Origin of the sequence: Acinetobacter sp. YH12137, assembly GCF_013418535.1 — a bacterium.
Classification (GTDB): domain Bacteria; phylum Pseudomonadota; class Gammaproteobacteria; order Pseudomonadales; family Moraxellaceae; genus Acinetobacter.
Map to the genome: position 1 here is coordinate 1 of NZ_VPBW01000016.1, position 56,611 is coordinate 56,611.

57 protein-coding genes and 8 tRNA genes (1 of these 65 cut by a window edge) are annotated in these 56,611 nt (G+C 44.1%); 46 read left to right on the forward strand and 19 right to left on the reverse strand.

The genetic code is table 11. The features are described 5' to 3' along the window. Positions 1–103 precede the first annotated feature (103 nt). The 3 genes from FTU72_RS09465 to FTU72_RS09475 form a co-directional block, all read right to left on the reverse strand. On the reverse strand, positions 104–349 hold the full coding sequence (locus tag FTU72_RS09465; RefSeq protein ID WP_180052760.1) for a hypothetical protein: 246 nt from the start codon (positions 347–349) through the stop codon (positions 104–106). Between the two features lie 438 nt (positions 350–787). Further along, entirely contained in the window at positions 788–988 is a 201-nt protein-coding gene (locus tag FTU72_RS09470) for a hypothetical protein (RefSeq protein ID WP_004781578.1), read from the reverse strand. Positions 989–1,193: 205 nt separating this feature from the next. Further along, positions 1,194–1,284 (reverse strand) — tRNA-Ser (locus FTU72_RS09475). 121 nt (positions 1,285–1,405) lie between these two features. Between FTU72_RS09475 and FTU72_RS09480 the strand changes: the two genes are divergently transcribed. Next, positions 1,406–3,286: a potassium transporter Kup gene (locus tag FTU72_RS09480; RefSeq protein WP_104426719.1), complete on the forward strand. Its 1,881-nt coding sequence runs from the start codon at positions 1,406–1,408 to the stop codon at positions 3,284–3,286. A 67-nt stretch (positions 3,287–3,353) separates the two neighbouring features. On the opposite strand, the gene FTU72_RS09485 is transcribed toward FTU72_RS09480, so the two are convergent. After that, the gene (locus FTU72_RS09485; RefSeq protein ID WP_180052761.1) at positions 3,354–3,911 is read right to left on the reverse strand and encodes a hypothetical protein; all 558 of its coding nucleotides are present in this window, start codon (positions 3,909–3,911) and stop codon (positions 3,354–3,356) included. Positions 3,912–4,177: 266 nt separating this feature from the next. On the opposite strand from FTU72_RS09485, the gene FTU72_RS09490 reads away from it, so the two are divergent. Beyond that, positions 4,178–5,275: a DNA/RNA non-specific endonuclease gene (locus FTU72_RS09490; protein ID WP_159123712.1), complete on the forward strand. Its 1,098-nt coding sequence runs from the start codon at positions 4,178–4,180 to the stop codon at positions 5,273–5,275. Positions 5,276–5,360: 85 nt separating this feature from the next. Next, positions 5,361–5,606, forward strand: coding sequence for a hypothetical protein (locus FTU72_RS09495; RefSeq protein WP_004781584.1), 246 nt, complete (start codon positions 5,361–5,363; stop codon positions 5,604–5,606). 73 nt (positions 5,607–5,679) lie between these two features. Here the strand turns inward: FTU72_RS09495 and FTU72_RS09500 are convergent, their stop codons facing one another. After that, positions 5,680–6,750 (reverse strand): AraC family transcriptional regulator, encoded by a 1,071-nt coding sequence (locus FTU72_RS09500; RefSeq protein ID WP_179991944.1) that lies wholly within the window; start codon positions 6,748–6,750, stop codon positions 5,680–5,682. Between the two features lie 108 nt (positions 6,751–6,858). On the opposite strand from FTU72_RS09500, the gene FTU72_RS09505 reads away from it, so the two are divergent. Beyond that, on the forward strand, positions 6,859–7,443 hold the full coding sequence (locus FTU72_RS09505) for a hypothetical protein (protein WP_180052762.1): 585 nt from the start codon (positions 6,859–6,861) through the stop codon (positions 7,441–7,443). 338 nt (positions 7,444–7,781) lie between these two features. Here FTU72_RS09505 and hisF read toward each other — a convergent pair whose 3' ends face one another. Further along, a complete protein-coding gene (gene hisF, locus FTU72_RS09510) occupies positions 7,782–8,540 on the reverse strand; it encodes an imidazole glycerol phosphate synthase subunit HisF (protein ID WP_004781588.1) in 759 nt (252 codons plus the stop codon). Positions 8,541–8,653: 113 nt separating this feature from the next. On the opposite strand from hisF, the gene FTU72_RS09515 reads away from it, so the two are divergent. From FTU72_RS09515 to FTU72_RS09525, 3 genes are read left to right on the forward strand one after another with little or no spacing between them, the layout of a single operon-like run. Beyond that, positions 8,654–9,601 (forward strand): homoserine kinase, encoded by a 948-nt coding sequence (locus tag FTU72_RS09515; protein ID WP_034170208.1) that lies wholly within the window; start codon positions 8,654–8,656, stop codon positions 9,599–9,601. 26 nt (positions 9,602–9,627) lie between these two features. After that, a complete protein-coding gene (locus FTU72_RS09520; RefSeq protein ID WP_034170207.1) occupies positions 9,628–10,254 on the forward strand; it encodes a DUF1294 domain-containing protein in 627 nt (208 codons plus the stop codon). Between the two features lie 20 nt (positions 10,255–10,274). After that, complete coding sequence (locus tag FTU72_RS09525; RefSeq protein ID WP_034702680.1) at positions 10,275–10,670, forward strand: membrane protein; 396 nt, start codon at positions 10,275–10,277, stop codon at positions 10,668–10,670. 65 nt (positions 10,671–10,735) lie between these two features. On the opposite strand, the gene FTU72_RS09530 is transcribed toward FTU72_RS09525, so the two are convergent. From FTU72_RS09530 to hisB, 5 genes are all read right to left on the reverse strand, one after another. Then, the gene (locus FTU72_RS09530; RefSeq protein WP_180052763.1) at positions 10,736–11,665 is read right to left on the reverse strand and encodes a DMT family transporter; all 930 of its coding nucleotides are present in this window, start codon (positions 11,663–11,665) and stop codon (positions 10,736–10,738) included. 69 nt (positions 11,666–11,734) lie between these two features. Continuing rightward, a complete protein-coding gene (gene hisA, locus FTU72_RS09535) occupies positions 11,735–12,469 on the reverse strand; it encodes a 1-(5-phosphoribosyl)-5-[(5-phosphoribosylamino)methylideneamino]imidazole-4-carboxamide isomerase (RefSeq protein WP_005232592.1) in 735 nt (244 codons plus the stop codon). Positions 12,470–12,691: 222 nt separating this feature from the next. Next, a complete protein-coding gene (locus tag FTU72_RS09540) occupies positions 12,692–13,372 on the reverse strand; it encodes a 3'-5' exonuclease (RefSeq protein WP_373684974.1) in 681 nt (226 codons plus the stop codon). Between the two features lie 133 nt (positions 13,373–13,505). Further along, the gene (gene hisH / locus FTU72_RS09545) at positions 13,506–14,123 is read right to left on the reverse strand and encodes an imidazole glycerol phosphate synthase subunit HisH (protein WP_004781601.1); all 618 of its coding nucleotides are present in this window, start codon (positions 14,121–14,123) and stop codon (positions 13,506–13,508) included. Next, positions 14,123–14,716, reverse strand: a complete 594-nt coding sequence (hisB, locus tag FTU72_RS09550; RefSeq protein ID WP_005232589.1) for an imidazoleglycerol-phosphate dehydratase HisB — start codon at positions 14,714–14,716, stop codon at positions 14,123–14,125. The genes hisH and hisB overlap by 1 nt, the downstream gene beginning before the upstream one ends. Before the next feature lie 96 nt (positions 14,717–14,812). On the opposite strand from hisB, the gene FTU72_RS09555 reads away from it, so the two are divergent. The 7 genes from FTU72_RS09555 to tehB all read left to right on the forward strand — a co-directional run bounded on the left by FTU72_RS09555 (position 14,813) and on the right by tehB (position 19,179). Then, on the forward strand, positions 14,813–15,190 hold the full coding sequence (locus FTU72_RS09555; RefSeq protein ID WP_004781604.1) for a GNAT family N-acetyltransferase: 378 nt from the start codon (positions 14,813–14,815) through the stop codon (positions 15,188–15,190). 201 nt (positions 15,191–15,391) lie between these two features. Beyond that, positions 15,392–15,467 (forward strand) — tRNA-Phe (locus tag FTU72_RS09560). 136 nt (positions 15,468–15,603) lie between these two features. Further along, a tRNA-Phe gene (locus FTU72_RS09565) sits at positions 15,604–15,679 on the forward strand. Positions 15,680–15,883: 204 nt separating this feature from the next. Continuing rightward, positions 15,884–16,405, forward strand: coding sequence for a hypothetical protein (locus FTU72_RS09570; RefSeq protein ID WP_180052764.1), 522 nt, complete (start codon positions 15,884–15,886; stop codon positions 16,403–16,405). A 228-nt stretch (positions 16,406–16,633) separates the two neighbouring features. Continuing rightward, positions 16,634–17,134: a hypothetical protein gene (locus tag FTU72_RS09575; protein WP_180052765.1), complete on the forward strand. Its 501-nt coding sequence runs from the start codon at positions 16,634–16,636 to the stop codon at positions 17,132–17,134. Positions 17,135–17,376: 242 nt separating this feature from the next. Continuing rightward, positions 17,377–18,126 (forward strand): hypothetical protein, encoded by a 750-nt coding sequence (locus FTU72_RS09580; RefSeq protein WP_159123719.1) that lies wholly within the window; start codon positions 17,377–17,379, stop codon positions 18,124–18,126. A 189-nt stretch (positions 18,127–18,315) separates the two neighbouring features. After that, positions 18,316–19,179 (forward strand): SAM-dependent methyltransferase TehB, encoded by an 864-nt coding sequence (gene tehB, locus FTU72_RS09585; protein ID WP_180012027.1) that lies wholly within the window; start codon positions 18,316–18,318, stop codon positions 19,177–19,179. A 104-nt stretch (positions 19,180–19,283) separates the two neighbouring features. Here tehB and FTU72_RS09590 read toward each other — a convergent pair whose 3' ends face one another. The 4 genes from FTU72_RS09590 to fadB all read right to left on the reverse strand — a co-directional run bounded on the left by FTU72_RS09590 (position 19,284) and on the right by fadB (position 24,262). Then, complete coding sequence (locus FTU72_RS09590; protein WP_159123721.1) at positions 19,284–19,790, reverse strand: hypothetical protein; 507 nt, start codon at positions 19,788–19,790, stop codon at positions 19,284–19,286. A 173-nt stretch (positions 19,791–19,963) separates the two neighbouring features. After that, positions 19,964–20,788, reverse strand: a complete 825-nt coding sequence (locus tag FTU72_RS09595) for a hypothetical protein (RefSeq protein WP_166136827.1) — start codon at positions 20,786–20,788, stop codon at positions 19,964–19,966. Positions 20,789–20,926: 138 nt separating this feature from the next. After that, positions 20,927–22,099, reverse strand: coding sequence for an acetyl-CoA C-acyltransferase FadA (gene fadA / locus FTU72_RS09600; RefSeq protein WP_180031038.1), 1,173 nt, complete (start codon positions 22,097–22,099; stop codon positions 20,927–20,929). A gap of 12 nt (positions 22,100–22,111) precedes the next feature. After that, on the reverse strand, positions 22,112–24,262 hold the full coding sequence (gene fadB / locus FTU72_RS09605; RefSeq protein WP_159123725.1) for a fatty acid oxidation complex subunit alpha FadB: 2,151 nt from the start codon (positions 24,260–24,262) through the stop codon (positions 22,112–22,114). A gap of 489 nt (positions 24,263–24,751) precedes the next feature. On the opposite strand from fadB, the gene lpxO reads away from it, so the two are divergent. Further along, positions 24,752–25,669, forward strand: a complete 918-nt coding sequence (gene lpxO / locus FTU72_RS09610) for a lipid A hydroxylase LpxO (protein ID WP_180052766.1) — start codon at positions 24,752–24,754, stop codon at positions 25,667–25,669. A gap of 108 nt (positions 25,670–25,777) precedes the next feature. Next, a complete protein-coding gene (locus tag FTU72_RS09615) occupies positions 25,778–26,194 on the forward strand; it encodes a PH domain-containing protein (protein ID WP_159123727.1) in 417 nt (138 codons plus the stop codon). On the opposite strand, the gene FTU72_RS09620 is transcribed toward FTU72_RS09615, so the two are convergent. Continuing rightward, positions 26,191–27,255 carry an AAA family ATPase gene (locus tag FTU72_RS09620; RefSeq protein ID WP_180052767.1) on the reverse strand — a complete coding sequence of 355 codons (1,065 nt, stop codon included), beginning with the start codon at positions 27,253–27,255 and terminating at the stop codon, positions 26,191–26,193. The two genes, FTU72_RS09615 and FTU72_RS09620, sit on opposite strands and share 4 nt — an antisense overlap. 224 nt (positions 27,256–27,479) lie before the next feature. Between FTU72_RS09620 and uvrC the strand changes: the two genes are divergently transcribed. The 3 genes from uvrC to pgsA all read left to right on the forward strand — a co-directional run bounded on the left by uvrC (position 27,480) and on the right by pgsA (position 30,887). Continuing rightward, entirely contained in the window at positions 27,480–29,279 is a 1,800-nt protein-coding gene (uvrC, locus tag FTU72_RS09625; protein WP_180025219.1) for an excinuclease ABC subunit UvrC, read from the forward strand. Between the two features lie 118 nt (positions 29,280–29,397). Then, positions 29,398–30,192: a thioesterase family protein gene (locus tag FTU72_RS09630; protein WP_180052768.1), complete on the forward strand. Its 795-nt coding sequence runs from the start codon at positions 29,398–29,400 to the stop codon at positions 30,190–30,192. A gap of 107 nt (positions 30,193–30,299) precedes the next feature. After that, on the forward strand, positions 30,300–30,887 hold the full coding sequence (gene pgsA, locus FTU72_RS09635; RefSeq protein WP_004781631.1) for a CDP-diacylglycerol--glycerol-3-phosphate 3-phosphatidyltransferase: 588 nt from the start codon (positions 30,300–30,302) through the stop codon (positions 30,885–30,887). Between the two features lie 1,040 nt (positions 30,888–31,927). Here the strand turns inward: pgsA and FTU72_RS09640 are convergent. Continuing rightward, the gene (locus FTU72_RS09640) at positions 31,928–32,203 is read right to left on the reverse strand and encodes an oxidative damage protection protein (protein WP_004781637.1); all 276 of its coding nucleotides are present in this window, start codon (positions 32,201–32,203) and stop codon (positions 31,928–31,930) included. Between the two features lie 29 nt (positions 32,204–32,232). Beyond that, positions 32,233–33,663 (reverse strand): argininosuccinate lyase, encoded by a 1,431-nt coding sequence (argH, locus tag FTU72_RS09645; protein ID WP_051065353.1) that lies wholly within the window; start codon positions 33,661–33,663, stop codon positions 32,233–32,235. On the opposite strand from argH, the gene FTU72_RS09650 reads away from it, so the two are divergent. The 26 genes from FTU72_RS09650 (at position 33,654) to rplL (ending at position 53,052) form a co-directional block, all read left to right on the forward strand. Continuing rightward, on the forward strand, positions 33,654–34,808 hold the full coding sequence (locus FTU72_RS09650; RefSeq protein WP_159123731.1) for a sensor histidine kinase: 1,155 nt from the start codon (positions 33,654–33,656) through the stop codon (positions 34,806–34,808). The two genes, argH and FTU72_RS09650, sit on opposite strands and share 10 nt — an antisense overlap. Before the next feature lie 69 nt (positions 34,809–34,877). Then, on the forward strand, positions 34,878–35,618 hold the full coding sequence (locus FTU72_RS09655) for a LytTR family DNA-binding domain-containing protein (protein WP_005232557.1): 741 nt from the start codon (positions 34,878–34,880) through the stop codon (positions 35,616–35,618). 114 nt (positions 35,619–35,732) lie between these two features. Then, complete coding sequence (gene hemC / locus FTU72_RS09660; RefSeq protein ID WP_180052769.1) at positions 35,733–36,656, forward strand: hydroxymethylbilane synthase; 924 nt, start codon at positions 35,733–35,735, stop codon at positions 36,654–36,656. After that, positions 36,656–37,423, forward strand: coding sequence for a uroporphyrinogen-III synthase (locus FTU72_RS09665; protein ID WP_166136799.1), 768 nt, complete (start codon positions 36,656–36,658; stop codon positions 37,421–37,423). Before hemC ends, FTU72_RS09665 begins: the two co-directional genes overlap by 1 nt. A 7-nt stretch (positions 37,424–37,430) precedes the next feature. Continuing rightward, positions 37,431–38,270, forward strand: coding sequence for a hypothetical protein (locus tag FTU72_RS09670; protein ID WP_180012040.1), 840 nt, complete (start codon positions 37,431–37,433; stop codon positions 38,268–38,270). Between the two features lie 6 nt (positions 38,271–38,276). Next, the gene (locus FTU72_RS09675) at positions 38,277–39,470 is read left to right on the forward strand and encodes a heme biosynthesis protein HemY (RefSeq protein WP_180052770.1); all 1,194 of its coding nucleotides are present in this window, start codon (positions 38,277–38,279) and stop codon (positions 39,468–39,470) included. Positions 39,471–39,477: 7 nt separating this feature from the next. Next, entirely contained in the window at positions 39,478–39,903 is a 426-nt protein-coding gene (locus FTU72_RS09680; protein ID WP_004781650.1) for a thioesterase family protein, read from the forward strand. A 154-nt stretch (positions 39,904–40,057) separates the two neighbouring features. After that, positions 40,058–40,384 (forward strand): H-NS family nucleoid-associated regulatory protein, encoded by a 327-nt coding sequence (locus FTU72_RS09685; protein WP_079281036.1) that lies wholly within the window; start codon positions 40,058–40,060, stop codon positions 40,382–40,384. A gap of 187 nt (positions 40,385–40,571) precedes the next feature. Further along, positions 40,572–41,315, forward strand: coding sequence for a type II secretion system protein N (gspN, locus tag FTU72_RS09690; protein WP_004781653.1), 744 nt, complete (start codon positions 40,572–40,574; stop codon positions 41,313–41,315). Further along, positions 41,315–42,169, forward strand: a complete 855-nt coding sequence (locus FTU72_RS09695; protein WP_180052771.1) for a type II secretion system protein N — start codon at positions 41,315–41,317, stop codon at positions 42,167–42,169. The genes gspN and FTU72_RS09695 overlap by 1 nt, the downstream gene beginning before the upstream one ends. Before the next feature lie 38 nt (positions 42,170–42,207). Next, on the forward strand, positions 42,208–44,463 hold the full coding sequence (gspD, locus tag FTU72_RS09700) for a type II secretion system secretin GspD (RefSeq protein WP_180012046.1): 2,256 nt from the start codon (positions 42,208–42,210) through the stop codon (positions 44,461–44,463). A 62-nt stretch (positions 44,464–44,525) separates the two neighbouring features. Further along, positions 44,526–45,185 carry an FHA domain-containing protein gene (locus tag FTU72_RS09705; RefSeq protein ID WP_179991964.1) on the forward strand — a complete coding sequence of 220 codons (660 nt, stop codon included), beginning with the start codon at positions 44,526–44,528 and terminating at the stop codon, positions 45,183–45,185. 78 nt (positions 45,186–45,263) lie between these two features. Then, on the forward strand, positions 45,264–45,932 hold the full coding sequence (gene gph, locus FTU72_RS09710; protein ID WP_180012048.1) for a phosphoglycolate phosphatase: 669 nt from the start codon (positions 45,264–45,266) through the stop codon (positions 45,930–45,932). 108 nt (positions 45,933–46,040) lie between these two features. Continuing rightward, a complete protein-coding gene (gene trpE / locus FTU72_RS09715) occupies positions 46,041–47,534 on the forward strand; it encodes an anthranilate synthase component I (protein ID WP_180052772.1) in 1,494 nt (497 codons plus the stop codon). Positions 47,535–47,632: 98 nt separating this feature from the next. Next, positions 47,633–47,708: transfer RNA gene (locus tag FTU72_RS09720), tRNA-Thr, on the forward strand. A gap of 55 nt (positions 47,709–47,763) precedes the next feature. After that, positions 47,764–47,847 (forward strand) — tRNA-Tyr (locus tag FTU72_RS09725). A 36-nt stretch (positions 47,848–47,883) separates the two neighbouring features. Further along, positions 47,884–47,959 (forward strand) — tRNA-Gly (locus tag FTU72_RS09730). A 21-nt stretch (positions 47,960–47,980) separates the two neighbouring features. Beyond that, positions 47,981–48,055 (forward strand) — tRNA-Thr (locus FTU72_RS09735). 151 nt (positions 48,056–48,206) lie between these two features. Beyond that, positions 48,207–49,397: an elongation factor Tu gene (tuf, locus tag FTU72_RS09740; RefSeq protein ID WP_179991967.1), complete on the forward strand. Its 1,191-nt coding sequence runs from the start codon at positions 48,207–48,209 to the stop codon at positions 49,395–49,397. A gap of 46 nt (positions 49,398–49,443) precedes the next feature. Then, positions 49,444–49,519, forward strand: a tRNA-Trp gene (locus tag FTU72_RS09745). 76 nt (positions 49,520–49,595) lie between these two features. After that, complete coding sequence (secE, locus tag FTU72_RS09750) at positions 49,596–50,036, forward strand: preprotein translocase subunit SecE (protein WP_180052773.1); 441 nt, start codon at positions 49,596–49,598, stop codon at positions 50,034–50,036. Between the two features lie 7 nt (positions 50,037–50,043). Next, positions 50,044–50,577, forward strand: a complete 534-nt coding sequence (gene nusG, locus FTU72_RS09755; protein WP_005232530.1) for a transcription termination/antitermination protein NusG — start codon at positions 50,044–50,046, stop codon at positions 50,575–50,577. A 117-nt stretch (positions 50,578–50,694) separates the two neighbouring features. Further along, entirely contained in the window at positions 50,695–51,123 is a 429-nt protein-coding gene (gene rplK / locus FTU72_RS09760) for a 50S ribosomal protein L11 (protein ID WP_004781668.1), read from the forward strand. A gap of 3 nt (positions 51,124–51,126) precedes the next feature. Next, a complete protein-coding gene (rplA, locus tag FTU72_RS09765; RefSeq protein ID WP_004781669.1) occupies positions 51,127–51,822 on the forward strand; it encodes a 50S ribosomal protein L1 in 696 nt (231 codons plus the stop codon). Between the two features lie 306 nt (positions 51,823–52,128). Further along, entirely contained in the window at positions 52,129–52,635 is a 507-nt protein-coding gene (gene rplJ / locus FTU72_RS09770; protein ID WP_004781671.1) for a 50S ribosomal protein L10, read from the forward strand. A gap of 48 nt (positions 52,636–52,683) precedes the next feature. After that, complete coding sequence (rplL, locus tag FTU72_RS09775) at positions 52,684–53,052, forward strand: 50S ribosomal protein L7/L12 (protein ID WP_159123444.1); 369 nt, start codon at positions 52,684–52,686, stop codon at positions 53,050–53,052. A gap of 63 nt (positions 53,053–53,115) precedes the next feature. Here the strand turns inward: rplL and FTU72_RS09780 are convergent, their stop codons facing one another. After that, a complete protein-coding gene (locus FTU72_RS09780) occupies positions 53,116–53,367 on the reverse strand; it encodes a hypothetical protein (protein ID WP_034170979.1) in 252 nt (83 codons plus the stop codon). On the opposite strand from FTU72_RS09780, the gene rpoB reads away from it, so the two are divergent. Then, positions 53,361–56,611: the 5' portion of a DNA-directed RNA polymerase subunit beta gene (rpoB, locus tag FTU72_RS09785; protein ID WP_004781674.1), read on the forward strand. 838 nt of this gene lie beyond the right edge of the window; only the first 3,251 of its 4,089 coding nucleotides appear in the window; it begins with the start codon at positions 53,361–53,363; the stop codon falls past the right edge of the window. The genes FTU72_RS09780 and rpoB overlap by 7 nt on opposite strands.

Consider the following 56,611-nt stretch of genomic DNA (forward strand, 5'->3'; position numbering starts at 1 on the left):
AAAGTGGAATATGCCTATTCGCGACTGGCGTTTAGCCATGAGCCGCTTTATTATTGAATTCGGTGACCGCTTAAGCAATCACCTTTAAATTGATGAAAAGCAATTACACAAAATTATTTACAGGCTCGCTTTTGAGTATCCGATCCAGGTCTTGTGCGCATTCCTCTAAAGTAAAGGCCATATCAAACTGCATTTGAGGTTTGAGTTCTTGAGCAAGACTTCTCCACTGTTCAATTAATTTTAGGGCTTTTTGAATCTTATGTTTGTTGACGTCTTTGGCAATGGTCGGGGTATAACCACCGCGTTTGGCATTTTTTATCTGTTTCATGTAGTTTGCGCTGTTATTCATGTCCACTCTCCGAATAGCAGTGTTTCCACTTTTTTCTAACCCAAATAAGGAAGACTCAAGCAATAACGTTTTCTATCTTTAGGTTTTTATTCTCCTTTTATCCTGTTTTGATTCCACCATAACATAGCGATGATGACAATTAAATTAAGCTATTTTTATGCCAGTTTTTGTCTCCATCATATAAATAAACTAAAAGAAGAACATAAAGTTAAGAAATTAATAAAAATGGATATATCATGGTTTTATCCAGAGAATTTATTTCAATATATCTCAACCTATATCCTTACATCTTTAAATCTATCAAAAGAAAAGGCAAGCAATACTCATCTCAAAAATAACCAGTAAAATGAATTATCCTTTTTCAATTCATCTGTCCAAGATGCTCACTTTTAAGGTTTTAGACTATAAAAAAAGCCCAATATAAAATTGGGCTAGGGCTTAAGGCTCGACTTCTAGCGGATCACCATCTTCAGGACGAAGATGACGTGTGCCATCATCCGCAGGATCTACACTTGATCCATCTTTGGTGATCGGATTGTACATTTCATCCTCTTTTTTATCGTCAGTGAACTCCTCATCTTCGAAATCCAGAGGCTCATTATCATCATCAAAATTTAGGGGTTTTTCATCATCTTTCATAGCGATCCATCATTTTTTACCAAGATAGGATCATGCTCGAATATTCCTCAGTGTCATTCAACAGCCATCCGGCATCATTTATGTAACTTGTATAGTTATTCTTTTATTTTTAATCCATTCCCTAATAATTTCGGCAACAAAAAAGGCTTAAACCCTTTAGATTTAAACCTTTTGAGACATCATGTGGCGACATGATAATGATATTTGGCGGTGAGAGAGGGATTCGAACCCTCGATACGCTATAAACGTATACACACTTTCCAGGCGTGCTCCTTCAGCCACTCGGACACCTCACCATGGCCGTGGATGATATAGAAAAAAAGCCAGTCTGCCAAGCTTGAAACAATTGATTTGCGGAAAAACTTTGAGCGCAATGCTATGATTCGCAAAAATGCTTGTTAAAAACGAAGACGATATATGCAAAGCACTGCACAGAAAGCAGCTCTCCCGGTAATTACGCTGGCTGCGCTTGGGGTTGTTTTTGGAGATATTGGAACCAGTCCATTGTATGCACTACGCCAATGTTTCCTGACGTCGCACCTTGCCATTAGTGAAGCTTCGGTGTTGGGCATTTTGTCCTTGATCTTCTGGTGCATCATGCTGACGGTGAGCTTCAAATACGTCACTATTATCATGCGTGCCGATAACAACGGTGAGGGCGGAATCATGTCCTTACTAGCTCTCAATTTGCGAACCACACGCATTTCTGATGACAAGAAAATTTACCTGATTGCGCTCGGCTTTATTGGGGCATCGCTGTTTTTTGGTGACGGGATCATTACCCCGGCAATTTCTGTGTTATCTGCGGTTGAAGGGCTGAGTATAGCCACACCTGTGTTTAATCAATGGTTAGAACCTCTATCGATCGGGATTATTGCGGGACTCTTTCTGGTACAACGTCATGGTACTGGAACCATGGGCAAATTTTTTGGTCCGTTGACCTTACTCTGGTTCCTGTCAATTGGTGGTTTCGGTTTGTGGAGTATTATTCAGACCCCGACAGTACTGGCTATGGTGAATCCATACTGGGCCTATCATTTTGTGGTCGATCAGCCTTTTGTAGCCTTCTTGACCATGGGCGCCGTGATTCTGACCATGACTGGTGGTGAAGCCATTTATGCCGATATGGGGCATTTTGGTCGTCTGCCGATTCGTCTGGCTTGGTTCATTATCGTATTGCCATGTTTGTTACTGAATTATGCTGGACAAGGGGCATTATTGCTGCGCCGTCCTGAAGCACTGGAAAATCCTTTTTATATGCTGCTTCCGGAATGGGGCTTATATCCAATGATTGGTTTGGCCACAGCAGCTGCTGTGATCGCCTCACAGGCCGTCATTACCGGGGTATTCTCCATGGTGAATCAGGCCATTCAACTGCGTTATTTGCCACGCCTGAGTGTAAAACATACCTCAGCCGAAGAGCGTGGCCAGATTTATCTGCCCTTCATTAACTGGATGCTGTTTATTTCTGTAGTGATTCTGATTTTACTCTTTGAAAATAGCGCCCGCTTAGCGAGTGCTTATGGGGTCGCAGTCACCATGACTATGCTGTGTGGTACCATTTTAATCAGCATTCTGGCTTATGGTTTCTGGCGCTGGCCAATCTGGAAAGTAGTGTTATTTGCCACACCATTCCTGATGCTGGATCTAGTTTTTGTAGCCTCAACTTCTTTAAAAATTGCATCAGGTGGCTGGGTGCCGATCCTGCTCGGGGCGGCATTATTTACGATTCTGATGACCTGGAAAGATGGTCGTGCACTGGTCTTGAACCGTCTGGAAAAAGATGCGCTACCAATTGACCTGTTTATTAAGAGTATCTCAATTGGGGGAGGCACCAAGTTTGTGCCGGGTGAAGCGATTTTCCTGACCGGAACTCCGACCATTGTGCCGCATGCGATGTTGCACAATATCAAGCACAACAAGGTGCTACATGAGCGCAATATTCTAGTGACGGTTATTACCCGAGATATTCCTTTTGTAGGCGATGAAGAACGGATTAAACTGGAAAAACTCAGTGAGCATTTTTATCGAGTGACAATGTATTACGGGTTTAAGGATCAGCCCAATATTCCGGAAGCATTGCAGCATGCGTATGCAGAATGGGGCTTTGAATATGACCTGATGCAGATCAGTTTCTTTATCTCCCGGGAACGGATTATGCATACGGTGGGAGAGGGAATGGCACCTTGGCGGGAAAAACTGTTTGTTTCCATGCAGCGTAATACCAGTCCGGTCAGCGACTTCTACCAGATTCCGACCAACCGGGTGGTTGAACTGGGTAGCCAGATCGAGATGTAAAAATAAAAAAACCAGAGCTAGGCTCTGGTTTTTTTAGGGGAGAGAATTTAGAAAGCTTTATAACAAATTATTGTTCTGTTGCTTCTGTCTCAACCGGCATTTCAGGGGCTGCGTTTAAAGGTGCATCTACCGCAGGATCAGCTTCAGCTTCTACTGCAATTTCAGTTTGCTCAGTCATCGCAGCCGCTTCAGGTGCAGCAGCTTGCTGTTCTTCAAGAGCTGGTTGCTCTACAGCCTCACCCATAGTCATTTCCTGTTCTGTAGCAGGGGCTGCTGGTTCAGACTCAAGATTGGCTGGAGCTGGATTGGTATCCGGCATTTCTGGTTGTGCAACAGGTGCATCAGGCATGCCTGGTGTTGGCATTGGCTGATTTGGCATTGATTGTTGTGGCTGCTGGCCTGGCTGAGCAGGTGCAGACATTGGCTGGTTTACCAGACGGATCTGTCCAGAGTTCACCAGGCTTTCCAGTGAGGCTTGCTGACCATTTACAGTGGTACTAATTTTAGCTTTAGATAAGCTTTCAAGTGTTTCACCCGCTTGTACAGGAGGCTCAGCGAATGCGCCGGCACTGATCACACTTGTAAATATTCCGAGACCTAATAACTTAGATAGTTTGGAATTCATAAATTAACTCCATTGCTAATAATTGTACGTAATTTGAGTAGTCAAATAGCTTTGCACACTCAAGACGAGGTCACAATCAAAGCTACTTAAAGGTTAAAAAACCGCGCTGAAAGCTCACTAAAAAAACGACACTTTGTTACAAGATTTAAGAATATAGGGGTAGATTGTGTAATTATTAGGCAAATAAAGAGGGTAAGATATACTTCATATACATGGCTTGTTAAGCTCGCAAAACCCCCGATTTTGATCTTAAAAGCACGTGTAGCATGGCAAAGAAGCAGCGTAAGTCGAAGAATTCAGTTTTTCAGTTTTTTAATGAAAATAGCGTGAAAGTGATCTTGGCAATGGTCGCTTCCGGGAGTTTCGCGATTGCGTTTGGCCAGGAAAAAATCAGTCAGTGGATTTCTCTGCCGTCTACATCGAATTCGAGCTGTCTGGAACAGTTTTACCGGGATATTCCGCCTTACCTGATGAAAGACAGCCTGAAAAAAGACAGTTATTCACTGTGTTTTAATGGCTTTAATGTGGGTTATTCTGGGGTATCCAAAACGCCACTTTGGGTGGCGGAGGCCTTAACACCGAAGCGTCTGAGCCAGAAAATTCCACGTGAAGACAACTTCCATGAAGAAACACGACTAAATGCTGCTCATCGTGCGACTTTGGCTGACTACCGGGGTTCAGGCTATGACCGAGGCCATATGGCGCCAAATGCGGATATGCCAAATAAAGCTGCACAGTCTGACAGTTTCTCGCTGGCCAATATGGTCCCGCAGGCACCAAAGAACAATCAGCAGGTCTGGCGCGAGCTGGAAGAAGCGACCCGAGCAATTGTGACCAAGCAGAAGCAGGACGTGTATGTAGTGACCGGGCCAGTCTTTGCTGCCAAAAAGCTGAAAACTATTGGCAAGGGTGTAATTGTACCAACTGCCGTGTATAAAGCGATCTACATGCCGAAAACTGGTGCCATTGGTGCCTACTATGCACCTAATGATAATTCGCTCAAGGTTCGCATTGTCAGTGTCTGCTATCTGGAAGAGCAGCTCGGCATTAACCTGTTTCCTCAGTTAACTGAAGAACAGAAACGCAATACCTATCATCTGCCGTTGACTGCAAATGCTGTGAAGGCCAACCAGAAAATTGCCTATTCGAATTGGGATGCAGAAAGCCAGTGTGCTGAAGATGTGCCGAAAGAAGATCTAGAAAAACTGCAGCGTGAGTTCAAACCGTTAGCCTCAAGTTCAGCCAGTACAAGCAATACCAGCTCATCAGTTAATAAGAACGGGATCGATCATGATACCCAGGACACGATTGTTAAACAGCTGATTGAGGCCTTACTGCAATACATCCTACAGCTGCTGAAATAGTGAAAAGGAGCTTGCTGTAAAAAGCAGGCTTCAGGTAGCATGCTGAAGACAGGTGAGTAAAAATAATAAAACAGAGTAGAAATTAATGTTTAAAGCATTTGAAAATGGAACCGAATCGCATGCGATTCATGATCTGACAGTTGAGAATGATCTGGACTGTGTCAGTCTGTATGGCAATCTGCAAATTACTAAAGACCAGGCTGGTCTCAAGGCGGCCAAAGTTTTGCAGGCACTGTTAAATGATATTGTGCAGCAACTCGAAGAAACACCGGATCTGCCAGAAAAAATTGAACGCAATGATGCAGATGAAATTGAAAATCCATTTTTATAGAAATTTCTTAAATCACTATTCCGGCTAGAAAAAAGCTTCTTTAATGAGGAGCTTTTTTATTTTATTCAAATTTTTAAATCTGATATGGGACATTAATCTCTGCAGTAGCAGGATAGTCCAGAAATTTTTCCTGCACCTGGGTTTCCAGGTATTCTGAGCGCCATTGTTGTGGGGTCTGAGCCGTCCACTGCTTGAAGGCACGCTGAAATGCGCTCTGCTCAGAATAGCCAAGCAGCATGCTGATTTCCTGCAGACTCAGATGAGGATCTTTCAGATATTGCATGGCCATCATGCAGCGGATTTCCTGCATACGCTGCTGATAGGTCTGGCCCTGTTTTTGCAGGTAACGTTGTAGCTGACGTACAGAAAAATTCATCTGTTTGGCGATATGTTCAATCTGGAACATATTTTTCTGCAGACCCACCAGAATCGCCTGTTGCAAGCGTTGATCAATCTGGGTGGAGTTCGGGAGTTTTTCCAGCACCGCTTCTGCCTGTTGCATCAGTAATTTCTGTAAGGTCTGATCGCCTTTCTTTAAAGGCGTAGACATTTCACTCACAGGAATCAATACCTGGTTTCTGGCCTGTCCAAAACGGACCTTGCAGCGGAAATACTGTTCATAGACCGCAATATTTTTATTGACCGGATGCTGAAAATGGACTTCATGCAGATGCAGTTGATGCTGCTCCAGAATGCTTGAGCGAATAAATTCAGTCATGAGCGCGATAGCAATCTCGTCTGTGAGTTGCGTACTCACTTTAAACGGAATCTCGCTCCAGGAAATGGACAGGTAATCTCGATCCAGACTGACCTGTAAAGGACTGCCATCATAGATCAGGCGATGATAGTCATGATAACGCATAAAGGCTTCGCCCAGCGTTTCACTGGATAATGCCAGATAGCCAATAATACCCAGATGTTTGGCCTGCACCAGTTGCGCGATTTCCAGGCCGAGTGCCGGCCGCTGCAACTCCTGGTCCAGCTGGCTGAGCAGATCGCGCCAGAGAATATAATCAAAACGCTCCAGGTTCTGGATCGCAAATAATTTCTTGGGGATGTCCAGTTGTTTGAGCTGGTAATAGTCCAAAAGTAAATGTCCTAAACCACCATATACCGAACCGACATAATCTTGGGGAACGTGCATTTTTTAATTCTTTTGTTCTGTCGTTTTTTGTCAATGATATTGAAATTATCGGTCAATATCTAGCCCTTTGTTTGACCTATAGTGTAAACAAACAGGGAGGAAAAGATCATGTGGAAAGGCTTTCTAGCAGGACTGGTCGTAGCCAATGGCTTTGAATGGTTTGCGCATAAATATGTGCTGCATGGTACGCATCGGGCAGGGCAGACGCGTTATAGCCCAGTGCCGGACAGCATGCGTTCACATTGGGAACATCATCGTGAAGTTCGCAAGACCAGATTTTCTGATTATGCCTATGTGGAAGGTTTGAAAAACTGGCGAATCCGCAATGAAATCGGTTCACTGGCCGTTGCAGCAAGCGTATTCGGGCTGGCTTTTTATCCCTTGTCCAAAGGTATGTTTTTGGCCACGCTGTATAGTGCAGGCAATTATTTCTATATGCATCGGCGAGCACATCTGGAGCCAGAATGGGCCAGAAAAAAAATTCCCTGGCATTATGATCACCATATGAATAGTAACCAAGACGCCAACTGGTGTGTAACCAAGCCCTGGTTTGATTATTTGATGGGAACCCGGGTGATTTCCTCAGCAGATTTACAGGAAAAAAATCCCCTTGGTATTGTCTTGCCGGAACAGATCTCTATGCGCTTAACCCAGCGTTATTTCCCGGCTAAATGGGCTAAAGATCGTGATTAAATAACTTAAATTTCGAGTAATCTGCCACATAAAATGTTAACCATTTCTCACTTTGGTTAACCCTGTCGTGATTTGTCAATAAATTCTGCATATATTGTCAATATTGCGCTCAGGATTTCACCTATATTTGCGTCTGTTGATGATTGAAAGTCTTATCAACCTGCATACAGATTGAGTTATATTGTAAATGTCAAAGATACCAAGTGCTGTAGTTCTTCTTGGTTTTTATAGGGAGTCGCAAGACTCCTTTTTTTTGTCCAGAATTTAAATGATTTCTAAGAATAATGCATAAAAAAAGAGCGTGATATTCACGCTCTTTTTCATTTGAAGGCTGTCGTTTAAAGACGCATTTCAATACCTTGAGCAGCTAGATAAGCCTTGGCCTCAGGAATGGTATGCTGGCCAAAGTGGAAAATAGAGGCGGCAAGTACTGCATCGGCACCACCATGGATAATCCCGTCAGCCAGATGCTGCAAGTTGCCTACGCCACCAGAGGCAATCGTTGGTACAGTGACGCGGTCATTGATAGCACGCATGAGTGGAATGTCATAACCTGCTTTGGTGCCATCGGCATCCATAGAGGTAATTAACAGTTCGCCTGCGCCGTAGCTGGCCATTTTTTCTGCCCATTCCAGGGCATCAATGCCGGTCGGTTTGCGTCCGCCGTGGGTAAAGATTTCCCATTTATTCTCGCCAGTTTTTTTGGCATCAATCGCTACCACGATACATTGCGCGCCAAAACGCTGTGAGGCTTCCTGTACAAACTCAGGGTTGAAGACGGCTGCCGAGTTGATGCTGACTTTGTCTGCACCTGCATTTAATAGTAGACGAATATCTTCGACTTTACGCACGCCACCGCCTACGGTAAGCGGTACGAATACAGATTCAGCCATACGCTCAACGGTACGGTAAGTGGTGTCGCGTCCATGATGTGTAGCGGTAATATCAAGGAAAGTAATTTCATCGGCACCTTGTTCATTATAACGGCGTGCCACTTCTACCGGGTCACCCGCATCACGAATATCAAGGAACTGAACACCCTTGACTACGCGACCGTTGTCGACGTCCAGACAAGGAATAATACGTTTAGCTAGCATAAATTTTTCCAATTATTACAGCCGATTATGAAACTCACCCACGCAAGCGCTACACCTTGGTAGATGGAAACGGTATTCTAGCAAAAATATGTAAGTTTTTTCGCAGGTTTTCTATGTCGGTTTATACCACTTTGACTTTAAAGGAAGTTCAGGATTTCGCAGCACCTTATGGACTTGAGGTGATTGATCTGATTCCCATTCAAGGAGGTATCCAGAATACGAACTATTTTCTGGTCTGCGAAAACCAGCAATATGTGCTGACCGTTTTTGAAGATATGGATGAACAGGCCGCTGGAGAACTGGTGCCGGTCTTGCAGCATCTGGGTCAGGCAGGTCTGGCCGTACCGGTGCCTTTATCCCATTCAGGCAAAGCCATTCATACGCTAAAAAATAAGCCGGCACAAATTGCACCACGCATGATGGGCGAGCATCCGATGCCATCTACCGTTGCGCAGGCGGAAGCGATTGCCATTGCTCAGGCCAAAATGCATGTCGCACTGAAAGATTTTAAACTTGAGCGCGCCTTTGTCCGTGACCATGCCTACTGGTATAACGTAGCACAGGAAATTAAACCGAGTCTGAACGCAGCAGATAAAGTCTTACTGGGTAAACTTCTGGGCCTGTATGAAGCTTTAACCGCAGTATATCCGGATCGTCCACGTGGCTTTATCCATTCGGATCTGTTCCGTGACAATACCCTGTTTGAGGGTGACCAACTGAAAGGTATTCTGGACTTTTACGAGCTGAATAAAGATGAATTCCTGTTTGATATTGCAATTACTTTAAATGACTTCTGTACCAATTATCCGGAAGTTACTTTAAATGAAGAAAAGGCCAATGCCTTTTTAAAAGCCTATGAAACTGTGCGTCCATTGACTGAGGATGAAAAATCATGTCTGGAGCTTTACCTGGCAATGGCTGCGGGCCGTTTCTGGATGATGCGTTTACAGGTGGCACAGAAAAATGCTGCTGAAGGCCGCACCGGTGAAGATATTCTGCAAAAAAATCCGGAAGAGATGCGTAACATGCTGATTGAACGTTTAAAATTTGTGACAGCTTAAATTAAAAATAAACAGGAACAGGCAAAATGCGCGATCAGGGACGTTTGGTAGAATGGTTTGATGACAAAGGCTATGGCTTTATTCAGCCCAATGATCCGGCCAAAGATCGCGTGTTTTTGCATATCAAAGATTTTGCCCGTCCCGGTCCACGGCCAATTGTTGGTTGTGCGCTAGATTATCTGGTGATTCTAGATGAGCAGGGACGTTATCGTGCCCAGCAGGTTATGTACCTGAAAGCATCACAAACCAAAACGGCAAAAACAAAAACTAAAACATCAGGCCGAAGCCAGCCAGAAAAACTACAGCCGATGCAGGTTGCTTCTGTGGCCTATATTTTGGTACTGGCGGGACTCAGTTTGGCCGGATTGTTGAGTGGAATGATCCTGTTACTGGTGAGCCTGATGAATGTCCTCAGTTACTGGCTGTATGCCCAGGATAAGGAAGCGGCACAATTGGGCAATCGCCGTATTCCAGAAAATACCCTGCATCTGGTGGCATTTCTAGGAGGGTGGCCGGCAGCCTGGCTGGCACAGCAAAAATTACGTCATAAAACACAAAAACAACCCTTCCGGCAAATTTATTTTTGTACTATAGCTTTTAACATCATTTTGATTATATGGCTGATTTCTCCCTTTAACAGCCTGAATATCTAGAAACAACCACAGGAGCGTAGATGAACTATTCAATTGATAAAGACTCAAATCGCACGCTAACCCTGATTCTTTATATCTTATATATCGTGGCCATTTTTAGTGGTGGCTTGCTGGCAGTGATTGCACTGATTATTAACTATATGAAGCGCTCGGATGTACGAGGCTCGATTTTTGAAAGCCACTTTACCTGGCAAATCCGCAGTTTCTGGTGGTATCTATTCTGGAATATTGTAGCCTTTGTGCCGTTCCTATTCCTGTTCTTTACCCATGAAGATCCGGACCTGTTTGCAGGCGTCGCTTTTGGTGCATCTACTTTCTGTCTGGTTGTGGTCTTTGTTTCCTGGATCTGGATTGTCTATCGCGCGATTCGCGGCATTATGCGTCTGAATGACAATCGACCGATGTATACCAAATAAGATTAGCTATATTTATTTCTCTAGATAAAAAACTCCCCCTTTTCTAAGAGGGGGAGTTCATAAGCTTAGGAAAGATCTTCCTTCAACTCTTCTATTTTTTCTTTTCTAAAAAACTTTGGCTTCCATTCGCTGGCAATCACCCCAAGTACCACCATCAATCCGCCTAGAAGTGCCAGCGCAGGCAAATGTTCTCCCGCCATACGTCCAAATAAACTTGCCCAGATCGGTTCACCGGCATAAATAATTGCAGCTTGGGAAGGATCTACCATTTCCTGTGCCCAGTTCATCACCAGCTGAATACAGGCACTGGCAATACCGAGACCGACCAAAATACCTGCCAGATGCCAGTGAAAGTCAGGTAACTGAGATTCACCCAGTATCGGTGCCATCAGAAAACAAAATAGCGAGGCAAAAATGAGTTGTAGCACGGTGACACGCCGGGTATTCACCTTCGGAGCAAAATGACTGATAAAAATAATCTCAAGCGCAATGGCAATCGAGCCGAGCAAAGTCAGCGCCTGACCAAAATTCAGCTGGATGGCACCAAAGCCATTACCGGTTAAAAACACCAGACCGAGAAAGGCAAACAGGGCACCGACCCAGGTCATGAAATATGGTTTTTTACGGAACAGTAGCCACAGCAGTAGAGGCACTAAGGGAACATACAGCGCAGTCAGAAAGGCCGATTCACTGCTACTAATCGTTTGCAAGCCCACCGTTTGGGTTCCATAACCGATTGCAATTACAGCCCCGATGATGGCACCCGCTGCCACTTCTTTAAGTGTCATGCCTTTCAAGTGCTTCAGGGACAGCATAGTTACGGCAATTGCCGCCGCTGCAAAGCGTAATCCGACAAAGATCACCGGACTACTGAAATTCAGGCCATATTGTACAGTGATAAAGCTGCCACCCCAGATGATGGTAATCAGGATCAGAGCAAGTTGAGGAACTTTAGTTCTCCAGATAGAGGGAGTTTGGGAAACGGATGTTGACATGGGAGAGAGGATCAAAAAAATTGAACAATAAAAAAAGAGGTCCACAGACCTCTTTTTCAGCAGACGCTATTATAGCGCTTCTTGTTCATCCAGCAATAATTGTGCTTCACGCAGATTTAAAGTGCCTTCATAGATCGCACGACCGGTAATCGCACCTAAAATGCCAGGCTGATCTTTCAGGTTACGCACGTCATCCATATTGGTTACACCACCTGAAGCAATTACAGGCAGACCTGAATATTGTGCCAGATGTACAGTTTGCTCAATGTTGACACCCTGCATCATGCCATCACGGGCAATATCGGTATAAACAATACTAGACACGCCTGCATCCGCAAAACGTTTTGCCAGATCAGTCGCTTTTACATCAGTCACATTCGCCCAGCCATCAGTTGCTACCATGCCGTTCATGGCATCGATACCCACAATAATATGGCCTGCAAATTTTTTGCATGCTTCTTCCACAAATTCAGGATTTTGCACTGCTTTTGTACCAATAATCACAAAAGATACACCTGCTTCCAGATAATGCTCGATAGTTTCCAGTGAGCGGATTCCGCCACCAATCTGGATAGGCAATTCTGGCTGTGATTTGGCAATGGCTTCTACCACTGGCTTATGAATCGGTGTACCTGCGAAAGCACCATTTAAATCTACTAAATGCAAGCGGCGAGCGCCTTCATTTACCCAATGCTGTGCTGTTGCCACCGGATCGTCAGAAAATACGGTATCGTCTTCCATACGACCTTGTTTTAAACGGACACATTTGCCATCTTTCAGGTCAATTGCAGGGATGATCAGCATGCTTTCGCTCCTTGCTTAATCTTTAGAATGAATTTCAGTGAGCTCATCTTAGCAAATAAAGTCGAAATTTCTAACTCTTAAACGGTATGAAAAAAGAAAACCTGTCTGAAGATATGCTGGAGTGACAGGATTTTATTCTTCAATTTTTTTATTCTTTGCAATACTCCTGATGGAGTCTGATATCAAAATGATATTTCGCTAGAAAACTGATCTTCTGTTTGTTCAAATTTTTGAATGCGGGCGAATTTTCAATTTTAGTGAAGTATTGGGAACTTCCTTGGGTCCCAAGCCACGGTGCAGCAATTCTTCAAAGACCAGTAAAGGTGCATAGGCATCTGCAGCCGCATATTCAATCTGTGCCTGACTGAGATGTTTTTTCGCCCAGTTCGATGTCGTAACCCGTTTCGATTTAGGAAAATTCACCTGAAATAGCAAAGCCATCGCATTTTTTAATCCAAGAGGATTTTTAATGCCGAACGCACCAAAGCACTTTGACAGTTCAATCACACTGTTCAGCTCAATGCCTCTTTTACGGAAAAGATGCGCATCATTTTTCAGGCCAAAACCAACTTTAATCTGGTCTCGATTGGCAAAAATCGGTTTCAGAAAATCCCAAATGGCAGCATTCATCTGAAACAGGTAGGCCTTTTCCAGAGTGGCCAGCTGAATCAGATGCGGACCAGTAGAAACTTCACCGACCTTGAATGTGGGTTTAGATTCAGTGTCCAGACCAAAGACCGCGATCTGCTCAAGTTCTTCGCGTAGAGCTTCACATTGCTGAATGCTGTTAATCACCACAATATTTTCAGGCGCGATATTTTGAAAAGGTGGAAAATTTGCTATTGCCTCTTTACTCGGCAGAATATCGTTAAGCTGGGTATCCATGATTAAAGCATCTTCCATTGATGAATATTCGGGTTGAATAGAGCATACCTTAGAGAAGGAAGCTTGGATGTGAATTATTTTTCAAAAATAAAATTTTAAGCTGTAGCCCATAAAAAAGCCCGCATGATGCGAGCTTTTTGAATGTATTGGATTAGATATTCCAATCCACAAAGTTTTTTAGCAATTGAAGGCCTGCAGTATGGCTCTTTTCAGGATGGAACTGAGTCGCAAACAGGTTGTCTTTATGCAGAGCAGTACAGAAATCAATACCATAGTTACAGGTCGCTGCCACGATACTTGGATCTTGTGGTTCCACATAGTAACTGTGCACGAAATAGAAACGTGCATCCTGAGCAATGTCTTTCCACATTGGATGGCTTGGATCGGCCTGATGTACTTGGTTCCAGCCCATATGCGGCACTTTTAAACCTGCCATTTCCGGGAAGTGTTTCACTTCACCTGCAAAAATGCCCAGTGCATCCGCACCGCCATTTTCTTCAGAGCGTTGCATCAGGGCCTGCATACCGACACAGATGGCCAATACCGGTTTGTTAAACACGGCATTACGTACCACTTCATCAATTCCGGCTTCATGCATGCCTTGCATGCAGTCACGCATTGCACCCACACCCGGAAAAACGATTTTGTCGGCTTGGGCAATCAGTTTTGGATCATTAGTCACATCTACCGTTGCACCGACGTGTTCAAGTGCTTTGGCTGCTGAGTGTAGGTTTCCCATGCCATAGTCAAGAAGGGCAATACGGGTCATTACAAGGTACCTTTGGTTGAAGCAACAGTATTCGCAGCACGTGGATCAACTTCACATGCCATACGCAGTGCACGGGCAAATGCCTTAAATACACTTTCGATCTGGTGGTGACTGTTTTTACCTTTCAGGTTGTCAATGTGTACAGTCATCAGCGAGTGGTTGACAAAGCCCTGGAAAAACTCAGAAAACAGGTCTACATCAAAACGGCCAATCATGGCACGGGTAAATGGAATGTCCATAAACAGACCCGGACGGCCAGACAGATCCACCACGACACGGCTTAAAGATTCATCAAGCGGCGCATAGAAGTGTCCATAACGACGTAGGCCCTTTTTATCACCCAAAGCCTGAGCGAAGGCTTGACCTAAGGTAATACCACAGTCTTCTACGGTATGATGGTCATCAATTTCCAGATCTCCATCACAATGAATATCAATATCAAACAGACCATGTCGCTTGATTTGATCAATCATATGATCTAAAAATGGAATACCAGTGTTTAAAGTGCCTTGACCAGTACCATCGAGGTTCAAACGAACTCGAATTTTGGTTTCGTTGGTATTTCTTACCACTTCACTGATACGATCTGTCATAGACACGTTCCTCAAATACGTCAAAATGATTGATGTAGAAAATATTTTCGCCGTGACGACGTCACCGCATATTAGATTGCTCAGGAGGGTTTATCAATGCCTATTACCGTACATGCTTATACTTCTCTAGAAAACGACGAAGTGCGCAGCCAGCTTGAGCGACTGTATGACACTAGCCCTGAATTTAGTGATGGGGCAGATGCCATTGAACATCTAGAGCAAAACCTTGCACAGTATACCTTACTTTATACCGCAGAATTTAACACCAAAATCATCGGTGCCATCTGGTGCACAGGACAAGGCGAAAGCCGGACCCTGGAAAATATTGTGGTGCATCCGGCCAACCGTGGACGCGGGGTTGCAGAAAGGCTGGTGAGTGAGGCATGCCGCATGGAAGAGGAAAAAGGAGTAAAAGCATTCGTACCGGGATGCGGGGCCATTCACCGATGTCTGGCAAATCTTGAAAAAATTTAAATATAGATAAATTTCAAGCAGCCTTCGGGCTGCTTTTTTTGTAAATACCGGATTCAATTTATTTTATTAGTCAGGTATTTGCTGAAAATATGAAAATATTGCTGTATAAACATGCAAATCGATGGAAAAGTAAACATTTGATGATTTTTATACGTTATGTACTTGACGATTAAGAGCTGAAACTGTTTAATACGCGACATCGGCGTGATAGCTCAGTTGGTAGAGCAACGGATTGAAAATCCGTGTGTCCCCAGTTCGATCCTGGGTCTCGCCACCATATTCAAAACGATTTTAAAGTTTTCAATCCCTGATCCCATCAGGGATTTTTTTTAGGCCAAAATTCAGACACTCAATCTTTTTTTTCATAATTTCGATTGACTAATGTGTCTAGATACGGCTTAATACACCGCATCGGCGTGATAGCTCAGTTGGTAGAGCAACGGATTGAAAATCCGTGTGTCCCCAGTTCGATCCTGGGTCTCGCCACCATATTCGAAAAAACCTCAAACAATGTTTGAGGTTTTTTTTCGCCTGTGATTTTTGATTCAGCCTAAGAATTAACTTGTTTTGCCATTCATCTGAGCAAGAATGAGTTCTCTAAATAATCAAGGTAATCTAATAGATAATTAAATACAGACTTTAGCAACCGATAAAGGCACTCAGGTTGTGAAATTTGAAGTAGGGGGAAAGCCCATGAATAGTCTAAAAACATCTTTATTTGGGATTCTGTTAGGTACATTGAGCATAGCAGTACATGCAGAAGAACAGAAACCGGTACTTACCTTACCGACGATGACCATTATGGCTGAACCTGAAATGAGTAATGAGACTGGCTATGTCCCGTTTATTGAGAATGAAGCCAATCGTCTTGCCTTGCAGCATCAGGTAATCCGGGGAACTAAGGATGCAGAAAATTTTATGGTCAATCCAAATGTGCTGGCAAACCTCGATATTAAGCCGACCCAAGCTCCAGATTTGAGTTTACTGTCACCTGCACTGCAACAGTATGTGATGACCATTGCCCAGGGCTTACAATCTGGTGATCCAACCCAGGGGATATATACACTGCTGGAGAATGTCGGGATCGATCGTAGCAGCAGCTTGCAACCAGGACGCGGTCTTCAACTACAGATTAATCTGGACAAGGTGAATCTGGGCTTATTAGAAAACTACAACAATCCATCTCCTGTAGCGCAATTTCCAAGATCTCCTTAAAGGATGAGCCAGTAATGCAAATCAATCCCCATATTGGGGATTTTTGCTTTTTTAAATCTAACTTCTGAATAATTCATATTTTTTAGGAGCTTTGCTCCTGATTTGCTGGTTGGCTTTATGAGGGTGTAATGGATTCGATTGACCGTTTATCAAACTTAACAATAAGAAGCTGTATTACTTGTAAGATTTAATCTGACGCTTTCCCTTTTCCAACCGAGGGGTAATAAGATGAATCTCCTAAAATCCATTCAAAGCTTGGGCCTGATGCTGACCTGTACTGCTTTTACTCTCCCTGTACTGAGTCATGCAGCTCCTGCTCATTCTGAAGCAACCATACTTCCCACCTTAACTGTCATGGCAGAGCCTGAAATGCGGGCTGTAACTGAAATCACGCCTTATCAGGAAGGTGCCAGCCAGCGTAAGGCTTTGCAGATGCGCCTGATGAAAATTGAACGCGATATCCAGGCTTATAGTGTCGATGGTGATGTCGTTGCAAATATTGACATGGGGGCAGCAGCGCCTAATCCAGATCTGGACAGTCTGCCTACTGTGTTCCGGGAATATGTACTGGCAGTAGCGCAAGGCTTGCAGTCCTCAGATCCAAGAAACGGAATCTATGTGATTTTGCAACCTTTCGGTATTGACCGGAATGCAACCAATGTCCAGATCGTCCGGGAACAGTTTGATCCGAATCGGCTTGAGCTCAGTCTGCCTTTTGGTTCACGCTAGCACACAATCCGATGGGCCAGGCTGATCAGGTCAGTCAGTTTCGGTATAGCCAGATCACGTCATGAAGAAAGGGTGGGTTAAAAACTTATTTCCTTTCTTCAGGCTTTTTACTGGATTCATTTTTTCAGTATTGAGGAAGCACGTTCACAAATGTGAAAAGCTCTATGTCTTGAATTATGCTGGAAAAATAAGCATAGTGTAAAAAATCAACAAGATCTGGATGACAGACCTGGAGCGTGTAGATGCCCCGTGTTTTTATGATTATCGCTGGAGTGGTACTGGCAATTTTGATCTGGTTATTTTATCAAAATTCTGTAGAGCAGAAACAGCAGGCCGATTTGCAAGAATATGAAACGGTACTGGAAGAAAAAACTGGATCTATTTTGCAACAGGCACAGGATTGGTCTAAACCGATTCAGATTGATCTGGAAGATGATCGTCTGGATGGGGATTATGCCGTGATGGCCCAATTTATTCTGGGTCAGATGCGTGATCGTGCCGAGGCTCGCAATCAGTATTTACGTGACCTCAAAGCAGCGGACTGGGATCGTTTTCTGGACATTGACCGTTTAGCCAAAGATCAAGCCCAAGACTATAAAGAAACCGAAGCCATGCTGAAGCGTGTGCATGAAATTGTCGATGGTTATGAACAGACAATTCAACAGCGGGCAACCCAGCAGTTAGAGCAGGTGAAACAGCTGGACATTAAAAACCGCTATCGTCAGCAGCTGGCAGATAATCTGAAAGCCAATCAGCAGCAGGATAATGCCCATGCAATTTTTGAAATTGAAAAACAGAGTCTGGCCAAAGCAGACCAGCTATTTCTGGTGCTGAAAAACAATAAATGGGAAAAGAAAAACCAGACCTTTATGTTCTATGAAGATGCACCCTTAAAGCAATTCAATAAGCTGTATCAGGAAATAGTGCAGCTCAATCAGCAAATGACTCAAGTGGATCAGCAGGCACTTAAAGAGGCAGAGAACAAACTCTAAGTATAAGGATCTTATGATTTCTTATCTCTAAATGACATGATGTTTTTCTGTCAGAATTAGTCTTGTTGCATTGCTTACATCAAAGATGTGCCAGTTCTCATTGGTAAGAGAACCAGCTATGCTTAAGAAAAATGAATATCCAGAAGCATGTTTGCAGACGGAAAGCGAGAAGAGGGAGCACAATCTTTTATGCAACAATTGAAATGTTATAAAGAATTTCCGGTCTGGATGCAGCAAGCTATCCCACAAGGGTTCAAGCAGCCACACAATACCAAAGCGGGCACTTGGGCAAAGCTGACTGTGCTCAAAGGTGAGCTGCATTTTGCCATGCTGGATCCGTCAGGTCATATACAGTCTCAACATGTATTTACGCCAGAGCAGCAACCACCGTTCATTGAGCCACAGGCATGGCATAAGATTATTTCTGCCAGTGAAGATGCAGAATGTCAGCTGCGTTTTTACTGCAAACCTGAGGATTACTTTAACAAGAAATATCAGCTAAGCCCGACCCATTCGGAAATTCTGGCAGCTATGCCGTATTTAAAGGGTGGTCGTGTGCTGGATGTCGGTTGTGGTTCAGGCCGCAATTCGTTGTATTTGAGTCAGAACAGTTTTGAAGTCGACGCCTGGGATGTGAATGAAAATAGTCTACAGACCTTAAGACAGATCATTCAGAATGAAGAAATCGGGAATATTCAGGTTCAGCAACGGGATTTAAATCTTGACCCCAGTATTCAGGGTCAATATGACTTCATTTGCTGTACAGTGGTGATGATGTTCCTGCAGGCCGATACCATTCCACCACTTATTGCACAGATGCAGCAGGCGACAGTGCCGGGCGGTTATAACCTGATTGTCTGTGCGATGGATACCGATGATATTCCGGTACAGCCAGACTTTCCGTTTAGTTTTAAGCCGGGACAGCTTAGTGCCTATTATGAAGGCTGGAATCTGGTGAAATATAATGAAAATGTCGGTGAATTACACCGAGTAGATGAGCAGGGCAACCGGATCAAGCAGCATTTTGCGACTATGCTAGCCCGAAAGGTCTAATAAGAGATTTATAGGTCTTTATATTTTTGACTTTAAATCTGAAAGAGCCAAAAAACAAAAAAAAGATGTCACTCGGACATCTTTTTTTATGGATTTAAAATATCTTAAGCAGATTTTTTAAACCAAGAGAACCACCCTTTTTTCTCGGCTTTTACAGCTGCTTCGGCAGGTGCTGCTTTTACTTCTTCAGCTTTTGCTACAGTTGCTTCTTTTACTTCAGCAGTTTTTACAGCTGCATCAGTTTTCACGGCTTCTACTTTAGAATCCGCTACTTTTTTCATATCTGCAGGTGCAGCTTTTGCAGCTTCTACTTTTTGAGCCGCTTCAGTTTTTGCTGCTTCTTTAGTTTGAGCAGCTTGTTGTTGAGTTGCTTCTACTTTAGCGACAGCCGCTTGTTTCTCAGCAGTAGCTTTGGCAGCAGAGTCTTGTGCTTTAACAGTCGCAGTCGCTACTTTTGCTTGTGCAGGCGCAGTTGCTTGTTGAGCAGTTTGAGCGGCAACAGTTTTTGCTTGTTCTTTCATTGCAGCAACAGGAGAAACTGTTGCAGAAGCCATAGCAGAAGCTGAAGTTGCAACGATTGCAGTTGCTAGAAGTGTTTTAAGCATTTTCATGCATAACCCCATAAATAAAGGAGAGAAATGTGGGGTTATGATACGCCTGTCAAATATAAGTGGCTGATGGATAAGTTTTTATTGGTTGAATATTCAACTAAATTTACAAAGGGATAACATTCTTTTAAATAAAAAACCCTGTTATTAAACAGGGTTTTTTATTTATTTCTATTTTAAAGACCCAAAGGTTTTAGCATATTTGGTGTCGTTACGCTAACTGGGCCGGTCTGATAAAGTTTTCCATCGAATTTTTGATGCTTAGACCATAAAATTTGTTTCTTATCCAAATCAACATAAGAAAGTACATAGTATTGGCCTTCTGTAGGTACTGGATCATCTGCTACAACTACACCCATTGTTAAAACTGCGAAAGCAGCTGTGCCGGCAATATTACCAATCCGTTTTCCTAAAGAAGGCTGTTGTCCTAAGACCTGGATGACCAGAACCTTAGATGTGCCTAACACAGGCTTGAGATGGTCAGTTAGGCGATCTGTAATATCAATATCTACAGGTTGATAGTTATTGCTTAACGCATAACGCCCATGGCTGGCTTTAAAACTCTTTTGAAGCAGCAGTTGGATACTTGCACCATCCAGATCAGTAATTGCAGGTTGGTTGGCTGCCAAAACAGGATAAGTGCCTAAATATTCAGGTTGCGACTCTAAAGTATTACGTTTTTTATAAGTCTGAATGGTACGCTTTTCAAAGAAACCGCAATGTGTTGGCTGGAAGGTTTTGGTCACTTGAACCGCATTCTGGTTTAACTGTTTTACCAATGATTGAGATATTGCTTCGGCAGTACGATTAGATTGATCCAGTAAAATATGACTGTCACCAAGTTCTTTACGTAGTAGGCAGGCATCTGTCAAGATAGCCACAGGTTGGGTTTTAAATTCTTTTTGAATTCTTGCAAAGTAATCAGATTGTGGTGCTTTTGGTGTGCTGGCACATCCTACCAAGCTTAGACTCAGAACTGTAAATGCTAAATATTTTTTCATAATTATTTTAAATTTATATTTAATATTCAACTTTATCATAAATAAGGCTATGTGTATTTTACAAAACTTTGAATGAATAGTTCGCAATAAAGAAACCCCGCACTAAGCGGGGGGTCTTATAATCTCGTTGTTTAAGAATTAAACACGTTCGATAATCGTTGCAATACCTTGCCCCAAACCAATACACATCGTCGCCAGACCGATTTGAGTATCTTGCTGTTCCATGATGTTTAGGAGAGAAGTGGTAATACGCGCGCCAGAACAGCCCAACGGGTGACCTAATGCAATCGCACCACCATTCAGGTTTACGATATTCTGTTTCTCGTACAGCCCTAAGCCTTTAAGAACAGACAGACCTTGCGCAGCAAAGGCTTCGTTTAACTCAACAGTTTGAATATCTTCAATCGTCAGACCAGCACGCTTCAATGCTTTTTGTGTTGCCGGAACAGGGCCATAACCCATGATCGCAGCGTCACAACCTGCAACCGCCATAGAGCGAATCACAGCACGTGGTTTCAAACCAAGCGCTTGAGCACGTTCAGCAGACATTAACAGCATTGCAGATGCACCGTCAGACAATGCTGAAGATGTTGCAGCAGTCACTGTCCCGCCTTTAGGGTCAAATACTGGACGTAAAGCACGGAAAGTTTCGATGTTGGCATCCGGACGGATCACTTCATCGATATCGCACAGAACTTTATAACCGTCAGCATTATGACCTTCAATACCTACGATCTCGTTCTGGAACAGACCATTTTCAGTTGCAGCCCAGGCACGACGGTGAGATTCCACACCAAACGCATCCTGTTCTTCACGAGTAATGCTGTTCATGCGACCTAGCATTTCAGCAGTCAGGCCCATCATATTTGATGCTTTTGCGTAGTGCTTAGATGCAGCAGGGTTCAGGTCGATGCCGTGCATCATACCTACGTGGCCCATATGCTCTACACCACCGATGATGAAGATATCACCCTGGTTAGTCGCAATCTGTGCAGCCGCAGTGTGGATTGCCTGCATAGAAGAACCACACAGACGGTTAACCGTTTGACCTGCAACAGTCTTAGGCAGGTCAGCTAACAATGCGATGTTACGCGCAATGTTCATACCTTGTTCCAGAGTCTGGTTCACACAGCCCCAGATCACATCTTCGACTTCATTCGGGTCGAATTCGTTACGAATCATCAACGCACGGATAAGTTCAGCTGACATGCTGTCGGCACGTACATTGCGGAACATACCGTTTTTCGATTTGCCCATGGCAGTACGTACGCCATCAACAATCACAACGTCACGTGGATTTAAAGTAGCCATTCACGTCACTCCTTAACCGTAGAATTTTTTGTTGTTAGCAGCCATGTCGCGCAATGATTGCGGCGCTTCATAAGCCTTACCTAAGTGCGCGTATTTGTCGCAAAGTGCAACATACTCAGCTACACCAGTTTGGTCGATATAACGGCATGGACCACCACGGAATGGAGGGAAGCCTACACCCATGATCATCGCCATATCTGCTTCAGCCGGAGTTGCAACAATGTTGTCTTCCAGGCAACGAACAGTTTCGTTACAGAAAGCCAGCATCATACGGTCAATGATCTCTTGAGGATCAAATTCACGTTTTTCAGCAGTTGCAACAGATGCCACAAGTTCGTATGCGGTTGGATCAACCACTTTGGCTTTTTTGCCTTTACGGTCAAGTTCGTATTTGTAGAAACCAACGTCATTCTTTTGACCCAGACGGTTGTTTTCGTACATCACCTGGATCGAACCTTTGAAATCAGGTTTCATACGATCCGGGAAGCCTTCAGCCATCACTTCTGCACCGTGAACGCCAGTATCGATACCAACCACGTCCATCAGGTAAGCAGGACCCATAGGCCAGCCGAATTTTTCCATCACTTTATCGATTTGCTGGAAGTCAGCACCATCTTTCAGTAACAGGTCAAATGCACCGAAGTAAGGGAACAGTACGCGGTTTACCAGGAAGCCCGGGCAGTCATTCACTACGATTGGTGTTTTACCCATTTTCTGAGCAAGAACAACAGTCGTTGCAATCGCTTCAGCAGAAGTCTTCTCACCACGAATCACTTCTACCAGTGGCATCATGTGTACCGGGTTAAAGAAGTGCATACCGACGAAGTTTTCAGGACGTTCCAGATTTTCAGCCAGACGCGTGATTGAAATCGTAGACGTGTTCGACGCAATAATCGTGTTTTCACGTACTTTAGATTCAGTTTCTTTCAGTACGATGCCTTTCACTTTCGGGTTTTCAGTTACTGCTTCGATCACGATGTCGACTTCTTTAAACTCGTCATAGCTTAAAGTAGGACGGATGCGAGCAAGGGTTTCACCCATTTGCGCCGGCTTCATCTTCTTGCGTTCAACCTGCTTGGTCAGCAGTTTGTTTGCTTCAGACATACCCAGTGCAAGTTGCTGGTTACCGATGTCTTTCATGATGATTGGAGTGCCTTTGCTTGCCGCCTGGTAAGCAATACCACCACCCATGATCCCTGCGCCTAGAACGGCAGCCTGGTTCACTGGATGTGCACCTTGTTCATATTTCTTAGAAGTTTTCTTCACAACCTGGTCGTTCAGGAACAGACCGATTAACGCACCTGCTTGTGGAGTTACCGCAGCTTTCGCAAAGCCTTGAGCTTCAACTTTTAACGCTTCATCGCGGTGTAAGCTTGCACCTGCCTGAAGAGAATCAAGCAATAGTTTTGGCGCTGGGTATTGAGCAGGGTTTGCTTTTGCAAGAACCGCACCTTTCGCCGTATTGAACGCCATCATTTGCTCAAGCATGTTCAGCTTGATTGGATCCAGTTTTTCCTGGCGTTTTGTTTGCCAGTCTAAACGACCGTGAATTGCCTGTTTCAACAGGTCAATCGCAGCATCTTTCAGTTTGTCTGCAGCCACAACCGCATCAACAGCACCATCTTTCAGTGCAGCAGCCGGTTTTTTCGGAGTAGCCATGGCCATCCATTCAACTGCATTGTCGATACCGATCAGACGGCTTAAACGAACCGTACCACCGAAACCAGGGAAGATACCAAGTTTGATTTCAGGCAGGCCGACTTGCGCCTGTTCTGACATCACACGGTAGTCACAGACTAAGCACATCTCGAAACCGCCACCTAGTGCCATACCGTTAATCGCGGCAACTTTAGGAATGTCCAGGTCTTCGAAGCTGTTAAAAATTTCATGAACTGGTAGTGCCCAGTCAACAATTGCCTGTTCGCCTTGAGCAAAGTTATCGCCGAATTCAGTAATGTCAGCACCTACAATAAATGTAGACTTGCCTGAAGTCACGATTAAACCCTGAATGTCAGCAGCGGAAACTGCGTCGATCGCAGCCTTGAAATCTTCAATCGTTGCACGGTTGAATTTGTTAACCGACTCACCTTGTAAGTCAAAGCGGAATTCTGCAATTCCGTCCTCAAGCATTTGGACGGTAATGGCATTGCCAGCGTGGATCATGCCCTGATCTCCTTTATTTTGGAGGACTTCTAAGTTGATGTTGTGAAGCAAGCGCGCATTTCCCGCGCACTTTTTTACTTCGCTAATCTTACGATAACTATATCCAAAAAGAACAACACAAGTTGTATCAAGCCGTGACGCAAGGGTCATCAATTTTCATCGCTCAATCAAGGCGTTGTCATGTCCGGAATACAGTGAACCGTTATCGCAGTGTAATGAAGTTATTGTTTCAATTTCACTTTTTTATTGCTGTCGCGCTGTTTTTATAACGTAAATTGACCAGATAGGGAATGTTTGCTGTGTGGTGTTTTGGTCAAAATAGTCAATTGAGATTCAAATTATTCGATACGGATGTAAGAAAATGTATGCAACGCTGTGTTCTACAAGCGGGTAGGGAGAGCAAAAGCAGCTTTGTTATAATGCGGCCCAGATGTGACTTTTTTATTTTTCCCCGTTCTTTTTTAGGGCTAGGATTTTTTGGGTATTGATATGCTTAAGTGGATTATTTTGGCCATCTTTGTCATCTCAGCGTTATATATTCAGCGACGTGGCACAGTTCGGCATTCTTTTTATCGCCAGTTTTTTGACCATTCGACCCTGTTTGCACCGATCAATTTTCTGATGTACGCCTTTTCAAGCGTACCGAATCAGCCTTATATCGATACGCAGCATTTTAAAGACCTAAAAGTGCTGGATGAAAACTGGGAAATGATTCGTGACGAAGCACAGGCACTCTATCAAAAAGGCGGGATCAAGGCTTCGAGCAAATATGATGACCTGGGGTTTAACTCATTTTTTAAGACTGGCTGGAAACGCTTCTATTTAAAATGGTATGACTCGGCGCATCCCTCTGCAGCAGAACTCTGCCCAAAAACTACCGCCTTGCTCAAAACTTTGCCTACCATTAAAGCGGCCATGTTTACCGAGCTGGCACCCGATAGCCGTTTGGTCCGTCATCGTGACCCTTATGCCGGTTCATTGCGTTATCACTTGGGCTTAATGACCCCGAATGATGACCGCTGCTTTATCGATGTCGATGGTCAGCGTTATTCCTGGCGCGACGGCGAGAGCGTGGTATTTGATGAAACCTATATTCATTATGCCGAAAACAAGACTGACCAGAACCGGATCATTTTCTTTGCTGATGTCGAGCGACCTTTAAAAACCCGCTGGATGGAACGCTTCAATCACTGGTTTGGTAAAAAAGTGATGACAGCAGCCAGTTCACCGAATGAGGTTAGGGATCAGACTGGTGGCTTAAACAAAGTCTTTGGTTATGTCTATCAACTCCGGGTAAAAGCCAAAGCTTTAAAAGCACAGAACCGCCAGCTGTACTATTTCCTGAAATGGTTCCTGATGCTGGGTATTTTCTTCCTGATCTTTATTCGTCCTTATCTGTTTGCCTAAGCTGCAACATAAAAAATAAAGCGCCCACATGGGCGTTTTTTATTACTTGCAGAGATTCACCACATCATTCTGATTTTGTGTAAGATAAAACAAAATAGGGGGAAGATGATGCGTGTATTTCGTTCCAAAAAAGACTGGTGGCTGCTGGCATTTTTGATCTGTATGAGCGGTTTGTTATTGCAATTATTACTGACCATGCAGGCCAAAGGGACGATGGCTCAATATCCGGTGCATACCGCAGTCTATATACTTACAATCCTCTTGGTCTGGTGGCCGGTTTGGAGTACCCGTTATATCGTGCAGGATGGGCAGTTGATTATCAAAAGCTTGTGGCTGACCTGGCAAATTCCGCTTGGTTCGATTCAGAATATCCAGCCTACAGATCACTCAGAAATTGCACCTGCTTTGTCTTTCAAGCGTTTAAAAGTTAGCTATATGCTGGCAGATCAACAAAAGTATGTCCTGATTTCACCTAAAGACCCGGATGCATTGATTCAGGCGATTCAAGCACATCAAACAGTTTAATTGGAATCGGAGGCTTGAGGCTGAACTAGCAATTGACCATTAATGCAGTCCAGATGGAGTTGTAGCTGTTCTGGATGGTTTAAAAAATAAATCGCTAAGACTGGTTCCAGTTCAGTCCGTATTTTCCGGCCCAGATGACGGGCGCCATAACGGATGTCATGACCCTGATAAAAATGGGCCTTGGCTGCATCAGTGAGGTGAATCTGTCGTTTCTGATGTTGCAGACGTTGATTTAATTTATCCAGCTCAATCTCAACCAGTCGTGGCAGGGCATCATTTTGGACAGCCTGATAGTGCAAGGTACGGTCAATCCGGTTTAAAAATTCAGGATCGAACTTGCGCTGCATGACTTTTTCAATAATCTGCTGGGTCGGTACTTTTTTCAGACATAGTTGCTGCATTTTTTGCGGCAGATAGCTGAGCTTTTCCAGATATTGTTGCGCGGCTTGTGCACCGACATTACTGGTCATAAAAATCATGCAATTACGAAAATCGATGGTTTTGGTACCAGCAGTCAACGTCAGTCGACCGGTATCCAGGACATTCATCAGGCCACGAATGACTTCAGTACTGGCTTTTTCCAGTTCATCGAACAGCATGATGCCGGGACGGGTATGGCTTCCGGCAATAGCGGTTTCATCAAACAGGCTATGGCCTTCTTTAGAGCCCACATAACCCGGAGGCGCGCCAGTCAGGGCAGCTGCATAATGTTCCTGCGCCAAAGTATTCATATCAATCCGGCAGAAAGCATCAGGACGGCCATAAATTGCTTCGGCAATCAGACGCACGGTCTCGGTTTTGCCGACACCGGTCGGGCCAAGCATTAAGGTAACCGAAAGCGGACGTTCAGGACTGGAAAAGTCAGCCTTGACCACATGCAGCATTTTTTCAATTTCATTTAAGGCCGCATCCTGACCGATGATCCGTTCCCGTAGCAACTGCATCACAGCCTGAGGTTCAAAATGAAAACGCGGTTTCCCAATTAAACGGTCACGCTCAGACTGGCTATGGCTAGAGGTGGCAGGTTGCACAACATGAATACCGGATTGGGAACTTGTCATCTTGGATCATCTCGAGATTGAACCTGTCGAGCATAGCAAAGTTAGTTCAGGCGACTTATAGCTTTTAGCAATCAGACCATATTGGGTTGCTTATAAATACGGCGGTCTGGGCATAACCTGTTTCACTTTCGATGACAGTTCGGGTGAATTTTGTGTCATCGCTTGAAAATGACACATTAAACATCACATATATCTGCATATTGCAGGTAAAAAATAGGTTTTAGGTGAACGAGAACGCACGCCCTCATATTGAAAAAATCTTGGCCAATATGACCACCTTACCCGGGGTCTACCGGATGTATGGCAAAGATGGCGAACTCTTATATGTGGGAAAAGCCAAAAATCTGAAAAATCGGGTGTCCAGTTATTTTGTCAAAACCCTTGATCATCCCAAGACTCAAGCTTTGGTGGCACGGATTTACGACATTCAAACCTTGGTGGTGCGTTCAGAAACTGAAGCTTTATTGCTAGAGCAAAACCTGATCAAGCTGCATCGTCCACCGTATAACATCATGCTGCGTGATGACAAATCCTATGTCTATATTTTTGTCTCTGCAGACAAGCCCTATCCGCGGATTGCCAGCGGTCGTGGCAAGGGCAAACATCAGGTCGGCAAGTTCTTTGGACCTTATCCGAGTGCTTACAATGCCCGCGATACTTTGGTTATTCTGCAAAAATTATTCAATGTACGTTCTTGTGAGAATGGTTTCTTTGCCAATCGTACTCGACCTTGTTTGCAATATCAGATCAAGCGCTGTTCCGGCCCTTGTGTGGGTCTGATTTCACCTGAGGATTATCAGGAAGATGTCAATAATTCGATTCGCTTCCTGCAAGGCGATACCAAAGAGTTGAATCAGGAACTGATTGCCAAGATGGAAGCAGCCGCAGAAAATCTGGAATTTGAAAAGGCGGTATTTTATCGTGACCGGATGGCATTACTGCGTGATGTACAGGCCCAGCAGGCGATTTATAAAGTCAAAGGTGAGGCAGATATTCTGGCGATTGCCTACCAGGCAGGCGTAACTTGTGTGCAGATCATGCATGTGCGTAATGGCAAGATGCTCGGCGGTAAAGGCTATTTTCCGGATATGCTGAGTGACGATCTGGGACAAATGCTCTCGGATTTTATTGCCAACTTCTACTTCCAGGTTGCCGATGAAATTCCTTCTGAACTGATCGTAAATATTGAAATGCCAGATCGGAAGGAGCTGGAAGCCGCACTTTCTCAACATTTTGACAAGAAAATTCAGATCAAATCCAAAGTTCGGGAAACCCGTGCCGAATGGCTGGAACTTGCACAGATGAATGTACAGCATGCCATTCAGGGCAAGCTGGCCAATCACTTTGAACTGAATGAACGTTTCCATCAGTTAGAAGAAGTTGTGGGACGACCGGTAGATCGGATTGAGTGTTTCGATATCTCACATACCATGGGTGAAGATACGGTTGCTTCTTGCGTAGTCTTTGATAGTGGAGGTGCGCGCAAACGTGATTATCGCCAGTTTTCTATCAATGATATTCAGGCGGGTGATGACTATGCCGCGATGCGTCAGGCCTTAACCCGTCGTTATAAAAAAGCCATGCTGCCAGATCTGCTGCTGATTGACGGTGGTAAAGGGCAATTGCATATGGCGATGGAAGTCATGCAGGAACTTGGACTGGATGCCTTTATGGTCGGTGTGTCTAAAGGCGAAGGACGTAAGCCGGGTCTGGAAACCCTGCATTTTACCGATGGCGGTAAGATCCAGCTTCCAGAAGATCATAAGGCCCTGCATCTGATCCAGCAGGTACGTGACGAAGCCCACCGTTTTGCCATTACCCGACATCGGGCCAAACGCGATAAAAAACGGGGTTCATCGGTACTGGAGGTAATTCCGGGACTGGGGCCGAAGCGCCGTCGTGATTTATTAACCCATTTTGGCGGGATTCAGGGTGTGCTTAAAGCTTCAGAAAAAGACCTGCAACTGGTACCAGGTCTGGGTTCCGTGATGGCCCGGATGATTTATAAAGTTCTGCATGAGTAATTGTTTTACATCAATTACAAGTGCAAAAATGCACATTGACCTTCGAGTCAAAGGTCATTTCTATTCATAGATTTTTCCAGCAATATATCGGTTCATCAGACAAAGTTGAAGGATCGATATGTCTTTGCAAACACTGTACGCACAAATTGCGCAGCAAGAATGGATTGAAATGCCGCCAGGCTGGGGACAAGGAAGAACCATCTACGGTGGACTTGCAGCTGCAGTCATGATGCAAAAAGCCGTGGTAATAATCAATGATCCTACTAAACGTCTGCTGAGTACCAGTGTGACTTTTGTTGGCCCGGTACAGGAAGGCAAAGCACGCCTAACTGCGGAAATTCTGCGTGAAGGCAAATCGGTCACTACCATCGAAGTGCGTCTATGGCAGGATGAGGCTGTTCAGAGCATTCTGATTGCCAGTTTCGGCGTAGCGCGCGATTCTAGCATTCAGGTACATCAGGAAATCCAGGCTCCGGATTATGCTCCTCCTGAAACCCTGTTCCAGATTCCTGCACAGTTCAAGCTTCCAAAGTGTTTTGATCATTTTGAACTCAGATGGGCGGATTTGAATCTGCCGTGCAGTTCAAGTGTACGTCCTGATTTTGAAGGCTGGTGCCGCTTCCATCCAGATCAACATTCTGACCGTGAATTTCAGTTAGCTGACCTGATGGCCATTTTTGACATCTGGCCACCTGGGGTGTTACCGATGTTTCAAACACTGGCCCCAGCGAGCAGCCTGACCTGGACTGTAACCTATGTGCATCCAGTGCAGCATCAGCTACATGATTGGTTTAAATATAAAGTGATTACCGACCATGCGGCTGACGGTTATTCAACAGAACATGCCTATCTGTGGGATGCAGAAAATCGGCTGATTGCGATGGCCAGACAGACAGTGACGGTGTTTGCCTAGTGACACTTCAAGTCAATTCGTATAAAGTGAAGCGTATTAATGATGGATTAAACCTCGAAAAAAGTGTGCATTTTCATCGTACATGAGGGGAACAATTGGCGGTGTCTATGACTACAGGTCGTATCCTGAATATTCCAAATATCTTGACCTTGGCTCGTATTATCCTGATTCCGGTTTTTTTATTGGTCGCATATTGGCCACCGGCAATGGGATTCAATGAAACCAGTCCTGATGTGACGCGGCATATTATCTTAACGACAATTTTTGTAGTGGCTGCAGTCACTGACTGGTTTGATGGTTATCTGGCGCGTACTCTGAATCAGACGTCTGCTTTTGGTCGTTTTTTGGATCCAGTTGCAGACAAGTTGATGGTCGCTGCTGCGCTTATTGTCTTAGTGCAATGGCAACCTTCGATCTCGATGGCTTTTGCAGCGATTGTGATTATTTCGCGGGAAATTACAGTTTCAGCTTTACGTGAATGGATGGCTGAACTCGGTGCGCGTACCAGTGTAGCAGTGTCTACAGTGGGTAAATACAAAACTGCGTTTCAGATGATCGCAATTACGGTTTTCTTGCTGAACTGGCCACCGCTAGAAATGCTGGCTTATGCTTTGCTATATACAGCCGTGGTGCTGACCTTATGGTCAATGTTTATTTACCTAAAAGCAGCCTGGCCATATCTGAAACAGCCTTAATCAATAAAAGCTCCTTGAAGGAGCTTTTTTTTATAGCTGAAATATAGAATATAAAAATAGCAGGCAAAAAAATACCCAGCCTTTGGGGGAAGAACTGGGATGAAATCGGGGGTATTTCTCAGTTATTATTATAGTTATTCAAAGATATCTCATCTTCTTGCTGGTCATTATAGGGAGCACCTTCCACAAAATCATGTGGTTTCTTGTAGCTGAATGTTGTGTTTTGTGAGAGCAATGTATACAGAATTTACAATTGATTATTTTGATACAAATCTGATTGCTTTTCAGTAAGATAATGGCTGCTTAAATTTAAAAAACACGGTAGGAAAATGACAGGTTTTGAGCCTGTTTTTAGCTCAATAATTTTCGATTTCATGAAAGTTAAAATAGTTTTTAGAGTGCTTTTAAGAGAAATAGAGTATCTATAGAAAAAGAATATCCGAGGAGTCTCTTGTCAGGTATTTAACTCATGATCTGATGAAGAAGTAATTTTCAAATTAAAAAGGGAATTCTTTTTATAGGTTACTTTTTTATAGCATTCGAAGTGATACCTTTCGCTTAATTTACGTAAGAGAAAAGCTTGAGCTTAGATAAAAAAATTTCCATGTAAGGAGTTTTTTTATTCTATGAACTTATAGCTGCTTGTCTTGTGTAAAAAACAAAAAGAGTAGGGCTTTAAACTAAAAGGGGAATCTTTCATAGATTTCCTTTTTGACAAGTAAAATTATGCGCTTGTCTTGCTTAGTTAAAACGCAGTTTAGCTCTTGCAGTATTCATAAAAAAAAGAGCCTTGTCAGGCTCTTTTTTGACATTTGAAACTACGCGCTTCGCTTGTCTTGAGTAATTTTTAGAGCAGTACATAAAAAAAGAATCTCCCATAACGGAGATTCTTTTTAAAGCCTACGCGCAGCATAGCTGCTTGTCTTGCGGCGTGGCGGAGCAGTGCTTTTGATATAAGAAAAGCCCCGTTTATGGAGCTTTTCAAATGTTGACCTACGCGCACCTTCGGTGCTTGTCTTGAAGAAAAATAAGGCAGCGCCTTATTTTTCTTCAGGCTTTAGACCTTCAGCTTTTTCCAATGATTCATCATTGTTAAAGAACTTCTCGCGTTGCTCTTCAAGGAACTTTTTCGCATCCGGTTCAAACACGTTTAAACGCTTTTCATTGATCAGCGTGGTCTGGTGTTTCAGCCATTCTTGCCAAGCCTGTTTAGATATCGTATCAAACAGTTCCTGACCCTTTGCACCCGGGAATGGTGCAAAGTCTAAACCTTCCATTTCTTGTTGATACTTACGGCAAAAAACTTGTCGAGACATATCAATACTCCAATTTAAAGCGAAAGCAATTAAGCGTAAAGTTTCTCTAGGCGAGCATGCGCACGTTCGATCGCAGCTTCAACCTGTGCAGGTGCAGTGCCACCGATGTGATTACGTGCATTCACAGATGCTTCTAAAGTCAGAGCTTTTTCAAATACATCTGCTTGAATCAGATCAGAGAACTGTTGCAGTTGCTCAAGTGTCAGTTCAGACAGGTCTTTACCTTCCTGCACGCCTAGAGCTACCGCTTTACCCACAATTTCATGAGCATCACGGAAAGCCACGCCATTTTTTACCAGATAATCTGCCAGGTCAGTAGCCGTTGAGAAGCCACGAAGCGCTGCTTCACGCATGATTTCAATATTTGGTACAAGCGCAGGAATCATGTCAGCAAATGCCATTAATGAACCACGAACCGTATCGATCGCATCAAATAATGGTTCTTTGTCTTCCTGGTTATCTTTGTTGTAAGCAAGCGGTTGACCTTTCATTAGGGTCAACAAGCTCATCAGATCACCATATACACGGCCGGTTTTACCACGGATCAGTTCAGGTACATCTGGGTTTTTCTTCTGTGGCATGATCGAAGAACCAGTACAGAAACGGTCTGGAATATTTACGAACTTGAACTGAGCCGATGTCCATAGGATCATTTCTTCAGACATACGTGACAGGTGCATCATAATTAAAGATGCCGCAGCATTGAATTCAATACCGAAATCACGGTCAGAAACAGCATCAAGTGAGTTTTCAGCAACAGCTTCAAAACCTAGAAGCTCAGCGGTATAAGCACGGTCAATCGGGTAAGTCGTACCTGCCAGAGCAGCAGAACCGAGTGGCATACGGTTAACACGTTTACGGCAATCAATCAGACGCTCAGAGTCACGTACCAGCATTTCAAACCAAGCCATTAAGTGATGACCAAAAGTCACTGGCTGTGCAGTTTGCAGATGGGTAAAACCTGGCATGATGGTATTGGTGTTTTTAGCTGCCAGACCCAGGATGCCTTTTTGCAATTTTTTCAGTAATTCCAGGATGGCATCAATTTCATCACGGACATACAGACGGATATCGGTTGCCACCTGGTCATTACGGCTACGGCCCGTATGCAATTTTTTACCGGTGATGCCGATACGCTGAGTCAGGCGCGACTCAATGTTCATATGCACATCTTCAAGGTCAATGCGCCATTCGAAGTTACCTGCTTCAATATCTGCTTTAATGGCAGTCAGACCTTCGATAATGTCATCACGTTCCTGTTCGGTCAGTACGCCAACTTTTGCCAGCATGGTTGCATGTGCAATCGAGCCTGCAATGTCTTGTTTATAAAAACGTTGGTCAAATTGAACAGATGCTGTAAATTCAGCAACAAAAGCATCAGTCGCTTCAGAGAAACGACCGCCCCACATACCCGAAGTCTGGGCTTGTGATGGATTTGAGGAATTAGAAGATGTGGTCATGTCGGCTCAATCAGATTAAAAGCAGTAGAACGAAAAAGAGTATAACAAATTCAAAGCCCGTTGCCGAAGTCCAAGTCGATCAATCTTTTACATCTCCGACCGGATCAGTGCAAAGCTCTTATTTTTTTAGCCAGATCGGCAAGCTGCACTATTTGCTGGAAATGTTTATTGGCGGCAATGTGCTGGCCATGGTCTTAGCCTTGGCAAAAGCACAGTCCTGGCAGGCACTCAATCTGGCAGATCTGCTTCAATATATGCTGTATATCAACTGGATACTGTTATGTTTTGCAGCGCTAGTCGAGCTTTTTCATCAGCACTTTCAACGTATGGGGATTAAGCTGGCATTAATCTGCGGATTTTTGCTATTACAGGCGATTGTTTTGGTAACTACGACCAGTCTGAATGTGCTGACTTATTTTGGCAGCAATTTGAATTTTCAGGGACTGAGTCTGGCAGTCGCACTGGATCAGGTCGGCCTACATCTGAGTTTTGGTATCCTGTTAGGCATGTTCTGTTTTCGCTATCTGTATTTGCGTGAACAATGGGCGCAGCAGCAGCACAGTGAATTACATGCACGGATTCAGGCCATGCAGGCCAGGATTCATCCGCATTTTCTGTTTAATAGTCTCAATAGCGTGATTAGCCTGATCAGTATTGACCCGGACAAAGCCGAACAAATGTTGCTGAATTTGTCCCGTTTATTTCGGGCCAGTTTTCAGGAATTGAAACTGGTCAAGTTGCAGGAAGAAATTGAACTCTGCCAGCGCTATTTGGAGATTGAACAGATTCGTCTGGGAGAGCGTTTACAGGTCGAATGGAAATTAGAAAACAAAGACTTATACTCACAAGTCCAAATTCCATTATTGACTTTACAACCCCTAGTGGAAAATAGTATTTTCCATGGAGTTGAAAAAATTTTGACAAAGAGTACCATAAGCATATTGATTGAAATCTTGCAAAATCAAATTAATATCATCATAACAAACCCCTATACGCAGGATAATAAAACATTAAAAAAGGGACATGGTATTGCAATTGAAAATGTCAGACAGCGTCTGGAAGCTTATTACGGACCTACGATGACGTTTCAGACTTTCGCCGGTGGAGGGGTGTTTACCACGGTTGTGCAATATCGCTATAAATAAAAAGAAATCAAGGAAATCACAGTTAACTTATAATCAAATGAATAATGTTGACTGGATTAAGGAGGAGAAATGGACGTCCTGATTTGTGACGATGAGCCTTTGGCTGTCGAGCGACTATCACGTTTAGTCTCTCAACTGGGGCATGATGTGGTTGCAACAGCTACGCATGGTCGTCAAGCAATTGATCTGGCTCACCAGCATGAACCTGATGTCATCTTATTAGATATTCAAATGCCTGAAATGGATGGTTTGACCTGTGCGCAGCATTTGCGTCAGCTCGACCCGATGCCGGCTATTGTCTTTTGTACGGCCTATGACCAACACGCGCTGGATGCATTCAAGTCTAATGCAGACGGCTACCTGCTTAAACCGGTGATGCAACAGGAATTGGCACAGGTTTTAGAGCATCTAATTAAACTTACCCAAGCTCAAATGAGCCAACTAAAACAAAAAGAAAATATGGAAGAAATCAATATCAGCCGCCATCAAATTGCGGCAAAGACCTATCGCGGGGTCGAATTGGTGCCAGTTGAAAATATCTATTATTTTCTGGCGGATCAAAAATATGTGACCGTACGCCATAAAAACGGCAGTGTCCTGATTGATGAAACCCTGAAGGAGTTGGAACAGGAGTTTGGACATCAGTTCATCAGGATTCACCGTAATGCACTGGTTTCGGTTCACTATCTGGAAGGCTTGGAAGTGGTGAGTTCCGGCCAGTATCAGGTGCGTTGTCGTGAACTGGAAGAGCGTCTGGCGGTCAGTCGGCGTCATTTGCCATTCTTGCGGGAACGGATTCAGAAACTCTAAACGGATCAATGAGTTCGTCTGGACCAGTATTGAAACTTGCATAAATTCGCTTGCATTTTCAAGTGAGCAGGTTAAGTTTAGACTATTGTTCTCATTGACTGTTTATTGAAATTTATGAAGACCCTAAAAATTGCTACTCGACAAAGTCCACTTGCGCTCTGGCAGGCGGAACATATCCGTGCACGCTTACAGGACCTGCATGCTGGACTTCAGGTCGAGTTAGTCACTTTTGTTACACAGGGCGATAAAATTCTTGATACGCCATTGGCTAAAATTGGCGGTAAGGGCTTATTCGTAAAAGAATTAGAAGCAGCCTTACTAGACGGTCGTGCCGATCTGGCAGTCCATTCAATGAAAGATGTCCCAATGGCCTTGCCTGAAGGCTTATCTTTGGCAGTCATCTGTGAACGTGAAGATCCACTGGATGCTTTCGTCTCAAATACTTATGCCAGTTTTGACGAATTACCTCAGGGTGCCAAAGTCGGAACTTCCAGCTTGCGCCGTAAAACCCAGATTTTAAAACAACGTCCGGACCTTGAGATTATCGATTTACGCGGTAATGTCGGTACACGCTTATCCAAGCTGGATGCAGGTCAGTATGATGCAATCATCCTGGCCAGTGCCGGTTTAAAACGCTTGGGTCTTGCAGATCGTATTCGTCATAGTATTGTGCCTGAAGTAAGTTTACCCGCGGTAGGGCAGGGTGCACTGGGCCTGGAATGCCGGAGTGGAGATCAAGCGGTATTAGATTTAATCCAGCCTCTATTACATGCAGAAACTGATGCCTGTGTCCGTGCCGAACGTGCCTTTAATGCCTATCTGGAAGGTGGCTGTCAGGTGCCAATCGCAGGCTATGCCACTTTAAATGAAGGTGTCATTTCGATTGAAGGCCGGGTCGGTAGCGTAGATGGCGTAACTTTGCTACGCGCACAGCAAAGTGGAACCATGGCAGATGCAGAGCAATTGGGCGTGCAGCTGGCCAAAGATCTGCTAGATCAGGGCGCAGGCGAGTTACTGAAAGCCCTTTATTCAAAATAATGTTGTTCATTAATACCCGTCCGAGTGATCGTGCTGCAAATTTAACGCAAGCCCTACAGACAGCGCAAATTCCGGTGATAGAGTTGCCCTTGCTAGAACTGGTACAGCAGCCTTATACGGATGAGCTGGCCAGTTTATTTAGACAACTACCCCAAGCAAAACTGATTGTCGTAGTGAGTCCGACCGCTGCCCAAATTGGCATGCAATATTTGCAGCAGGCAGGCCTATCATTGCATGATCTTGGAAGTGTCCAGTGGGTCGCTGTGGGTAAAGCTACCGAGCGGGCTTTAGCAAGCTACGGTATCCAGAGTTATGTGCCTGATGTGGAGACTTCGGAAGGGATGCTGCAATTGCCTGTGCTACAGCAATTAGCTACCGGATCAACTGTCGCCTTTTGGCGAGGTGAAGGTGGGCGTCAATTTATGATGCAGCATTTAAAGGATCAGCAAATTCATATATTGAATTTCATTTTATATGATCGTCAGTGTCCGCCAGTGACTTCCGAGATATTAGTTAAACATTTGACGAGCCTTGAAGCTAATCCCCGTTATGCAGTCTTGGTCAGCAGTGAAGCGAGCTGGCTTAACTGGCTAGCCTTGATGCAGCCGTATCCGCATCTCATTAATCGGGCATTGTATTTGGTTTTGGGGCCGCGTTTGGCTGCCATGCTTGGGGAATATCAACAGCAACATCAGGCTGGTTTTCAATTCGCTCAGTTAGAGGACTTAAGCGGATCGACGATTTTGCAGCAGCTACTGATGTACTAGGAAACGCATGAAAAAATTATTTATTGTTTTTTTCATCTTGAGCTTGGCGTGGATTGCCAAGCTGAGCTATGACCTGTTTGGCTTAAATTCAGCACAGACTGAATTGACCCAGAATTTTAAGCAGCTGCAACAGCAGAATGCCAATCTGAATGATCAGCTGGTGGCCTTAAAACGTCAGGTTGCTACGGGCCAAGCAGCAAACCCTGAAACACCGAACAAGGGGACAGTTCAGGATACTCCTAGGGCTAACTTGCAGGATGATCTACCTTTAGTCGAGCAATATCTGGATCTGGTTGAGTTTGCCTTGCAGCAGCAACAATATGCAATGGCGATGGAAAAGTTGAACCAATTATCCAATCAGCTTGCACATCTAGAACTGGCACCTGCTCTTCTGGGTAGCCTGAATCAGGCGATTGACAAGGATCGGGAAGTCCTTAAGCAGTTCATCAACAATCGTTTAGTACAACAGAATAAATTAAAAGAATTACTGCAACAGATTGATATTGAGATGGAAAAGGAAATCCAGATGCAGCATCAGAATCGCGCTACAGCCCAAAGCTCATTTTGGCAGCGCTGGATTCAGATTGAATCAGTCGAGAAACCGAGTGCAGTCTTAATGCAGCGTAATCTGGTCTTAAAAGAAGCTCAGCTGCGTTTACTGATTGCAGAAAATAGTGTGCAGCAAGGACAGCAGGTAGCTTTCCAGCAAGCCCTGAAAAGTGTGATCGAGGTATTGGCTCAACTTCCGGATGCGCAAAGCAAACAATGGATTCAACGACTGGAGCAAATTAAGGCAGCACCTCAAACGCCTACTCCTCAGCTCAATACACGTACCCTGATCGGTTAATTGCTTATGAAACAGATTTTACTTGCTTATTTACTGGTTGGTTTGCTGGGCTTAGCGATCTTGAGCGTACTGAGCTATGGTTATGGTGCGGGCTATGTCTATCTGTATTGGCGCGGACTACAAATCCAGACCACTTTCTGGTTCCTGGTGGGCTTGCTTATCGTAATCAGCTTTCTGATGCATATGCTGTGGTATGCGACCAAGCGTTATCTCAGCTTTAAACAGCGTAAACATGAAACGGTATTCAGCTTTGCCCGCTTGCATCCTTATGAGCAGTTAGCCGTAGTTTGGTTATTAAATGCTGCACAAGATCAACGGGATTTTATCCAGCAGTCTTTTAATCAGTCGGGATTGCTCAAGTATATTATTGATGCCCGATTATCCTGGGGACAGCAACAATATAGCGAAGCATTGAGTAGTTTAAATCAGTCTAATCCTATGGCATTTGAACTGGCAGAATTACAGCGGATTGAAATCTATTTATCGCAGCAGGATGGTCAGCAGGCATTAACGCATTTAGAATTTTTAAATCAACATGAGTTATCTCCCTGGTTAAGACGAGTCAAAACCGCTTATGAGCAGCGTTTAAATGCTTTATGGGGGCAATTTGCCTTACAGTTTCCCTGGTTATATTTACGTTCAACCAAATATGGGCATTTAGACCAAGAAGTAAAAAAAATATGGCTGCAGCAATTATTAATAGCTTATGATCAAGCTACTGAAGATGATTTGGAATATTTAAAACAACGTTATCTGGATTTAAAACAGGACATATTTAATCGTGACTATGAAGTCAAGCTATTATGGTTGAAACTATTATTTAGAATGCCGGAAATGAGCGTTGAGCATGAAAGCCTTGCTAAACACTTACTGGAACTCCAATTTAATCAGGATGTATTCTATTTATGGTTCCAGCAGCAGTTATTAAAGCAGTTTCCAGATTATGCAGATATTGAGCAGCAGATCTCAGTTTGGGATGCAAAATATACTGCACTGCCAATATTAAGTTTTGCCAAATGGCATATTCTACAGGCGACTGGCCGGGTAGAAGAAGCTCAGCAATTGCTGGATCTCTATCCAGATGACATCCGCATGAGCTATTTGAGAATTAAATCTGTATTGCAGGGAAGAGAGGATTTAATACAGCAGTTAAATGCCGTATTTGAATCGAATGTTAATTTTATTGAAATCAGAATTTGAGGAAATAATGTCAGAATTACAACAATATCCGGTGATTTATTCGCAAACTGTTGCATGGGGAGACATGGATGCGTTTGGGCATGTTAATAATGCCATGTATTACCGTTATATAGAAAGTGCCCGTTTGGCTTATTTGGGTAAATTAAATATTTTTGATGAAGATATTTTAACAGTAGTGGCTTCAAATCAATGCCGTTATTTAAAACCTGTGGTTTATCCAGATCAATTAAAAGTGGCGGCACGAATTGATGAAATTCGGAATAGTGCAGTCAGAATGCATTATTTATTATGGAGTGAACAGCAGCAAAGTATCGTGGCCACTTCAGAAGCAGTAATTGTATGTTTAAATAAAAATATGCAGAAAACTGAAATACCTGAACATATTCGAGAAAAAATAAAATCGCTAGAATTAACTGTACAACATGAAATTTAATATTAGAGTTTTTATCTCTAATTTAATGATTAATTTTGTAATGGCCCTTAAGTTTATTGTTATACATTTAAAATTTTATATTGAATATTACACTTAATATAAATATGATGGGTTCGTTATTTATTAAAAGAAATAATGCTATTTATTGGAGAACATGATGCCAGACATTACAAATTTATCAGTTGAAGAGTTAAAACGTTTACAAGCAGAAGCTGAGTCTTTAATTGCTTTGAAAAAAGATCAGGAAATTGAAGATGCTTATCATCAGGTATTGGATATTGCCGACAAAGTAGGCTTAACGATTGAACAGCTTCTTGAATTTGGTGCTTCTAAACGTAAAAAAACTGCACGTAAGTCTGTAGAGCCACGTTATCGCAGTAAAAGCAATCCGGAAGACACCTGGACTGGTCGCGGTAAACAGCCACGCTGGTTAGTTGCTGAATTAGAGAAAGGCGCAAAACTGGAAGATTTCGTGATCTAATCCTTCTGCCGCATTATTCATCATCAGGCTGTTATGCATACGGCCTGTGATTGATCAGCCAAGCACATCCTGCTTGGTTTTTTTATGCCTATGAATTGGCGTCAGAGAAAAAGTGTGCATAATGTGATTATAAAATGACAAAACTATAAATTTAGGGGTTTCGATTGGATAGGTTGGTCGTGGCGGGATGAGCAATAAGCCGAAAACATTAAAATGGTTGATATTTGCAATTCTAGCCTTTTTTGTCTTTGTAATTCTGCAAGTTCCTGCAGCTTGGTTAATTTCAAAATTTTATAAAAATAATCAGGTCTTACATAATGTAAGCGGGAATATCTGGCAGGGAAGTGCGGACTGGAAAAAAGGTAATCTTCGGGGAAGTCTGAACTGGCAGGTTCGTCCTTTGGACCTGTTGTTGCTGAGATTAGGGGCAAATATTGATCTGCATAGCGGTAATACCCAGTTTTCGGGTGTGATGGGCTATGGTCTGAATAAAACTTTAACCGTCAAAAATCTTGAGGGACAGCTTGCACCTGAAACTTTAAAGAAGATTGCTGACTGGCAATGGCCTACCAACCCGATTCAGTTTAAAGAACTCGATTTTAAATATAAAAAAGAGCAAGGCTTTAGTCATGTAGACGGTCAGATGCAATGGAGTGGTGGTGAACTGATTTACACGTTTGCCCAGCGTCAGGAGCGTATGAATGTACCGGTTCTAAGTGGTCAGTTATCTGATGAGAATGGACAGCTGCTGCTGGACGTACGTGATAATCGTGATCAACGTATGTTGAATATTAAACTGGATCCAAGCCTGATGCTGGATATTCAGCTGACACAGCGCTTTTTACTCAATGCTCCTTCTTATACCGGTAAAGCTGGACTGGATACTTATGTGATTAGTACTCGTCAGCCTTTGATGGGGGGCTTCAACTGATGGCAAGCCCACTCGATTATTTTAAAAATATTGATCTGAAACAGACGGAGCGTGTTGCTCCAATTTTATTATTCCTGCTGATTCTGTATTTATGCTGGAAATTGGCCGCCTTATTCTGGCTTCTGGTGGCTCCGCCACAAGCGATGCAGATTGATCAGGTAGAACTGGGGTCACAACAGACTCAAGTGCCAAATATTAGTGCCTTTTCACTATTTCAGGAAACTACTTACGCAGCGAACACTGCTGAAACTGCCAATATTGTCTTGCAGGGGGTTGTGGTGGCGAGCCCAAGCTATAACTCTTCAGCAGTCTTGAAAATTAATGACCAGTCTGACCGTTATCGGGTCGGAGATGTATTGGGGAATAGCGGTTTTACGCTGGCTGAAGTGTATTGGGACCGGGTGATTTTGCGTAAATCAAGCGGTGCGACCCAAGAAATCCTGTTTAAAGGGTTGGAAAATGGTTTAAACCAGCCAATCGTGCCGGATACCTCAGCATCTTCAAATCCGATGCCTCCGATGCATACGGAAAGTGGTATGCCTGAGCAACCTTCACCGCAGAGTGAAATCAATCGGGCTATCCAGCAGATGCAGGAAAATAAGGACCAGTACTTACAGAATATGGGGGTAAGTGCAGCAGAGGGTGGTTATGAAGTCACTTCACGGACACCGGCTGCACTGCGTAATCGCTTGGGATTAAGAGCGGGAGACCGGATTTTGTCTTTGAATGGTCAGACCCTGTCACAGGGACAAACCGAAGCACAATTACTGGAACAGGCTCGACGTGAAGGTCAGGTCAAACTAGAAATAAAACGTGGTGATCAGGTGATGACCATACAACAGGATTTGAAGTGATGTGTCATCACGCATAGGGTTAGGAAACACAAAAGTTTATGGCTTTATTTAATAATAATCGATCAGCATGGGCATTCTGTGTGGCCGCACCATTGGTTGCTATGGTCAGTACGGCAAGTTATGCGCAAACCTGGAAAATCAATCTCCGGGATGCAGACTTAACCGCCTTCATTAATGAAGTGGCGGATATTACCGGTAAAAATTTTGCGGTAGATCCTCGGGTTCGAGGTAATGTCACGGTCATTTCCAACAAGCCACTGAATAAAAACGAAGTTTATGACCTGTTTTTAGGGGTCTTGAATGTCAATGGTGTAGTGGCCATTCCTTCAGGAAATACCATCAAGCTGGTTCCAGACAGCAATGTCAAAAGCTCCGGGATTCCCTATGATGCACGTCATCGTGCGACTGGTGACCAGATTGTCACTCGCGTGATCTGGCTGGAAAATACCAATCCGAATGACCTGATTCCAGCCCTGCGTCCGTTGATGCCACAGTTTGCCCATTTGGCTGCCGTTCCAGGTACCAATGCACTGATTGTGTCGGACCGGGCGACCAATATCTATCAGCTGGAAACCATCATCCGTAATCTGGATGGCACGGGCCAGAATGATATTGAAGCCATTAGCCTGCAATCCAGTCAGGCCGAAGAAATGATCGAGCTGATTGATTCAATGGCAGCGACAGGTGCAGCTAAAGATCTGCGTGGTTCACGGGTACGGGTCATGGCAGATGTGCGTACCAACCGTATTCTGATTAAAGGGGATCCAGCGACACGCAAGCGCATTCGTCAGATTATTGAAACACTGGATGTGCCTGCAGCAGACCGTCTGGGGGGCTTAAAAGTCTTCCGTTTGAAATATGCCAGTGCCAAGAATCTTTCGGAAATTTTGCAGGGGTTAGTGACAGGGCAGGCAGTCAATACTGGTTTGGATAATTCTTCTTCCAGCTCATCTTCTTATAATTCGACTAATAACCTGAATAACAATAATACCACTAGCTCAAATAGCTCAGGTGCATCCAATATTCAGCTCAATACTGGCATGAAAACCGAGCAAGGCGGGATCAGCAGCTTTAATGCCAATGGCGTCAGTATTATTGCGGATGCCACGCAGAATTCTCTGGTGGTTAAAGCAGACCCGCAACTGATGCGTGAAATTGAATCTGCGATTGATCAGTTGGATGTGCGCCGTCAACAGGTTCTGATTGAAGCTGCAATTATTGAAGTAGAAGGGACAGATGCGGACCAGCTGGGTGTGCAATGGGCTTTGGGGGATATCAGCAGCGGAATTGGCTTAATTAACTTCGATAAGTTTGGTACTAGTCTGAGAAATATTGCGGCGGGCTATCTCGCAGGTGGTGGCTTAGGTGCTGCAAGTACTGTGGGTGCGGGTAGTTCCATTGTGATTGGAGATTTTCAGGAAGGCAGTGATGGTTCACGTCGCCTGTATGGTGCGATGATTCAGGCCTTAAAAGAAACCACCAAGTCTAACCTATTATCTACGCCGTCGATTGTGACCATGGATAATGAAGAAGCCTATATTGTCGTGGGTGAGAATGTACCCTTTGTGACCGGTTCGGTTTCGACCAGTGGCTCAGGCGTGGCTAATCCTTATACCACCATTGAGCGTAAAGATGTTGGGGTGACCTTAAAAGTTGTACCGCACATTGGTGAAGATGGTACGGTACGTCTGGAAGTTGAACAGGAAGTCTCTGCGGTCAATCGAGATCGTGGACAAGCACAGGATTTGGTGACCAGCAAGCGTGCAATTAAAACTTCGATTCTGGCTGAACATGGGCAAACCATCGTACTCGGTGGCTTAATCTCGGATAATACTACGTATGGACGTCAGGCTGTTCCAGGTCTGGGAGCGATTCCGGGTATAGGGCGCTTATTCCGCGCTGAAGGTAAGTCTAATCAGAAACGTAACTTATTGATCTTTATCCATCCAACGATTGTGGGGGATAAAAATGAAGTACGTAAACTGGCCCAACAACGTTATGGTCAACTCTATAGCCTGCAATTGGCACTCGATTCAGACGGTAATTTTGCCAAGCTACCGGAAAGTGTTGAAGATGTGTATCAACAGCGTATTCCAGTTTCCAAGACACCACTGACGAATTCGTCCTACCAGAATGTTCCGAGTGCGCCAGCGTCAACGCCGTCAGCCGCAGCAGTGGCTACACCAGTGGCAATTGAGCCAGGGATTCAGCGACAAGTGGTACAGCAGCCAGTCCAGCAGGTTGAAAAAAGTAGAAATACCGTTACAACAACCACACTTAGACCAAAAAGCTAGACCATTCGCATTTGCATACAGCATGTTATGATAATGTCAAAGAGAATAGAGAAGTAGATTTCATGACTTGGAAAATACAGGCAATTACCGATGACTTGACCGGACAGGAAATAGCAATCGACCGTGACATGCTGGTAGGGCGTCATCAGGCGGCTGATATTGTGCTGCAGGCTGCGGAAATCTCGCGTAAGCATGCTGCTTTTCTGCTGAAAAACGATGCACTATGGGTACAGGATCTAGGCTCATCTAATGGCACTTTCGTGAATGACTTGCGTATTGAGCAGGAAACGCGATTAAAACAAGACGATGTAGTCCAGTTTGCCACCTTGAAATTTCTGGTTCTTGAACCTGTAGCGCCTGTTGAAGTGGCGCCAGAAGTTGAAGAAACAGCAGAGCAAGTGGTTGAAGAAATCGAAACGGTTGAGAAAACTCCTGCCCAGCAGATGAATGAGCAGGGCATTCCAGAATTGAAAGAGCGTGATGCTTCAGTCAACTTGACCCGTGATGGTATGCCGACCAATGTCGGTATTCCAAAACCTGCGCCTATTGCTGAAGGGGTAGACCTGAGCTCGGTTAAGCCAGAACCCGCACCGATTCCGGTGGAACAGCCTGTTTCTCGTGTAGAGCAGGAAAAAGAAGCACAGAAAAATGCATCTATTGGACTGATTTCACTAATCGTTCTGATTATTTTGGCGATTATCGCCTGGGTGTTGTTTAAATAAGCCCATGATTGGTTACAATCGAGGCATGCATCACGCATGCCTTTTTTATGGCTGCAAATAAAGAAAATGAGGGGCAGGATGTCAATTGCACAATTGGAACAACGTAAGCTGATTTTATTCGATCTGGATGGTACCTTGGTGGATTCAGCCCATGATCTGTATCGAGCCATGAATATGAGCCTGAATGTCTTGCAGCTACCCCTGGTGACTGAGGAGCAGGTACGGGTGTGGATCGGTAAAGGAACGTCCAAGTTCTGTGAAAGCGTACTCCAGCATTTGGTGGGAGAAGTATTACCTGCCCAGCATCAGGAATTACTTGCGACGTTCCTGGAAATTTATAATGCCGATCCTTGTGTAGATACCAAGCCATTTGACGGAATTATCGAGTTTCTGGAATGGGGTAAGGCTAACGATAAAAAACTGATCTGTGTGACCAATAAACCAGAAGAACCGGCACGCAGTATTCTGGATATTCTGGAAATGGCGCAATACTTTGATGACACGATTGGTGGTGATCGCTTTACCGAGCGTAAGCCAGATCCGCGTCAGTTGTTGCATTGTGTGGAGCATTATGGCGTGACCAAAGAGCAGGTACTGATGATCGGGGACTCAGTCAATGACATCGAAGCTGCGCGCCGTGCGGGTATAGATTGTATTGTAGTCAGCTATGGCTATAATCATGGTGAAAATATAGCAGACTGTGATCCTCAAGAAATTGTCGATGATCTACGTGAGTTGCTTACTTAAATAGGGTACGAAGGAAATAAGATGAATAGTTGTAAGGTTTTTCGATGGCGTCGCTCAGTCCAATTCCATTTCCATACTGAGTAACCCTAATTTAAAGAGAAAAACCGAATGACAACTTCAGCTCAATTCCAGCAACTTGCATCTCAAGGCTACAACCTGATTCCTGTATACCGCCAGCGCCTGGCTGATACTGATACTCCTTTATCTATCTTTGCCCGTCTAAAACAGCACCAACAGGCTTATCTGTTCGAATCTGTGGAAGGGGGAGAAAACTGGGCGCGCTATTCAATTATCGGCCTGGGTGAATCGACTGTATTCTCCTGTAATGCGGGTGAACTGACTGTTCAGCATCCAGATGGCTCTATTGAAAAACAGCACTGTGCCGATCCATTCCAGTATATCCGTGACTTTCAGGCACAGTTTAAAGTACCGACCCAGGCAGAACTTCCAGCCTTACCAAGCTTTACCGGTGGTCTTGTCGGTTACTTTGGTTATGACTCAGTACGTTATATCGAACCTAAGCTAAAAAATGTGCCTGAAGCTGATCCGGTAGGCTTGCCAGATATCTGGATGATGCTGTCCAAAACCGTCATCGTATTCGATAATCTGAAAGATACCCTGTTCCTGATTGTCCATGCCGATGCAGCGGATCAGGCAGCTTATGAGAAAGCGCAGCAGCAGCTGGATGAGCTGGAAAATATTCTGGCAACACCAGTGAGCCTGAAAGCAGAAAAACATACAGCACCGCACTTTGAGTCTTTAACTGGATATGACAACTTTATTGCCTCTATTGAAAAGGTAAAAGAGTACATTCGTGCCGGAGATGTGATGCAGGTCGTGCCGGGTCATCGTATGGTTTCTGATTTCGATGGTGAGCCTTTACAGGTCTATCGCGCATTACGTCATCTTAATCCATCACCTTACCTGTTCCTCGTGCAAGGGCAGACCCTAGAAAATAATACGCCGTTCCATATTGTGGGTTCTTCACCGGAAATTCTTTCTCGTCTGGAAAATGGCATTGCGACTGTTCGTCCACTGGCGGGTACGCGTCCACGTGGCAAGACCAAAGAAGAAGATCTGGCACTGGAAAAAGATTTACTGTCTGATGAAAAAGAAATTGCCGAGCACTTAATGCTGATTGACTTGGGCCGAAATGATGTCGGTCGAGTATCCAAAATCGGTAAAGTACAAGTCACTGATCAAATGGTGATCGAACGTTACTCGCATGTGATGCACATTGTGTCGAATGTACAAGGTGAAGTGCGTGATGATGTCGATGCACTGGATGTTTTTAAGGCAACTTTCCCTGCGGGAACACTTTCTGGTGCGCCAAAAATTCGTGCCATGGAAATTATTGACGAAGTTGAGCCAGTGAAACGCGGAATTTTTGGCGGCGCTGTTGGTTATTTAGGCTGGCATGGTGAAATGGACATGTCGATTGCCATTCGTACCTGCGTGATTCGTGAAAATAAGGTCTATGTTCAGGCTGGAGCAGGGCTGGTTGCGGACTCAAATCCTGAGTCAGAATGGAATGAAACCCAAATAAAAGCTCGTGCAGTGATCAAAGCGGTTGAATTATCATCAAACGGATTGATTTTGTGAGTTTTTGGCGTTTTTTTTGAAAAAAACACTTGCATGGATTCTGAGTTTTGCTAAACTGCACACCGTTCCGATACGAAACGTACGAAACACTAAGAAACGCCGGCATAGCTCAGTTGGTAGAGCAACTGACTTGTAATCAGTAGGTCCACAGTTCGAATCCGTGTGCCGGCACCATCTTAGAGAGTTTGGAGTGCGAAGTAAAGAACGACACTGATGTAAGTGTAAAAATGGTGAGGTTCCCGAGCGGTCAAAGGGGGCGGACTGTAACTCCGCTACGAAAGTTTCGAAGGTTCGAATCCTTCCCTCACCACCAATTTTAAGACTTCAAAGTGGTAAGTACCAACATCGTGCGGGAGTAGCTCAGTTGGTAGAGCGGCAGCCTTCCAAGCTGCATGTCGCGAGTTCGATCCTCGTCTCCCGCTCCATTGTTTGAAGTGCTAATATTTGCTCTTATAGCTCAGTGGTAGAGCACTCCCTTGGTAAGGGAGAGGTCTCGAGTTCAAATCTCGATAAGAGCTCCAGATTACAGTTTGGCAACGTGGTTGCAAAAATATTTCAAAAGCAGGCTATTTAGTCTGCTTTTCAAGTATTTGGTGTTTGGTTTTTTTTAAACGATATGTCGGAGCTGGGTTTTACTCAGAATTGTGTTCGACGTAAACGAGGAAGATTAACATGGCTAAGGCTAAGTTTGAACGTAATAAGCCACACGTTAACGTGGGCACAATCGGTCACGTTGACCATGGTAAAACAACTTTAACAGCTGCGATTGCAACTGTATGTGCGAAAAAATTCGGTGGTGAAGCGAAAGACTACGCTGCAATCGACTCTGCACCAGAAGAAAAAGCACGTGGTATTACAATTAATACTTCACACGTAGAATACGATTCTCCAACTCGTCACTACGCTCACGTAGACTGCCCGGGCCACGCCGATTATGTTAAAAACATGATTACTGGTGCTGCTCAGATGGACGGCGCGATCCTTGTATGTGCTGCGACTGACGGTCCAATGCCACAAACTCGTGAACACATCCTGCTTTCTCGTCAGGTAGGTGTACCTTACATCGTTGTATTCTTGAACAAATGCGACCTTGTAGACGACGAAGAACTTCTTGAATTAGTAGAAATGGAAGTTCGTGAACTTCTTTCTACTTACGACTTCCCAGGTGATGACACTCCTGTAATCCGTGGTTCAGCACTTGCTGCACTTAACGGTGAGGCTGGTCAATACGGTGAAGATGCTGTTGTAGCTCTTGTTGAAGCGCTTGACTCTTACATCCCAGAACCAGAACGTGCAATCGACCAAGCATTCCTGATGCCAATCGAAGATGTATTCTCAATTTCTGGTCGTGGTACAGTTGTAACTGGCCGTGTTGAAACTGGTGTCATCAAAGTTGGTGAAGAAGTTGAAATTGTGGGTATCAAAGATACAGTTAAAACTACTGTAACTGGCGTTGAAATGTTCCGTAAACTTCTTGACGAAGGCCGTGCTGGTGAGAACTGTGGTATCTTGCTTCGTGGTACTAAACGTGAAGACGTACAACGTGGTCAAGTACTTGCTAAACCAGGTTCTATCAAACCGCACACTAAATTCGATGCAGAAGTATACGTACTTTCTAAAGACGAAGGTGGTCGTCACACTCCATTCCTTAACGGTTACCGTCCACAGTTCTACTTCCGTACAACTGACGTAACTGGCGCGATTTCTTTGAAAGAAGGCGTTGAAATGGTTATGCCTGGTGACAACGTAGAAATGTCAGTAGAACTAATTCACCCAATCGCAATGGACCCAGGTCTACGTTTTGCGATCCGTGAGGGTGGTCGTACAGTTGGTGCTGGTGTAGTTGCTAAAGTAACTGCATAATCATAGAATAGAAAATAAGCTGGAGTTTCGGCTCCAGTTTATCTACAGGCCAGTAGTTCAATTGGTAGAGCGTCGGTCTCCAAAACCGAATGTTGGGGGTTCGAGTCCCTCCTGGCCTGCCAAGTTTTTTTCAAAAGACGCTTGATGTCGGCAAAACTGGTCATATAATAAGTCGCGAAACCTACGACGAGTACAAAAATGTCGAATGATAAATCACGCGACGCATTAAGCGAAGCGGCAATTCCTCAAAGAAATAATCCTGCTGTAGATGTAAGTTCTGGTTCTCCATTAGACATTGTTCTATGGGTTATCGCCTTGATTTTATTGGTCGGTGCTATGATGGTAAACCAATATTTACCTGCATACTGGGCGCCTGCGAATGATATTTGGGTGCGCGTTGGGGTAATTTTGGCTTGTATCGTTGTGGTATTCGGTTTATTATACGCCACCCATCAAGGCAAAGGCTTTGTTCGTCTTCTTAAGGATGCACGAATCGAGTTACGTCGAGTGACCTGGCCTACCAAACAAGAGACTGTGACCACATCTTGGCAAGTCCTTGCTGTTGTAGTAATTGCAGCCATTGTTCTATGGTGCTTTGACTATGTTTTAGGCTGGTTAATGAAGTTTATTATCGGGTAAGAGAGCTATGAAACGTTGGTACATTATTCATGCCTATTCAGGTTATGAAAAACAAGTGATGCGTTCGCTTAATGATCGAATCCAGCGTAGCGCTGTTGCCGATAGCTTTGGTGAAGTCCTTGTTCCTACCGAAGAAGTGGTAGAAATGAAGGATGGCAAGAAGCGTAAATCAGAGCGTAAGTTCTTTCCTGGCTATGTATTAGTCGAAATGGAAATGAACGATGACACTTGGCACATCGTGAAAGAGTGTCCAAAAGTGCTTGGTTTTATTGGTGGTACGGCTGAAAAACCGGCTCCAATTACGCAAAAAGAAGCTGATGCAATCCTTGCACGTGTACGCAATACTGGTGAAGCACCGCGTCCTAAGACCATGTTTGAACCAGGCGAAGAATTACTCGTAATTGACGGTCCATTTACTGACTTTAAAGGTGTGGTGGAAGAAGTGCTTTACGACAAGTCACGCTTAACGCTGACGATTAACGTATTTAACCGACCAACTCAGGTTGAACTGGAATTTCGCCAAGTCGAAAAAACAGTTTAATTTGTTCGGGTTGAAAACGCCTGATTTGCGTGCAAATCAGGCATTGTTGTTGTAACGGTATCGTTACTTGAAATCATTGGGGAGCCTAACGGCGTTTGCACCCAGAGGTAATTTGAAATGGCTAAGAAGATTGACGGCTATATCAAGCTGCAAGTTCCAGCTGGTAAAGCGAATCCATCTCCACCGATTGGTCCTGCACTAGGTCAACGTGGTGTTAACATCATGGCATTCTGTAAAGAATTCAATGCTGCTACACAAAAAGTTGAAGCTGGTCTACCAATTCCAGTCGTGATCACTGTGTACAACGACAAGTCGTTCACATTCATCATGAAAACTCCACCTGCTGCTGTTCTTCTTAAGAAAGCTGCTGGTATCCAAAAGGGTTCTTCTGTACCTAACAAAACTAAAGTTGGTAAGTTGACTCGTGCTCAATTGGAAGAAATCGCGACTACTAAAGAACCAGACTTAACTGGTGCTGATTTAGACGCGCGTGTACGTACCATCGCTGGTTCTGCACGTTCTATGGGCTTGGAAGTGGAGCTATAAGACATGGCAAAGTTAACTAAACGTCAAAAAGCCATTGCTGCTGCTGTAGAAGCACAGAAAGTTTACACTTTAGAAGAAGCTGTAGAAGTTCTTACTAGCCTTCCAGCTGCGAAATTCAAAGAATCTTTGGACATCGCTGTAAACCTGGGTGTTGACCCTCGTAAATCTGATCAGGTTGTTCGTGGCGCGACTACTCTTCCTGCAGGTACTGGTAAAACTGTACGCGTAGCTGTATTTGCTCAAGGCGCTGCTGCTGAAGCTGCGAAAGAAGCTGGTGCAGACGTTGTTGGTTTCGATGATCTTGCTGAAAGCATCCAAGGCGGAAACCTTGACTTCGACGTAGTGATTGCTGCTCCTGATGCAATGCGCGTTGTTGGTAAACTGGGTACGATTCTTGGTCCACGTGGCTTAATGCCAAACCCTAAAGTGGGTACTGTAACTCCTGACGTAGCAACTGCAGTTAAAAATGCAAAAGCTGGTCAAGCGCGTTACCGTGTAGACAAAGCAGGTATTATCCACGCTGCGATCGGTCAAGTAGGTTTCTCTGCTGAAGCTGTTCGTCAAAACGTTGAAGCTCTTGTAGCTGACCTTAAGAAAGCAAAACCTGCTACTTCTAAAGGTGTTTACATTCAAAAGATCACTCTAAGCTCTACTATGGGTCCTGGTCTGATCGTTGATGTAGCAAACGTTTCTAAATAAGTTATAAACTTATACAGAATTTTAAAGCCCTGAGTAAGTTTTAAAGCACTGCTTTAAAACTTACGCAAGAAGAAACCGGTTTCGGACTACTTGCGAACTTAGGCAGACTTTGAATTGATAAATGTAAATTTATCAGCGTCAAAGACCTCAGGCGAGGGGAGTTTTATGCTTTCCTCTTAATACTCCAGCCTGCGTAGACGCGGTGGTGTGATTTGTTCATCCTCCGCGTGTGATTTCAGAGATGAATTCACGAATTGGGAGTGTGCTTGTGATCAGGCACATAAATCACCGTTAGGAGGTTTTACAATGGCTCTTCTTATTGAAGGCAAAAAACAGATCGTAGCTGAAGTAAGTGAAATTGCTTCTACTGCATTTGCCGCTGTTGTTGCTGACTACCAAGGTTTAACAGTTGAGCAATTAACTGCTCTTCGTGTTGAAGCTCGTAAACTAGGTGTTAAAACACGTATCGTGCGTAACACTCTGGCTAAACGCGCTCTTCAAGATACTCAATTCAATATCTTGAACGACAGCCTTGTTGGCCCAACAATCTTAGCTTTCTCGACTTCTGAAGACGACATGGGTGCAGCTGCACGCTTGTTCGAAGAATTCGCAAAAACTAACAAAGCATTCGAACTTAAAGCTGCTGCATTTGATGGCAAAGTTTACGAAGGTGCTGAAGTTAGCGTAATCGCGAACCTTCCGAACCAAGAAAAAGCGCTTACTATGCTTGCAAACGTTCTTCAAGCTCCTATTTCGAAATTGGGTCGCCTTATTACTGCGCTCAAAGAGAAAAACGAGTCAGAAGCTGCATAAGCTTAAATTTATTTCCACACCATTCAATTTCCATTTGGAGTTATTCTCATGGCTTTAACTAACGAAGAAATCCTAAACGCAGTTGCAGAAAAAACTGTTCTTGAACTTGTTGAACTAATCTCTGCTTTCGAAGAGAAATTCAACGTATCTGCTGCTGCTGTTGCTGTTGCTGCTGCTCCTGGCGCTGCTGCTGCTGCTGAAGAACAATCAGAATTCAACGTTGAGTTGACTTCTTTCGGTGGTAACAAAGTTGCTGTAATTAAAGCAGTTCGTGAAGCTACTGGTCTTGGCTTGAAAGAAGCTAAAGACATGGTTGAAGGCGCACCTACAGTTCTTAAAGAAGGCGTTTCTAAAGAAGAAGGCGAAGAGCTTAAGAAAAAACTTGAAGAAGCTGGTGCTACAGTTACTCTTAAGTAATTTCTTAAAGGAGCCGGTTTTTTTATAATCGGCTCCAAAAATTGGCTGATGGCTCTTGGGTCATCAGCCTTTTTGCGTTACAATAATCGGCTCGATTTTTGTTTGCATGATATAAAATTCATACAAATTAAAAATAAACATAATGAACAAACGCTTACCAATATTTTTCATTAAAAAAATATTGTTAAGCGTTTTAATACCACTAAAAATTGCAGCATTTGTAAAGAGTGGTGGCCATATCGGCCAGCGTAATTCCTTCTGAGCCCGTTCTGCAGGCGGGCTTGGTTTACACTTTCCGAGGACTCCAGATGGCATACTCATATACCGAAAAGAAACGGATCCGTAAGAATTTTGGTAAATTGCCTAGCGTCATGGATGCTCCGTACCTGCTCGCGATTCAAGTCGACTCGTACAGAACATTCTTACAAGATGGCAAATCACCAAAAAACCGCGAAGATATCGGTCTCCAAGCCGCATTTCGTTCAGTTTTTCCTATTGAAAGTTATTCTGGCAATGCTGCTTTAGAATTCGTTGAGTATAGTCTTGGTAAGCCTGAGTTTGATGTACGCGAATGTATCCTTCGTGGCTCAACTTATGCAGCACCAATGCGCGTAAAAATTCGTTTGATCCTGAAAGATCGCGAAACTAAATCAATCAAAGACGTACGTGAACAAGAAGTCTACATGGGCGAAATGCCGCTTATGACAGACAACGGTACTTTCGTGATTAACGGTACCGAGCGTGTAATCGTATCGCAATTGCACCGTTCACCGGGCGTATTCTTTGACCACGATAAAGGCAAAACTCACTCAAGCGGTAAAGTCCTTTATTCAGCTCGTATCATTCCTTACCGTGGTTCATGGTTAGACTTTGAATTTGATGCCAAAGACCTGGTCTACGTACGTATTGACCGTCGTCGTAAATTGCTTGCGACTGTGGTGCTTCGTGCGCTGGGTTATGCCAACGAACAAATTCTCGACATGTTCTACGAGAAAGTACCTGTGTATCTGGACATGGGTAGCTACCAGATTGACCTTGTTCCAGAGCGCCTGCGCGGCGAAATGGCACAGTTCGACATTGCTGACAAAGACGGCAAAGTCATTGTTGAACAAGGTAAACGTATTAACGCACGTCATGTACGTCAAATGGAAGCATCTGGTCTTGAGAAGCTTTCTGTTCCTGATGAATACCTGTACGAACGTATCACTGCTGAAGACATCCCACTGAAAGATGGTGATGTGATTGCAGCCAATACTGTTCTAAGCCATGAAATTATGGTGAAAATTGCAGAAGGCGGCGTGAAACAGTTCAACATCCTGTTCACTAACGATATCGACCGTGGTCCATTCATTGCGGATACATTACGTGCTGATACCACAGTAAGCCGTGATGAAGCACTTGTAGAAATCTACAAAGTCATGCGTCCAGGTGAGCCACCAACAAAAGAAGCTGCTGAGAACCTGTTCAACAACCTGTTCTTCTCTTCTGAGCGTTATGATCTGTCTCCAGTCGGCCGTATGAAGTTTAACCGTCGTTTGGGTCGTCCTTACGAAGTGGGTACTGATCAGAAGTCACGCGAAGTTGAAGGCATTCTCTCGAATGAAGATATCACTGATGTATTAAAAACATTAGTAGAAATCCGTAACGGTAAAGGTGAAGTCGACGATATCGACCACTTGGGTAACCGTCGTGTTCGTTCTGTGGGTGAAATGACTGAGAACCAATTCCGTGTAGGTCTGGTTCGTGTAGAACGTGCTGTTAAAGAACGTTTGTCTCAAGCTGAAACTGATAATCTGTCTCCGCAAGACCTGATCAATGCGAAGCCAGTGGCTGCTGCAATCAAAGAATTCTTTGGTTCAAGCCAGTTGTCTCAGTTCATGGACCAAAACAACCCGTTATCTGAAATTACCCACAAGCGTCGTGTATCAGCACTTGGGCCTGGTGGTTTGACTCGTGAACGTGCGGGCTTCGAAGTACGTGACGTACATCAAACTCACTATGGTCGTGTATGTCCAATTGAGACTCCTGAGGGTCCAAACATTGGTTTGATCAACTCTCTGTCTGTTTACGCCAAATGTAACAACTTCGGTTTCCTGGAAACTCCATACCGTAAAGTGGTTGATGGCCGCGTAACTGATGACGTTGAATACCTGTCTGCGATTGAAGAAGTAGGTACTGTGATTGCACAGGCCGACTCTGCAGTAGATAAAGACGGCAACCTGTCTGAAGAATTCGTTTCTGTACGTCACCAAGGTGAATTCGTACGTATGCCTCCTGAAAAAGTGACGCATATGGACGTATCTGCTCAACAGGTTGTATCTGTAGCAGCATCACTGATTCCGTTCCTTGAGCACGATGACGCCAACCGTGCATTGATGGGTTCGAACATGCAACGTCAGGCTGTTCCTACGTTAATCGCTGACAAACCACTGGTTGGTACCGGTATGGAAGCGAACGTAGCACATGACTCTGGTGTATGTGTAATCGCGAAACGTGGTGGTCGTATTGAATTTGTTGACGCTTCGCGTGTTGTAATTCGTGTCAACGAAGACGAAATGGTTGCGGGCGAAGCAGGTGTAGATATCTATAACCTGATCAAATACACACGTTCTAACCAGAACACTTGTATCAACCAGAAAGTTCTTGTGAACCTGGGCGATAAAGTAGGTCGTGGCGACGTTCTGGCTGACGGTCCATCAACTGATGGTGGTGAGCTAGCATTGGGTCAAAACATGCGTGTAGCGTTCATGACTTGGAACGGTTACAACTACGAAGACTCTATCTTGTTATCTGAGCGTGTTCTTCAAGAAGACCGTTTAACGTCTATTCACATCCAGGAACTTTCATGTGTTGCACGTGATACCAAACTGGGTGCTGAAGAAATTACTGCCGATATCCCGAACGTGGGTGAAGCAGCGCTTTCTAAACTGGACGAGTCAGGTATCGTTTACATCGGTGCTGAAGTGACCGCGGGTGACATCCTGGTAGGTAAAGTAACGCCTAAAGGTGAAACTCAGTTAACTCCTGAAGAAAAACTGCTTCGTGCAATCTTCGGTGAAAAAGCGGCTGACGTAAAAGACTCTTCTTTACGTGTTCCATCGGGTACTAAAGGTACTGTGATCGACGTTCAAGTGTTTACACGTGACGGTCTTGAGAAAGACGAACGTGCTCAGGCAATTGAAAAAGCTCAGCTGGATGCTTACCGTAAAGACTTGAAAGAAGAATACAAAATCTTCGAAGAAGCAGCACGCGAACGTATTGTCCGTCTGTTGAAAGGTCAGGAATCTAACGGTGGCGGTACTACTAAACGCGGTGACAAACTGTCTGAAGAATTGTTATCTGGTTTAGAGCTGGTTGATCTGCTTGATATCCAACCAAGTGATGAAGCAATTGCTGAACGTTTAACTCAAATTCAAGTGTTCTTAAAAGAGAAGAGCCTTGAAATTGATGAGAAATTTGCTGAGAAAAAACGCAAACTTTCTACAGGTGACGAACTGACAACTGGCGTATTGAAAGTTGTTAAGGTTTACCTGGCCGTTAAACGTCGTATCCAGCCTGG

What these genes read in the sequence shown, in the direction of transcription:
- FTU72_RS09465 (WP_180052760.1), bottom strand. Translation starts at nt 349, where the DNA reads ATGAATAACAGCGCAAACTACATGAAACAGATAAAAAATGCCAAACGC.
- FTU72_RS09470 (WP_004781578.1), bottom strand. Translation starts at nt 988, where the DNA reads ATGAAAGATGATGAAAAACCCCTAAATTTTGATGATGATAATGAGCCT.
- FTU72_RS09480 (WP_104426719.1), top strand. Translation starts at nt 1,406, where the DNA reads ATGCAAAGCACTGCACAGAAAGCAGCTCTCCCGGTAATTACGCTGGCT.
- FTU72_RS09485 (WP_180052761.1), bottom strand. Translation starts at nt 3,911, where the DNA reads ATGAATTCCAAACTATCTAAGTTATTAGGTCTCGGAATATTTACAAGT.
- FTU72_RS09490 (WP_159123712.1), top strand. Translation starts at nt 4,178, where the DNA reads ATGGCAAAGAAGCAGCGTAAGTCGAAGAATTCAGTTTTTCAGTTTTTT.
- FTU72_RS09495 (WP_004781584.1), top strand. Translation starts at nt 5,361, where the DNA reads ATGTTTAAAGCATTTGAAAATGGAACCGAATCGCATGCGATTCATGAT.
- FTU72_RS09500 (WP_179991944.1), bottom strand. Translation starts at nt 6,750, where the DNA reads ATGCACGTTCCCCAAGATTATGTCGGTTCGGTATATGGTGGTTTAGGA.
- FTU72_RS09505 (WP_180052762.1), top strand. Translation starts at nt 6,859, where the DNA reads ATGTGGAAAGGCTTTCTAGCAGGACTGGTCGTAGCCAATGGCTTTGAA.
- hisF (WP_004781588.1), bottom strand. Translation starts at nt 8,540, where the DNA reads ATGCTAGCTAAACGTATTATTCCTTGTCTGGACGTCGACAACGGTCGC.
- FTU72_RS09515 (WP_034170208.1), top strand. Translation starts at nt 8,654, where the DNA reads ATGTCGGTTTATACCACTTTGACTTTAAAGGAAGTTCAGGATTTCGCA.
- FTU72_RS09520 (WP_034170207.1), top strand. Translation starts at nt 9,628, where the DNA reads ATGCGCGATCAGGGACGTTTGGTAGAATGGTTTGATGACAAAGGCTAT.
- FTU72_RS09525 (WP_034702680.1), top strand. Translation starts at nt 10,275, where the DNA reads ATGAACTATTCAATTGATAAAGACTCAAATCGCACGCTAACCCTGATT.
- FTU72_RS09530 (WP_180052763.1), bottom strand. Translation starts at nt 11,665, where the DNA reads ATGTCAACATCCGTTTCCCAAACTCCCTCTATCTGGAGAACTAAAGTT.
- hisA (WP_005232592.1), bottom strand. Translation starts at nt 12,469, where the DNA reads ATGCTGATCATCCCTGCAATTGACCTGAAAGATGGCAAATGTGTCCGT.
- FTU72_RS09540 (WP_373684974.1), bottom strand. Translation starts at nt 13,372, where the DNA reads ATGGAAGATGCTTTAATCATGGATACCCAGCTTAACGATATTCTGCCG.
- hisH (WP_004781601.1), bottom strand. Translation starts at nt 14,123, where the DNA reads ATGACCCGTATTGCCCTTCTTGACTATGGCATGGGAAACCTACACTCA.
- hisB (WP_005232589.1), bottom strand. Translation starts at nt 14,716, where the DNA reads ATGACAGATCGTATCAGTGAAGTGGTAAGAAATACCAACGAAACCAAA.
- FTU72_RS09555 (WP_004781604.1), top strand. Translation starts at nt 14,813, where the DNA reads ATGCCTATTACCGTACATGCTTATACTTCTCTAGAAAACGACGAAGTG.
- FTU72_RS09570 (WP_180052764.1), top strand. Translation starts at nt 15,884, where the DNA reads ATGAATAGTCTAAAAACATCTTTATTTGGGATTCTGTTAGGTACATTG.
- FTU72_RS09575 (WP_180052765.1), top strand. Translation starts at nt 16,634, where the DNA reads ATGAATCTCCTAAAATCCATTCAAAGCTTGGGCCTGATGCTGACCTGT.
- FTU72_RS09580 (WP_159123719.1), top strand. Translation starts at nt 17,377, where the DNA reads ATGCCCCGTGTTTTTATGATTATCGCTGGAGTGGTACTGGCAATTTTG.
- tehB (WP_180012027.1), top strand. Translation starts at nt 18,316, where the DNA reads ATGCAACAATTGAAATGTTATAAAGAATTTCCGGTCTGGATGCAGCAA.
- FTU72_RS09590 (WP_159123721.1), bottom strand. Translation starts at nt 19,790, where the DNA reads ATGAAAATGCTTAAAACACTTCTAGCAACTGCAATCGTTGCAACTTCA.
- FTU72_RS09595 (WP_166136827.1), bottom strand. Translation starts at nt 20,788, where the DNA reads ATGAAAAAATATTTAGCATTTACAGTTCTGAGTCTAAGCTTGGTAGGA.
- fadA (WP_180031038.1), bottom strand. Translation starts at nt 22,099, where the DNA reads ATGGCTACTTTAAATCCACGTGACGTTGTGATTGTTGATGGCGTACGT.
- fadB (WP_159123725.1), bottom strand. Translation starts at nt 24,262, where the DNA reads ATGATCCACGCTGGCAATGCCATTACCGTCCAAATGCTTGAGGACGGA.
- lpxO (WP_180052766.1), top strand. Translation starts at nt 24,752, where the DNA reads ATGCTTAAGTGGATTATTTTGGCCATCTTTGTCATCTCAGCGTTATAT.
- FTU72_RS09615 (WP_159123727.1), top strand. Translation starts at nt 25,778, where the DNA reads ATGCGTGTATTTCGTTCCAAAAAAGACTGGTGGCTGCTGGCATTTTTG.
- FTU72_RS09620 (WP_180052767.1), bottom strand. Translation starts at nt 27,255, where the DNA reads ATGACAAGTTCCCAATCCGGTATTCATGTTGTGCAACCTGCCACCTCT.
- FTU72_RS09630 (WP_180052768.1), top strand. Translation starts at nt 29,398, where the DNA reads ATGTCTTTGCAAACACTGTACGCACAAATTGCGCAGCAAGAATGGATT.
- pgsA (WP_004781631.1), top strand. Translation starts at nt 30,300, where the DNA reads ATGACTACAGGTCGTATCCTGAATATTCCAAATATCTTGACCTTGGCT.
- FTU72_RS09640 (WP_004781637.1), bottom strand. Translation starts at nt 32,203, where the DNA reads ATGTCTCGACAAGTTTTTTGCCGTAAGTATCAACAAGAAATGGAAGGT.
- FTU72_RS09650 (WP_159123731.1), top strand. Translation starts at nt 33,654, where the DNA reads ATGTGGTCATGTCGGCTCAATCAGATTAAAAGCAGTAGAACGAAAAAG.
- argH (WP_051065353.1), bottom strand. Translation starts at nt 33,663, where the DNA reads ATGACCACATCTTCTAATTCCTCAAATCCATCACAAGCCCAGACTTCG.
- FTU72_RS09655 (WP_005232557.1), top strand. Translation starts at nt 34,878, where the DNA reads ATGGACGTCCTGATTTGTGACGATGAGCCTTTGGCTGTCGAGCGACTA.
- hemC (WP_180052769.1), top strand. Translation starts at nt 35,733, where the DNA reads ATGAAGACCCTAAAAATTGCTACTCGACAAAGTCCACTTGCGCTCTGG.
- FTU72_RS09665 (WP_166136799.1), top strand. Translation starts at nt 36,656, where the DNA reads ATGTTGTTCATTAATACCCGTCCGAGTGATCGTGCTGCAAATTTAACG.
- FTU72_RS09670 (WP_180012040.1), top strand. Translation starts at nt 37,431, where the DNA reads ATGAAAAAATTATTTATTGTTTTTTTCATCTTGAGCTTGGCGTGGATT.
- FTU72_RS09675 (WP_180052770.1), top strand. Translation starts at nt 38,277, where the DNA reads ATGAAACAGATTTTACTTGCTTATTTACTGGTTGGTTTGCTGGGCTTA.
- FTU72_RS09680 (WP_004781650.1), top strand. Translation starts at nt 39,478, where the DNA reads ATGTCAGAATTACAACAATATCCGGTGATTTATTCGCAAACTGTTGCA.
- FTU72_RS09685 (WP_079281036.1), top strand. Translation starts at nt 40,058, where the DNA reads ATGATGCCAGACATTACAAATTTATCAGTTGAAGAGTTAAAACGTTTA.
- gspN (WP_004781653.1), top strand. Translation starts at nt 40,572, where the DNA reads ATGAGCAATAAGCCGAAAACATTAAAATGGTTGATATTTGCAATTCTA.
- FTU72_RS09695 (WP_180052771.1), top strand. Translation starts at nt 41,315, where the DNA reads ATGGCAAGCCCACTCGATTATTTTAAAAATATTGATCTGAAACAGACG.
- gspD (WP_180012046.1), top strand. Translation starts at nt 42,208, where the DNA reads ATGGCTTTATTTAATAATAATCGATCAGCATGGGCATTCTGTGTGGCC.
- FTU72_RS09705 (WP_179991964.1), top strand. Translation starts at nt 44,526, where the DNA reads ATGACTTGGAAAATACAGGCAATTACCGATGACTTGACCGGACAGGAA.
- gph (WP_180012048.1), top strand. Translation starts at nt 45,264, where the DNA reads ATGTCAATTGCACAATTGGAACAACGTAAGCTGATTTTATTCGATCTG.
- trpE (WP_180052772.1), top strand. Translation starts at nt 46,041, where the DNA reads ATGACAACTTCAGCTCAATTCCAGCAACTTGCATCTCAAGGCTACAAC.
- tuf (WP_179991967.1), top strand. Translation starts at nt 48,207, where the DNA reads ATGGCTAAGGCTAAGTTTGAACGTAATAAGCCACACGTTAACGTGGGC.
- secE (WP_180052773.1), top strand. Translation starts at nt 49,596, where the DNA reads ATGTCGAATGATAAATCACGCGACGCATTAAGCGAAGCGGCAATTCCT.
- nusG (WP_005232530.1), top strand. Translation starts at nt 50,044, where the DNA reads ATGAAACGTTGGTACATTATTCATGCCTATTCAGGTTATGAAAAACAA.
- rplK (WP_004781668.1), top strand. Translation starts at nt 50,695, where the DNA reads ATGGCTAAGAAGATTGACGGCTATATCAAGCTGCAAGTTCCAGCTGGT.
- rplA (WP_004781669.1), top strand. Translation starts at nt 51,127, where the DNA reads ATGGCAAAGTTAACTAAACGTCAAAAAGCCATTGCTGCTGCTGTAGAA.
- rplJ (WP_004781671.1), top strand. Translation starts at nt 52,129, where the DNA reads ATGGCTCTTCTTATTGAAGGCAAAAAACAGATCGTAGCTGAAGTAAGT.
- rplL (WP_159123444.1), top strand. Translation starts at nt 52,684, where the DNA reads ATGGCTTTAACTAACGAAGAAATCCTAAACGCAGTTGCAGAAAAAACT.
- FTU72_RS09780 (WP_034170979.1), bottom strand. Translation starts at nt 53,367, where the DNA reads ATGCCATCTGGAGTCCTCGGAAAGTGTAAACCAAGCCCGCCTGCAGAA.